The following is a 57,671-nucleotide window of genomic DNA, read 5'->3' on the forward strand; positions in this document are numbered from 1 at the left end:
ACCCCCAGAAGAGGCACGAGATCAAATACCGCACAGACTGCAGCGATCGTAAAGGCATTATTGGTTCCAAGAATGAGCAGTCCGACATAGATCAATACAAAGGTAATCAGCATCATGATCATCTGTGCCTTCAAGTACGAACGAATGGTTTTGAAGACATGGTTGCGCATAAATGCCATAGCGAGCTTCAATGTTTTCGGTGTCTTGGCACGGGCAAACTTGCGCCAGGATTCAATCTCGATACTGAGAAAGAAGGCAAGAATGATTGCAATCCCAAAGTTTGTGATAAATGATGAAAATGAACTGAGAAATCCAATAATGAATTGTGCGCCACTGGTCACCCAGCTGGAGAGGAAACCGGTAAGTGTTGCAAAATAATCGTTTATCTTCTCAATAATACCAGGAGGAAGTGCGTTCCACTTGTCCTGAAGAAAGTAGGCGAGATTGGTGAACTCGCTCTGCAGCAGCTCTACGTATCGAGGGAAATTATCCTGCAGATTGGATATTTGAGAGATAATAATCAGACCCACGCCAAAAAAGGCAGCAACAATTAGTGCGAGAAAAAGCAAAACAGATATCGCGGCTCCCAGTGTTTTGGGCAGTCCTCGGCGATGCAAAAAACGGGCCAGTGGTTCAATCATCCAATATACGATAAATGAAAGAAAAACAGGTGCAGCTATTTGATACAATCGGCTAAAGCCATACATGACCAAATATACAGTTAACACAAGTAAAGCGATGTCAAAAACAGTACGTCCATATTTTCTATAAAGGGGTAACATGGGCAGGGCTCCTTCATCCGTCATTCATTCCATTTATTGTACACGATTGACTTGTTTTTTGGAAAACAGGATTCAAGAAAAGTTTAAATTATGATAAAATTAAAGGCGATTTATTTTCCATAGTACTTGGATGGGAGCAGTCATTCAGCAAGAGAAGTGGGGAATCAGAGCATGACAAATTTACTTCAGAGCCTATTTTTATGGGCATTGTACATTTCATCTTTTTACGCCTTTATTCCTAGTTTGATCAGCAGACTCTTTGGGTTGCGCGTGTTCAGGCGTGGAAAAAGCGATACACAGTTTGCGTTAACTTTCGATGATGGTCCCGATCCGGTATATACGCCAAGGTTGCTCCGATTGCTGAAGCAATACGATGCCAAGGCGACTTTTTTTGTGGTTGGGGAGCATGCGGCCAGTCACCCGGAACTTATCCAGCACATTCATGAGCAAGGACATCTGATCGGAATCCATAACTACATCCACAAAACAAACTGGTTAATGCGGCCGCGTACGGTTAAAAATCAGATACAGCGAACAGGCCAGATTATAGAGGAGGTCACGGGGGTAAGAACCTGTTTTTACCGTCCGCCTTGGGGGATCATGAACCTATTTGATTTTTTCAGCAGAAAGGATCGCCAGATTGTCCTGTGGTCTTCCATGTTCGAGGATTGGAGAAGTCGTGTCGGAGCGAAGAAACTGACAGAACGCATGTTGAAAGAGCTCAGAGGCGGAGAAGTCATGCTGTTGCATGACCGGGGTACCACGCTTGGGGCTGATGCACATGCACCTGAACAGATGCTCCAGGCCTTGGAAGTGGTACTGCAAGAGGCCGAGCGGCAGGGATTGCAAAGTGTACGCATCGATACCTTGATGGGAGGAGGCATTACCGTGAGTGAATCTCAGAAAACGAGTCCAGCTCAAACCGTATTATCCCCATGGAAACGAATTGTGGTTGCTTTATGGCTTGGCTGGGAGAAGTTGTTCCACTGGGTGTACCATCTGCGGACAGCTTCGCCGGAAGACCCGATGCTTCATTATCGATCCCGTGTATATCACGGTGCGTTGGTTGAAATGAGCGAGGGGCAAGTCATCCGAAACGGCGACCCGGTTATTGAACTTCATTTTGATAATAAAAAATTATTCGAGCTCGGGATGACCTCGCGCTCCAGTATGCATCTGGCCATCCGTATGATTCGGGCTATGGAACAGCAGCTTCCCGATCTGGCTCGGCAGATTGCATCGGAACCTGAACTCCGTTCTGCCAAAGCAGTGTACGGTGTAAGTATGATTAATCGGGGACCTGAGAAATTCGGATTTACCGTTAAGGATCTGCCGCCTGGACCTTTCAGTTCGGCTTCCAAGGTGTATCTCAAACTATTGCTGAGTGTAATTCATCCTTCAGGAACCAAGCGTCTGAAACAGCGATCCGAGCAATTGGTTCCGAAAATGATTGCCATGCCGCTTGGTGTATTAATGGAGCGTTACGGACAACATGCCTTTGTAGCTGCAACAACGGAACAGATGCAAACAGATCTGGTGGAGAGTGAAGCGGATGTCCTGGCCGGTGCTGAGCTGAACAACACACCAACGGTTTAATAAACTAGAAGGGTATTATTCATATCTAATTCGATTGCATGTAAATCAATGCAAAAAGGGTTGCTCCCTTGCCAACACTGGCAGAGGAGCAACCCTTTTTATTTTGTAATTTGCTTCAGATAGCAAAACAATTGAAAAATTGCAGGAGATTAAATTTTCAAAACCCCACCGTTACTTGCGTTGGTAACGAGTTTGGAATAGCGAGCCAGCAAGCCTGTTTTTACTTTCGGCTCGAAGCCTTTCCAACCTGCACGGCGACGTTCGAACTCTTCATCGCTGATGTGCAGCTCGATAATGCGGTTGTTCAGATCCAGCTCAATGATATCTCCTTCTTCAACAAAAGCGATTGGACCGCCTTCTGCTGCTTCCGGAGAGATGTGGCCGATACTGATACCGCGGGATGCACCAGAGAAACGTCCGTCTGTGATCAGACCGACTTTGGCACCAAGTCCCATACCTACGATCTGGGAAGTTGGAGCAAGCATCTCAGGCATACCTGGTCCGCCTTTTGGTCCTTCGTAACGGATAACGACAACGTGTCCTTCTTTTACTTTGCCGTTCGCGATGCCTTCGAGTGCTTCTTCCTGTGAATCGAAGCAGATCGCAGGTCCTTTGTGGTAACCGCCAACCGAAGCATCAACCGCACCAACTTTGATAATCGCGCCTTCCGGTGCAAGGTTACCAAACAATACGGCAAGGCCACCTCTTTCGGAATGCGGGTTATCCAGCTTGTGGATAACATTCGTATCCTGAATCTCTTGTCCCTCTACGTTCTCACGGATCGTTTTACCTGTTACGGTAATACAATCAGCGTGGATCGCACCTGGTTTCTTCAGCAATTCGTTTAGAACTGCACTTACGCCGCCGGCATTGTGTACGTCTTCGATGTGCAGGTCGGATGCAGGTGCAAGCTTCGCCAGGTGAGGTACACGGTTAGCCACTTCATTGATGCGCTCGATTGGATAATCGATGCCTGCTTCATGAGCGAGAGCCAAAGTGTGCAGTACAGTGTTGGTTGAACCACCCATAGCCATATCCAGTGCGAAGGCGTTGTCGATCGCTTCAACCGTAACGATATCGCGTGGTTTCAGATCCAGTTTGATGAGTTCCATCAATTGTTTCGCGGATTGTTTAACAAATTCACGACGCTCAGGAGCTACAGCCAAAATGGTACCGTTACCTGGCATAGCCAGTCCCATCGCTTCAGCCAGACAGTTCATTGAGTTTGCTGTGAACATACCGGAGCAAGAACCGCAAGTTGGGCAACCGAACTGTTCAAGCTCGAGCAAGCTCTTATCGTCGATTTTACCAGCCTGGAAGGCACCTACGCCTTCAAATACGGAAGTCAGGGACAGGGCCTTACCATTGCTGTCACGACCTGCTTTCATTGGGCCACCACTTACAAATACAGTAGGGATATTGCAGCGGAGTGCACCCATCATCATGCCTGGTGTGATTTTGTCGCAGTTCGGGATACAGACCATGCCGTCGAACCAGTGTGCTGATACAACCGTTTCCACGGAATCCGCGATAATATCACGGCTTGGCAGCGAGTAACGCATACCAATGTGTCCCATGGCAATTCCATCATCTACTCCGATGGTGTTGAATTCGAATGGAACGCCGCCCGCTTCACGAATAGCATCCTTTACGATTTTACCGAATTCCTGCAGGTGAACGTGGCCCGGCACGATATCAATGTAAGAGTTACAAACAGCGATAAACGGCTTGCCGAAGTCCTCTTCTTTAACGCCCGCTGCGCGGAGCAGACTCCGGTGTGGTGCACGGTCAAAACCCTTTTTGATCATATCGGAACGCATCTTATTGGCTGACATGGTGTATTTCCCCCCAAATATATAATATTGAGCAACATGAATGGAAATATAAATGGCAGTGCATCTGTCGTTTAATTTCATCCGTACTCTAAAAAATAACCGACTCGGTCGGCTTCGAGCTTCCCGTAGTTTATGAAGTTCTTTGCTGCTTTAAACCCGTGAACAACCCGGTTTTTTATAGAGTCTATCACAACCGTCGTCATATTTCTACAATCAATAGAAAGAAGCCGTCTCTCATTTTCATGGAGTTCGGCTTTCTTAACAGCAATATAACGTTTTGTTATTATTCGGATAAGATTCGGTGTGAAAGGCTAGTTGCTTCCACCTTTGCGTCCGATCTCACGATAGAATTCTTTGGTATGCGTTTCGGAGGTTGCTTCGCCACCCTTGCGACCAATCTCCTTGTAAAAATCGGAATCATGAGCATCAGAGGTCGCTTCTCCACCTTTTTTGCCTATCATTTGGTAAAAGCTGCGGTCATGATTTTTGGAGGTGGCTCTGCCACCCAATCGGCCTGCTTCCTCTCGACTCATCTTTTGTCCAGCTGCCTGTGAACGTGCCATTACAAATCACTCCTTAAGGGATAAGTTGTTTTTTGTAGCGCGTATCCCTACTTACCACGTTGCTTCCAGCCTGAAACAAGCCGTTACGATAGAGGGTAAGGAATAAGGGGCAGATGAGCATTCAAGCAGAACGTTTGAATATTTCACGGCGATGCAGGGAAAACCGGGAGATATCCGGTTCGATTACAGGCCGAAAGGCATGACGTACTGCGGGCTGTGCCAATAGTACAGCAAACATTACGGCAATGGCAACGATCACGGGAATGTATAATCCGCTTTCGATATAATTATAAACGCCTGACCAGATCATAATGCGAACGAGAAATCCGTGCAGGAGAAATACATAAAGTGTACGCCGTCCCATATCGGTCAGTCTGGATGTAAGAGAAGGCACCCAGCCCAGAAATAGAGCTCCCGAGATCATTTCGAGGGCATAAATTGCAAGACGATAGATTCCGGCATACCACTCATGGTGACCGAGTTCAGCATAAGTCATGCTGCCCATTAACCAACCTGTGGAGATCTGAAGTCCTCCCAAACCTATCCATATCAAAAGACCAGCAGATAATATTGCGGCGGCATGACGCCCCCAGCCAGTTCGCACATAAGAACGAATGGACGCTCCATAGTCATAACCGATCATGAAGAAAGGGAGAAACACAAACGTTCGGCTGAAGCTGAGCCAAAATCCATCCACAGGCAAGTAACCCGCCACTACTCCCAGCAGGATGGAGGCAATGAGCCGATAGATCGGCTTCCACGATAAGGTAGCTCTGAGCAGGAGCCTCCAGCAGAAGTGACTGGCCAGAAACCACAGCAACAGATAAGGAGCAAAAAAGGACAGTTTCATGTGCGGGGTGTGGAACACCGTAACATCCATTAGAGCGTATAACGATTGAAACAGAACGTATTGAAGCGCAATTTGTTTAAGCACTTTGCGTCCGGATGCACCATGAGGTGCATGTCTGGCGAAATATCCGGTAACCCATACGAATAACGGCATATGAAATGTATATATCCACAGGAACAGAGCCTCTGCTCCCGCAAAGCGTGTAATGAGTGGTTCAAGAGCATTTCCAACGAGTACACAGACAATAAGCATAAAGCGCAAGTTATAAAAAAATGATTCCTGATCACCACGGATTCCAGTCCGGTTGTTCATGTTGTAACCCTCCTGTTGACCTCACGGTCGAGGCCATCTGTATCTTTCATAAGGGTAATACGGATATGAAGGAATCATTGTGATATAATTCACAATAGAAAGCGCTATCCTTTCCCGGAGCTGTGACAACAAAATGAACGAGCGGGATTGACAACGGTTGCATAGAGGATGACAATGGGAAAAGAAGATGAGGAATTGTAAATTTAAGGAGGCTAAGAAACGATGTCAACGAATACCCGCCAAAGTCCTGAAATTGTTACATTCGGTGAAAGTATGGGTTTGCTGACAGCCAAGGATACAAGAGGTCTTGAATACGCGGCTTCATTGGACAAGTCGTTTGGCGGCGCAGAGAGCAATCTGGCCATCGGTGTGTCCCGACTGGGCCATACAAGTGGTTGGTTTGGGCGCTTGGGTCAGGATCCCATCGGCACCATGATCTTAAAAGCAATTCGTGGTGAAGGTGTAGATGTATCCAGAGCACGCTTGAGTGACGCGGAACCGACAGGTCTGATGATTCGTGAGAACGCTTCCGGGAAATCCTCTGTACATTATTATAGGAAACTATCCGCTGCAAGTGCGATGACTCCGGATGATCTGGATCCGGACTATATTGCCGGGGCTGAGATTTTGCACGTTACAGGTATTACTGCCGCTATAAGCCCTTCGGGTTTGTCTACGGTAGAAGCTGCCATACATATAGCCAAACAGGCTGGTGTAAAAGTAAGTTTTGATCCGAATCTGCGTCTTAAACTCTGGTCAGCAGAGCAGGCTCGTCCGGTTTTGCTTCGTCTGGCAGAGCAGGCTGACTACTTTTTGCCTGGCCTGGACGAGATGAAGCTGCTGTATAACGAACAGGATGAGCAGAAGATATTCGAACGTTTGTCAGCTCTGAATGCTGTCTCCATCGTAAAAGGCGGACCGGATTTGACCTATGTATTGGTGAATGGTACCCTAACGGAAGTTCCGTACTTCAAGGCGGATCATGTGCTGGATACGGTTGGCGCGGGAGATGGATTTTGTGCAGGTTTCCTATCAGGCCTGCTCAAGGGATACTCTCCGCAGGAGGCTACCCGGCTCGGGAACTTAACTGGCTCCATGGTCATACAGGCCGTTGGTGATTGGGAGGCGCTTCCGACGTGGGAGCAAGTCGAGGCCAAGCTGAACAACGTAACCCATGTTGAGCGCTAGTCGCTGCTGATATCATGTAAGTCTCATCTTCGTTCTTCAATTATAAGGCTTGTAATAAACAACCACATTGATAAGGGAGAGAATGAAATGAAGAAGCTTCAGCTGCTGCAAAAAATAACGGATAACGGGGTAGTCGCCGTACTTCGGGCCGACTCTGCCGATCAGGTCATCGCCATGGCCGAGCAAGCCATCGCCGGTGGAATCAAAGTGATTGAGATTACGATGACGGTTCCCAGTGCACTCAAAGCCATCGAGAAACTGAGCCGTGTCTACCATTGGAACACACAGGATCCCGAAAAGTTTGCCATAATAGGAGCAGGAACAGTGCTTGAGCCCCAGACAGCAAGAGCTGCAATCATGTCAGGTGCTGAGTTTGTTGTCGGACCATCGCTGAATCCGGATACCGTACAGATCTGCAATCTCTATCGAATTCCGATCCTGCCTGGCGTGATGACCATTGCCGATGTTCAACGTGCGCTTGAGCTTGGTGTGGACATCGTGAAGCTGTTCCCAGGCAATCTGTATGATCCATCCATTATCAAGACGATGAAGGGGCCTATGCCTCAAGCGAATTTTATGCCGACCGGCGGGGTATCCTTGTCCAATCTGGGCGATTGGATCAAGGGAGGAGCCGTAGCTGTGGGGATCGGGTCCGACCTGACTTCCGAAGCGATGAAAACAGGGGATTTAAGTCATGTTCGCCGCAAGGCGGAACAATATATGGATGCTTACCGTAAGGCGAAAGCGGAATAGAGGCAAGGCGGGGAATGTGAGCAGGTTCAGCCTTGCTCCTATTCCCCAAGAGCCGCAGTACCTGCGGTAAGTGAAGAAAGGTGATTGAAGTTGAGGAACCGGTATAATACAGGGCGCAAGAAGAGGGGCATCGGAAAATTTCTGCTCGTACTTCTGGCGCTCATTGTCATTGGCGGCGGGTTTGTTGCCTGGAAGCTATTTACCCCGTACGGACCGCAGGAAATGGCCCAGAAGGCTATGGAAACAGCGGATCAGGTTACGGTGAGTGAACAGGAAAACTGGATTGATTTTATGCCAGACAAACCTGAAGGGATTAGTGTTATTTTCTATCCGGGTGGTTTGGTGAAACCGGAAAGTTATGCTCCTCTGGCTCACGAGTTGGCAGAAGCCGGACACCATACCATCATTGCCAAAATGCCGGTCAATCTGGCAGTACTGAAACAAAACCTGGCAGATGATATTCGTAATGCTTATCCGGACGAATCATTCGTCATGGGTGGACACTCATTGGGTGGATCCATGGCTGCACGTTATGCAGCATCCCATCCGGGCGCGCTTCAAGGCATCTTTTTCCTGGCGTCCTATCCGGATCAAAAAGGCAGCGTGAAGTCATTGGGGATTCAGGCGCTATCCATATTGGGTACCAATGACGAAGTCGTCAATGCGACCAAATACCAAAACGGCCGCGTCTATCTGCCGGAAGACACGGTGTACTACACCATTGAAGGAGGGAACCACTCGCAGTTCGGTGACTACGGGCACCAGAGTGGTGACGGAGAACCTGAAATTACGGGCGAAGAGCAGTTGTCTCAAACGGTAAAGGCGGTTACTGAATGGCTCGAAGGTATCCAATAAATACATTTGCCAGGAGGGGCGGCTAGGTTATGGCCATACTTCAAGTAAAGGGTCTGCAGATTCCCTGTCAGGGCATTTTGTTCGATAAGGATGGGACACTTCTTGAATTTTTGCAATTATGGGGGCCGTGGGCCGATTCCTTGCTAAATCAATTGGAAGCCGTCTTATCAGGCATGGGGACTGGTTTCACGGTGGAAAGAGGCAAGGTGCTCGGTACAGTCCACGACAGCGAAGGACACATTTTTGATTATGACAGGCAGGGTCCGCTGGCCATCGCTACTGTAGATGAGAGTACAGGGCTCCTGGCCGGACAGTTGTATGCAGCAGGCATGCCATGGAATGATGCGATCACAACAGTCCGCGAGCTCTCCAATTCAGCCATGCAGGAAGTGCGTTCCAAACGGCAGGCCGAGCCTATGCCTGGCTTGATTTCTTTTTTGCAGAGCTGCCAAGCAGCTTCGATCAAGGTGGCGGTGGTAACCTCGGACAGCACATCGGCAGCCGAAGAGCATCTGGAATGGATGGGGATACGGTCTTTCTTTACGTCCATTGTAGGGTGTGACCGCGTTACATTAGGCAAGCCGAATGGCGAAACTGCCAAGCTGGCATGTCGTGAATTACATATTCATCCTAACCAGGCCATCGTTATAGGTGATAGCAACGGGGATATGCAGATGGGACTGAACGCAGGAGTTTCACATGTTATTGGTTTTTGTCCCCCTGGGAAGGAAGCAGTACATTTACAGGATGCGGATGTCGTTATTGGGGATTATCATGAAATCCGGGTGAGTCCGGATGGTGCCTGAACGGGATTATTCCGCTAAGGAGGAGAGAGGATGAACGAGGTAGAACAGCTGGCTTCCTGGATTCAGGAAAGTTCGAATATTGTTTTTTTCGGAGGGGCAGGAACGTCGACCGAAAGCGGGATTCCCGACTTCCGCTCTGCCGCGGGCCTATATCAGACAGAGCAGCATTCCCCTTATCCGCCGGAGGAACTGCTGAGTCGTCACTTTTTCGATCAGCATGCCGATATTTTCTATGATTTCTATCGGGGCAAAATGCTTCATCCCGATGCCCAACCCAACGGTTGTCATAAGCTCCTTGCACGTTTGGAGCAGGAAGGTCGGTTGAAGGCGGTCATTACCCAGAATATCGACGGGTTGCATCAAAAAGCAGGCAGCACCAACGTATTCGAATTGCATGGGTCCGTTCATCGGAATGCCTGCATGGATTGCGGGCGTTTCTACCCGCTGGATGACATCATTCGGTCGAAGGATGCGGTTCCCCGCTGTGCAGCTTGTAATGGAGTCATTAAGCCTGACGTTGTGCTCTATGAAGAGGAATTGGACCAGAACACGCTATACCAGTCTGTGGATGCAATCTCTTCTGCTGATCTGCTGCTGGTCGGTGGTACCTCACTGACCGTCCATCCTGCTGCACAGCTAATTACGTATTTTCGGGGAAAACACACCGTCTTACTGAATGCCACGCCAACGGCGTATGACCGGCAGGCAGATTTGCTGATTACCGAGCCGATCGGCGAGGTAATGATTAAGGTGGACCAGCTTCTTGGTTAAACGGTTTGTCTGAAATAACCGCCTTCTCCCGCGCTCGAACAGAGTGCAGGAAGCGGAACCTGGGGAAAGAAGGGATTCATGATGGTCTACTTAGCCAGCGATACACGCTATGAAACGATGAAATATAACCGGGTTGGACGTTCTGGACTGAAACTTCCGGCCATTTCACTTGGACTCTGGCATAATTTTGGCGGCATCAATAATGCAGAGAACGGTCGAAACATGATTACTCGATCCTTTGATCTGGGCATTACGCATTTCGATCTTGCCAACAATTACGGTCCGCCCGCAGGTTCTGCAGAGCAGCTGTTTGGTCAGGTGCTGGCCCAGGATCTGAAGCCCTATCGGGATGAACTGGTGATATCCACCAAAGCGGGATATTATATGTGGCCCGGACCGTATGGCGAATGGGGTTCCCGCAAGAATCTGGTATCCAGCCTGAATCAAAGTCTGAAGCGGATGGGGCTGGATTATGTCGATATTTTCTATTCCCATCGTTATGATCCGGAAACACCGCTGGAAGAAACGATGATGGCTCTGGACCATATTGTTCGTTCGGGTAAAGCACTCTATGTGGGCATCTCCAATTACCCGGCGGAGCAGACGAGAGAGGCTGCCGAAATTCTGAAAGGTTTGGGTACACCTCTATTGATCCACCAGCCGAAGTATTCCATGCTGGACCGCTGGATTGAAGATGGGCTGCAGGACGTGCTGGATGAGTATGGTGCAGGCAGCATTGCATTTTGTCCTTTGGCACAGGGGGTACTGACGAACAAATATCTGAACGGTATTCCGGAGGATTCTCGTGCAAAAGGGCCGTCCGTTTTCTTGAACGAGAACAATATCTCACCTGAGACGCTGCGCAAAGTTCGTGCTCTCAATCAGATTGCTGCAGCTCGTGGTCAGAGTCTGGCGCAGTTCGCGCTTGCCTGGGTTTTGCGAAGCGGTAGGGTAACGTCGGCATTGATCGGTGCAAGCCGTACATCGCAGATCGAGGAGAATGTGGCCGCACTCAATCAGCTGGACTTCTCATCGGAAGAGCTGGAGCGAATTGAATCCATTCTCAGTCCCGAACATCATGACAAATAAGCATGTGATTGAGAACCTATAATTAAATGAAAAAAGAAGGTGCATGTTAGCCGTAATGGCAGATGCATCTTCTTTTCTTTTTCACTAATTTGCAATCATGCATGGTGCCCAAGTAAACAGACGTTGTTCGCAACACTTACACTTTTCCTGAAGGGTTATTTCTTGTTTGGTTGTGCCATGCCGGGCCTCGGAGCTGGAGGTCTGGAGAGAATATTTTCCCGATAGAGAGTCGGGGCTTCTCCGTGGAAACGTTTGAACTGTTTGGAGAAATAAAGGGCATCTGGCAGTCCTACGGATGCGGATACCTGCTCAATGGACAGATCCGGACGTTCACGCAGCAGCTGCCGTGACTTGTCAATGCGGAGCTTGAGCAGATACGTGACCGGGGACAGACCGGTTTCCTGCTTGAATATCCGGGATAAATAAGCGCGGTTGTAGCCGAGGCTGGCCGACATCTGTTCAATGGAGACGGGGTGAGCATATTGGGTAGACATGTATTGGATCATCTGTTTTACCGTCCGCCTAATCGAAGATTCACCAGGAATCAGGGTTTGTCCCTGAGAAAGGTGATTTTGGGCTTCGGCTAGAATCATATATAACGTACCGATGGATGTAAAATGAGAGCTTTCCTTGCGCTCCGCAAATGCATTTTGCATGACGGATAGCCAGTCAGCAATTCCGCAGGATGGACCGGCATGAAAAACGGATTTTTCCGGACGAAAGCCCGCTTCTTCCGTGTGTTTCCCAGCCTGGCTGCCTGTATAGGCCATCCATCGATATTCCCAGGGGCGGCGGGCATCGGACTGGTAGCTGACCAGTTGCCCGGGATGAATGAGGAAACAATCTCCTGCGGATAATTCGTAGGTATGGAGTTCCGTACGGAATGTACCAGCGCCCTTTTCTACATAATGAAGCAGATAGTAATCGTATAGTTTTGGACCAAGGGCATGACCCGGAAGGGTCTGGCTTGCGCCTGCAAAAAGGACATGTAATGGTCCCTTATCATAATAGACCGGATTGGAGGCAACTGAGTACGTTTTTGCTCCACTTTTCCCCGAGGATTCCTGTGTGTTTTTTATCGGATCTACTGCTGAATGTTCCTTGTGTTGATCAACCATGTACCGTTCCTTCTTTCTGTGGTGTTCTTTCCATTATATGACGGAAGGTCACATTTATCCATATGAAACACACATGGTTGCATTTCAAGAGGTACCGCTTTCTTGTATAATAACCTTAAGAAAACAACAACATTGAGATGAGGTGCAGCAGCAATGAACATACATGAATTGAAACAAAAGTTTATTGAGAAGTACGGAGAGAGTGAAGCGGATCTCCGTGTATTCCATGCTCCTGGACGTGTTAATCTGATCGGGGAACATATCGACTACAATGGCGGGTACGTGCTTCCGGCAGCACTTGAATTCGGTACAACACTTGTTATCCGGGAACGGAAGGACGACAAATTGCAGCTGGCTTCCACCAATATGTCCTATGAAGGCGTGCTGGACACATCCTCGATCGGCAAGGAGAAAACAGGGGAGTGGACAGATTATCCAGTTGGTGTCATGGTTGAACTGCAAGCTAAAGGCGTGAAGGTAACGAAAGGATATGACTTCCTGTACCACGGTGAAATCCCGAACGGTGCCGGACTCTCCTCTTCGGCTTCGCTGGAGGTGCTTACGGGATACGCGATTCAATCCATGGAAGGTGTATCCGAGATCGATACAGTACAGTTGTCGCTTCTGTCCCAAAAAGCAGAAAACGAGTTCGTTGGCGTCAACTGCGGCATTATGGATCAGTTTGCTGTGGCTAACGGAGCAGAAGATCATGCCATTCTGCTGATGTGTGATACGCTTGAATATGAGAAAGTACCTTTCCGTACGGGCTCTTATAAGCTGGTCATTGGCAATACGAACAAACGTCGCGGTTTGGTAGACTCGGCCTATAACGAGCGGCGCTCCCAATGCGAGCAGGCACTTGCCATTTTGAAGGAACAGCTGCCTGCACTTGATTATCTGGCGCAACTGACGCCGGAGCAATTTGTAACACTGCAGGATCACATCAAGGATGAGAAGGTAAGACAGCGTGCCGAGCACGTCGTGGAAGAGAATGCACGTGTGCTTGCATCAGTGGAAGCACTGCGTAATAACGATCTGGAAACGTTCGGCAAGCTGATGAATGCTTCCCATGAATCGCTCCGATATCTGTATGAAGTAAGCTGTGAGGAATTGGACGTGATGGTGGAGGAGGCGCAGCGCATTCCAGGCACACTTGGCGCACGCATGACGGGAGCCGGATTCGGTGGATGTACGGTGTCACTGGTACATGAGGATGATGTAGAACGTTTTGTCCGCGAAGTGGGGGCAGCGTATGAAGCACGTACAAGTCTTAAGGGAGACTTCTATGTGTGCGGAGTAGGCGACGGTGTCAAAGAATTGAAGGAGGCGAAGTGAAATGGCAATTTTGGTGACAGGTGGAGCAGGATATATTGGTTCGCATACGGTAGCGGCTTTGTTGGAACGCGGCGAGGAAGTTGTGGTGCTGGATAATTTGCAGACAGGGCATCGGGAAGCATTGCTTGGAGGCAAACTGTATGAAGGAGATCTGCGTGACAAGGCGTTTCTGGCAAAACTGTTTGCTGAAAACTCCATTGATGCAGTCATTCACTTTGCAGCCAACTCGCTGGTTGGCGAGAGCATGAAGGATCCAGTTAAATATTATGACAATAACGTGTTCGGTACGTTATGTCTGCTGGAAGCGATGAATGCAGCCGATGTACGCCGGATCGTATTCTCTTCAACAGCCGCCACATATGGCGAGCCTGAGAAAGTGCCGATCGAAGAGAGTGACCGAACTGAGCCTACGAACGTGTACGGGGAAACAAAACTGATGATGGAGCGCATGATGTCCTGGTTCGATAAAGTACAGGAGATTAAATACGTGTCCTTGCGTTACTTCAATGCAGCTGGAGCACATGATAGCGGCAAAATTGGCGAAGACCATCAGCCGGAGAGCCACTTGATCCCGCTCGTATTGCAAACCGCACTGAAACAACGTCCGCACATTGCCGTGTTTGGCGATGACTACGCTACAGAAGATGGAACGTGTGTCCGCGATTATATTCACGTGAGTGACTTGGCAGATGCGCATCTGCGCGCGGTAGATTATCTCCGCAAAGGGGAGAACAGCAACGTGTTCAACCTGGGTAATGGTCAAGGCTTCTCGGTTAAACAGGTTATTGAAACTGCGAAAAAAGTGACTGGACTTGATATCCCGGTTGTACAGGAGCCGCGCCGTGCAGGTGATCCGGCTGTACTGGTAGCCTCTTCTGCCAAAGCAAGATCCGTACTAGGCTGGAATCCGACATGGACCAATCTGGAAGATGTCATTCAGAGTGCTTGGAGCTGGCACCAATCTCATCCTAACGGCTACGGAAAAAACTAGGAGGCGAACATCCATATGTCACAGACCCATAATGCTGCAGGCACCATAGACCGGACACCGGAGCAGCAGGAAGCACTGCATGCCATTGAACGTCTGGTTGCATTTGCCTTGCAGAACAAGCTGATTGAAGAAGCGGATCGGGATTACAGCCGCAACCTTCTGCTGGAACAGTTCGGATTTTCCGAGCCCTACGATGGAGTGCTGAACGAGATTGTACCGGATGGACCGCAATCCTTGCTGGATACGTTGATTGACTATGGTTATGCCATTGGACTCATTCCGGAGAATACCGATACGTACCGTGATTTGCTGGATGCGAAAATTATGGGTCAACTGATGGCCCGTCCATCCGAGGTGGTTCGCGCGTTCCGCCACACAGAGCAAACAGAAGGTATTGAAGCAGCCACATCGAAGTTTTACGAGCTGTCGATTCACTCCAACTACATTCGTATGGACCGAATCTCCAAGAATGTGTATTGGACACAGGAAACGCCATATGGCGATATGGAAATTACGATTAACCTGTCCAAGCCGGAGAAAAGTCCGAAGGAAATCGCCATGGCCAAACTGCTTCCGCCGCCGGTGTATCCGAAGTGTCAATTATGTCGGGAAAATGTAGGCTATGCTGGGCGGGTAAACCACCCGGCCCGGCAAAACCTGCGCGTTATTCCGCTGGAATTAAACGGTGAACCCTGGTTCTTCCAGTACTCGCCATATGTGTACTATAACGAGCATTGCATCATTTTCCATCATGATCATGTGCCTATGAAGCTGACAAAAGATACGTTGCGCAGGCTGCTTGCCTTCGTAGGCGAGTATCCGCATTATTTTATTGGTTCCAATGCAGATCTGCCTATCGTGGGAGGTTCGATCCTGACTCACGACCACTTCCAAGGCGGACGCCATACATTTGCCATCCAAAATGCGAAACCTGAAGCGGTATTCCGTCATGCGCATGCACCTGGGCTTACCCTGAGTCTGGTAAAATGGCCAATGTCCGTTCTTCGGCTCGCTTCACATGATCCAGCGGAGCTGCTCGAAGCGGGTAACGCCGTATATGAAGCGTGGAAACTGTACAGTGATCCTTCCGTTCAGATCCAGGCGTTCAGCGAGGTGGATGGAGAGCAGGTACCTCACAACACCGTAACACCAATTGTTCGTCGCAGTGCGGACGGTGGTTACGAGATGGATCTGGTTCTCCGCAACAATCGTACGAATGAAGAGCATCCCGAGGGGATTTTCCACCCGCACCGTGAAATGCATCATTTGAAAAAAGAGAACATCGGACTTATCGAAGTCATGGGGCTTGCGATCCTTCCAGGGCGATTAAAAGAAGAATTGGACGGAATCGCCGATATTCTCGCAGGGGACACTCAGCTTGCGGAAGCTGCCCAGGCATCTGACCATGTTTTGAACCAGCATCTTCGCTGGGCGGAAGAACTGAAAGAACGTTTCGGTTCCAACCTGGACAAGGAACAGGCCGTTGCTCTGATTCAGCAGGAAGTAGGCCTGAAGTTTTCCGAGATTTTGGAGCATGCCGGAGTTTACAAATATGATGAAGCCGGACGTCAGGCTTTCCGTCGATTTGTAGAAAGCATGGGATATACCGAATAAGTACAAATGGGCAGTAATATTATGCTATGAATAAACAATTTACAAAGGATAGGTGAGCAGCAATGCTCATCTATCTTTTTTCAATACAATGAATCAATCATCTTGCAATTTTACTTGTGTATGTGGCTCGATGGTTATTAGCGATCATGTATCTAAAGTATTCTTCCATCATGAGCAATAAACACAGGGCCATGGCAGAGGAGCATGGTTCATTGTATAATATGAGAATGATTATCATAGCTTGATCAAATATTTGAAGTTTAGGAAACGGGGACGAATAAATGGAAAAGAAGCCACTGAACATACCGCTAATCACCGACGCAGAAGAATTGCAAACCATGGTGGGTGAGCCTCATGAGCACGTGAGAAACAAAGCGATATCGTTTGTGGACTCCCATGTTGAACATTTTTTATCCATGTCACCCCTATTTTTTCTGTCCAGTTCGGATGGGGATGGTAGAAGTGATGCATCCCCCAGGGGAGACGAAGCAGGCTTCGTGAAGGTTCTTGATCCGCATCGTCTGGTATATCCTGAACGTCCAGGCAATCGCCGTATTGACTCGCTGTTAAACATCCTAACCCATCCTGGGGTGGGTATGCTCTTCCTCATTCCTGGCATGAACGAAGTATTACGCATCAATGGAACAGCTTCTATTACGAAGGATGAGGAGTTTATCAATAGTATGGGCTGGACGGGAAAAACGATCGGGGCAGCGGTTATTGTAGACGTGAATGAATGCTTTATCCATTGCCCAAGAGCATTCAAGCAGTCGGGGTTGTGGTCTTCCGAGACTTGGGTGGATAAGGAAAATTTGCCCTCGACCATGGATATGTTCCGTGCCCATCTGCAAATCAACGGCTTGTTATAAGTGAGTGACTATGGATTTGTTTTTATAAAATCAGGGTACTATAATTGGAGTTGCACAAACATTCTAACTCCAATGGAGGCGACATAGATTATGAGATCTTTTCAATTTTATAACCCTACCCGTCTGATCTTCGGTAAAGGACAACTGGAAGCGTTGAAAACCGAAGTACCGAAGTACGGCAAACGGGTATTGCTTGTATATGGGGGCGGCAGCATTAAACGTAGTGGTCTGTATGATCAAGTGATCGGATTGCTTAAGGAAATTGGAGCAGAAGTTACAGAACTGGCGGGCGTGGAACCGAACCCGCGTCTTTCGACTGTCCATAAGGGAGTTGACATCTGTAAAACTCAGAACATTGAGCTGATTCTCGCCGTAGGTGGCGGTAGTGTGCTTGACTGTGCCAAAGCAATTGCCGTAGGTGCGAAATACGATGGCGATATGTGGGATTTTGCTCAGCGTAAAGCGGTTGCTCAGGACGCACTTCCACTTGGTACTGTACTAACGATGGCAGCAACAGGCTCCGAAATGAACTCCGGTTCCGTTATTACGAATCAGGATACACAGGAAAAATTGGGCTGGGGCAGTGCGTATTCATTCCCTGCGTTCTCCATCCTTGACCCGGTTAATACATATACCGTGCCTTTGGATCAGACGGTATACGGCATGGTCGACATGATGTCTCACGTATTGGAGCATTATTTCCATCTGGATGAGAATACGCCAGTACAACTTGGATTTTGTGAAACGATTCTGCGTACGGTTATGGATGCAGCACCTCGTTTGGTAGAGGATCTGGAAAACTATGAGCTGCGCGAAACCATTCTATACTGCGGTACGATGGCATTGAACGGCGTATTGAACATGGGACTAGCAGGTGACTGGGCAACCCATAATATCGAACATGCAGTATCTGCAGTGTATGACATCCCGCACGGCGGGGGCCTTGCTATTCTGTTCCCGAACTGGATGAAACACAACCTGGACGTAAACGTGGATCGTTTCAAACGATTGGCGATTAATGTCTTTGAAGTCAATCCGGAAGGCAAATCGGACCAACAGGTAGCCGAGGAAGGCATCGAAGCTTTGCGCAAATTCTGGACGTCTATTGGTGCACCTAGTCGTCTTGCTGACTATGACATTGACGACAGCCAGATTGATGTCATGGCTGACAAGGCGATGCTGTTTGGCCCATTTGGTAACTTCAAGAAGCTGCAGCGTGAGGATGTTGTATCCATTTACAAGGCATCTCTGTAATAAAGGGCATTCAATTATTAATAAAGACCGCAAATCTCCACAATATGGAGAATTGCGGTCTTTTTGCGTGAAATACCATGCAGAATAACCATTATCGGGTCTTGAATACAAATGAGGAAAGATTTTGAAACTTTAAGCCGATTACTACGTATTTATTTACATGAGGAATGCCCAGTGGGTTAGGAGTTTCGGCAGAAGAGAGGAGGAACGGGGAATGGAGTCCATCTATTGGGGGTGTCTAATCGGAGGAGCCATTTTTGCGGTCGTCAGCCTGGTGCTGGGTGATTTGATTGACGGATTGCTGGATGGAGCCTTTGAACTGCCAGGCATTGATTTTCTCAAACCTGTTGTACTTGCTGGTTCTATCACAGCGTTTGGCGGAGCTGGAATCATGTTGACGCGTTATAGTTCCGTAGGTGCAATTGCGGGTCTTATCTTATCCCTGCTTATAGGTATTGCTGCTGCCATGCTGGTATTCTTTGCTTATATCAAACCGATGCGGAACAGTGAGGTTTCCATTGCATTTTCCATGAAAGAGCTATCCGGGAAAATCGGAGAAATTACGATTCCAATACCTGAAAGGGGTTTCGGTGAGGTCATGATCCGTGTTGCTTCCGGTAACACGATTCATACCGCATCCAGCTTCGAACATCGCCCTATTGCTGCGGGTGCGCGTGTAGTGGTAGTGGACATAACAGAAGGTGTGCTTCGTGTGGCGGAATGGGATGAAGATGTACTTAAAGACGTTTGAGTAGAACGAGAGAAGTTGTATTGTCATCATTGTAATAAGGGGAGAGATGTGGAATGGAAGTTAATATGGATGTGTTGTTGATTCCTGCAATTGTTGTAGGTGTCATTCTGATTCTTGGTTTGGCCTTCTGGGCGAGATATAAGACGGTTGGACCAGATGAAGCGATGATCGTTACGGGTTCATTCCTGGGTAATAAAAATATTTCCGAAGATGAGTCCGGTCGCAAAATTAAAATCGTACGTGGCGGTGGTGCCTTCATCTGGCCTGTGTTCCAGCAGTCCGAATTTATCTCACTGTTGTCTCACAAGCTGGACGTATCCACGCCAGAAGTGTATACGGAACAAGGGGTTCCGGTTATTGCAGATGGTGTCGCGATTATCAAAGTTGGTAGTGCTGTGGAAGATGTAGCAACAGCAGCTGAACAATTCATCGGTAAACCTGTTGAAGCTTTACGAGGCGAAGCACAGGAAGTTCTGGAAGGGCATTTGCGGGCCATTCTCGGAACTATGACTGTGGAGGAAGTTTACCGGAATCGGGATCGGTTCGCACAAGAGGTTCAGGGTGTGGCTGCAAGGGATCTGAAGAAGATGGGTCTGCAGATCGTATCCTTTACCATCAAGGATGTTCGTGACAAACAAGGATATCTGGACGCCCTCGGTAAGCCGAGAATTGCTGCCGTGAAACGGGATGCCGAGATTGCGGAAGCCGAAGCAATGAGAGATGCACGTATTCAAAAAGCGAATGCAGAAGAGCAAGGACAAAAGGCTGAATTGCTCCGCGATACCAATATCGCCGAAGCAGCCAAAGAGAAGGAATTGAAAGTGGCAGCGTTTAAGCGGGATCAGGATACGGCAAAAGCCGAAGCGGACCAGGCGTATCATATTCAAGAAGCCCGTGCGAAACAAACGGTTGTAGAAGAGCAGATGAAAGTCGAACTCGTGCGTAAAGAACGTGAGATTGACCTCAAGGAAAAAGAAATTACAGTACGTGAGAAGCAGTATGACGCCGAAGTGAAGAAAAAAGCGGAAGCGGATCGTTATGCTGTCGAGCAGGCGGCCGAAGCGGACAAAGCAAAAAGAATGCGTGAGGCCGATGCAGTGCAGTACTCTATCGAGACCCAAGCCAAGGCAACAGCAGAACAAAAACGGCTTGAAGGTCAGGCGATGGCAGATGCAGAACGGGCCAAGGGTACTGCGGATGCAGAAGTCATTCGTCTGCGCGGTCTGGCGGAAGCCGAAGCGAAGGAAAAATTGGCTGAAGCGTTCCAGAAATTTGGCGAGGCTGCAGTACTCGATATCATCGTCAAAATGCTGCCTGAGCTTGCTGGTAAAATTGCAGAGCCGATCTCATCCATTGATAAATTAACTGTGGTAGATACAGGTAAGGGTGAGGGTGCAGCACGTGTAAGTAACTATGTGACCGAACTGATGTCTACAGCTCCTGAGATGCTGAAAAGCGTATCGGGCATTGATGTAGAGCAGTTGATCAAAGGTTTGACCAAGTCCAAAACGCCTGCACCTGTTGCTGTTCAGCAAAGCGAAACTGTAAACACTCCATCTGTGATCGACAAGATTGTGGAGAGAGCTGGAGCAGAGGATTAGGACTACGTGTGAACGATACGTGAAGCTCTATTGACCTTAACGTGATTTTTTGTTACTTTTTAAGCGAGACGTTCGGCGCGGTTTGCCCGCACCGGACGTCTTTTCGTTCATTACGAGGATTGTGAGGAATCACATTCCAGATGGTATGAAAAAAGAGGTGCAAACAGTGAGCAGCCTGCATGTAAACAAAGCGCTAAATAATAATGTAATTATTGCACAGCATCCTGAACATGGAGAAGTCGTCGTCATCGGTAAAGGCATAGGCTTTAACCGGAAAACGGGTGACATCATTCCCTTGATGGCTGTGGAGAAGATGTTTATTTTGAAAAACCAGCAGGAGCAAGAGCAGTACAAACAGCTTCTTCCGCAAGTGGATGAGGCATTGATCGAGATTATTAACGAAGTCATTACGTATATTGCTGAGCGTACGGATGTTCCGCTTAACGAACATATTCATATTGCATTGACCGATCATATTTCCTTTGCACTTAAACGCAAAGAACAGGGCATTGTGATCCAAAATCCGTTTCTATATGAAACACGTGAGATCTACCCCGAAGAATATCGAATGGGAGATTACGCCGTTCGCCTTATTAAGGAAAAGCTCGGTGTCGATCTGGGTATGGATGAAATTGGTTTTATTGCACTCCATATCTACAGTGCCATGACCAATCAGAACATATCCCAAGTACGCGAGCACTCCCAGCTGATTACCGATCTGGTGGGAATCGTAACGGACCAATTGGATTATTCGTTTGAGACGGAGTCACTGGACTATTCGCGTTTGCTTACACATCTTCGCTTTGCATTGGAACGTGTGCGACGGGGGGATAAGGTGGAAGAGCTTCATAAGCTGGATTCCCTGCTCAAGTTGGAGTACCCTGAAATGTACTCGCTTGCATGGAAGCTGACCAAAGTGATGGAGAGAAGATTGAATCTGCCGGTTTATCCAGCAGAGGTTGGTTATCTGACCATCCATCTCCAACGGCTCAATCAAAGGAAAGAAGAAGAGGGAAAGTGAAATATTCCCACGCCTGGAATTGCGTCCGAACAATTTTAGTGTAAAGGCTTGCACTGTTTTTGAAGTGATGCTACAATGGTGTCCGTAATCAAGCAACTGAATAAAAAACATAAGCGACGTGTTACTGACTCGATCAGGCATGAGTTTCTAGAGTGTGATTGTTCTTACCTTATACAGGGTATGCTATACCCGAAGGTTGGTACAGTTAACTTTATTAGCTTATGCCTTTTTTGTTTTCCCTTGCTTGCATCACGACATACAGACATACACGAAAGGGTGAATACGACGCGATGTTTAAAAAGCTTTTTGGCGTCTTGCAAAGAGTAGGTAAAGCTCTTATGCTGCCTGTGGCCATTCTACCAGCGGCGGGCTTATTGCTCGGAATCGGTAATATGCTGGTGAATCCGGACTTTTTGCAATACGTAACGGCACTGGACACCCCTTGGGTGAACTCGATCGCGACGATCATGATGAACGCAGGTCAGATCGTATTTGACAATCTGGCATTGCTATTTGCTGTGGGGGTAGCCGTAGGGTTAGCCGGAGGCGAAGGCGTGGCAGGTCTTGCGGCCATCATTGGTTATCTGGTAATGAACGTCACTTTGGGTACTGCTGTCGGTGTAACGCCAGCAATGATCGGTGAAGTACCGGGTTATGCCAGCATTTTGGGGATTCCAACACTGAGTACCGGTGTGTTCGGAGGTATCATTATTGGTATTGCCGCAGCACTATGTTACAACCGGTTCTTCAAAATCGAACTGCCGTCTTACCTTGGATTCTTTGCAGGTAAACGTTTTGTTCCGATTATCACTTCGGTTGTTTCCCTTTTGCTCGGATTACTGCTGGTGGTCATCTGGCCACCGATTCAAAATGGACTGAATGCTGTATCTCATTTCATGGTAGATACGAGTCCGACACTCTCGGCATTCATTTTCGGAGTCGTGGAACGGTCCCTTATTCCGTTTGGACTCCACCACATTTTCTACTCTCCATTCTGGTTTGAATTCGGTGAGTATGTGAACAAGGCTGGAGACGTTATTCGTGGGGACCAGCAGATCTTCTTCAACCAATTGCGTGATGGTGTAAACCTCACGGCGGGAACCTTCCAAGTGGGTAAATTCCCGTTCATGATGTTCGGTTTGCCAGCTGCGGCGCTTGCGATGTACCATGAAGCAAGACCGGAGCACAAAAAGTATGTTGCAGGGATCATGGGCTCAGCTGCGCTGACCTCGTTCCTTACCGGGATTACAGAGCCACTTGAATTTTCATTCCTGTTTGTGGCGCCAGTCCTGTTTGCAGTACACTGTATCTTCGCAGGTTTGTCTTTCATGACAATGCAAATTCTGGGTGTCAAAATCGGGATGACGTTCTCCGGTGGATTCATTGACTTCCTGATTTTCGGGATTATCCCGAACCGCACACCATGGTGGGACGTTATTATCGTCGGTTTGATTCTTGCCGTGATCTACTACTTCGGATTCCGAATGATCATTCGCAAGTTCAATCTCAAAACACCAGGTCGCGAAGAAGCAACACCTGAAACAAGCTCGGGTGGAGGATCAGGTTCAACTGACGATCTGCCACACAATATTCTGGAAGCCTTTGGTGGACAGCAGAATATCAAACACCTGGATGCATGTATCACTCGTTTGCGGATTGAAGTAAATGAGAAATCCAATGTAAATAAAGATCGTTTGAAACAATTAGGTGCATCTGGCGTGCTTGAAGTGGGTAATAATGTACAGGCCATTTTCGGTACACGTTCAGATACAATCAAGTCCCAAATGCAGGACATCATTGCAGGACGCACCCCGGCACCAGCACCAGCTGCTGATGTTAAACCTGCTCCTGAAGAGGAGAAGGCAGCGGGAGCAGAAGGCGAACGCATTATTGCTGAAGATATCGTCATGCCGGTCAACGGTGAATTGATGGATATCACTAACGTACCTGATCCGGTCTTTGCTGAGAAAATGACAGGTGACGGTTTCGCTGTGCTGCCGCATGATGGCAAAATTACTTCGCCAGTGTATGGTAAAGTGTTTAACGTATTTCCTAGCAAGCATGCTGTCGGCATTATGTCTGACGGAGGCAAGGAAGTGCTGGTTCATATAGGTGTCAACACGGTGAAATTGAAAGGTCAAGGTTTCAACGTGCTTGTGCAGGAAGGTGACCTGGTATCGGCAGGTCAACCGATTATGGAAGTGGATCTGGAGTATGTGAAAGCTAACGCTCCATCCATTATCTCGCCAGTGATTTTCACTAACCTGCCAGAGGGCTCCACGGTGACCCTGAAGAAGAGTGGAGTACTGAAAATTGGCGATCAGCCAATCATTGAGATAAAATAAGAAATGTTCCGATAATGGCAAGCAAGTGTAAATATATGCAATGCCTAAATTAAACTACTTGAAAGTGAGATGATTGTAATGCAACAAACATTCAGAATTACAGACGAAGATGGTATCCACGCACGTCCGGCGACAGCCCTGGTTAATACAGCTAACAAATTCAAAGGTGCAGAATCCTTTGCAGAAGCTAACGGTAAAAAAGTAACACTGAAATCCATCCTGGGCGTTCTGTCCCTTGGTTTGGAACAAGGCGACACCATCAGCATCATCGTTGAAGGCGAAGGCGAAGCTGAAGCTCTTCAAGCTCTGACTGACGTTATGGTTAACGAAGGGCTGGGCGAAATTAATGCTTAATGTTTCCGGGATCGCGGCTTCGGCGGGTATTGCTATCGCCAAGGCGTTTATCTTGGAGCATCCTGATTACTCTGTAGAAAAACGCCAAATCAACGACGTTGACGCAGAGATCGCGAAACTCGACTCAGCACTGGGCAAGTCCCAGTCTGAGCTTGAGGCGATCAAAGAGCGTACTTTACAAGAGCTTGGCGAGAAGAAAGCTGAAATCTTTGCTTCCCATTTGCTCATTCTGAATGACCCGGAACTGATTGATCCGGTAAAAGCAAAAATTGCTGATGAAAAAGTGAATGCAGAATTTGCACTCAACGAAACGGCATCGCAATTTATCTCCATGTTCGAAAACATGAAGAGTGCTTACCTGCAGGAACGTGCTGCAGATATGCGTGACGTAACCAAACGTGTGCTGAATCACTTGCTTGGTATCGACTTCATGAGTCCGGCTGAGATTAGCGAAGAAGTGATTGTGCTGGCCGAGGATCTGACGCCTTCCGATACGGCTCAATTGAACCGTCAATATGTTAAAGGTTTTGCAACCAACATTGGCGGACGTACTTCCCACTCTGCAATCATGGCTCGTTCTCTTGAAATCCCGGCTGTTGTGGGAACCAAAGACATTCTGGCTCAAGCCAAGCAAGGCGATATGATTATCGTTGATGGCCTGGACGGTCATGTTCTGGTTAACCCAACAGATGAGGTCATTGCTGAGTATCGTTCCAAACAGGAACAATATGATGCACAACGTGCCGAGTGGAGAAAATTGCGTGACGAACCAACTGTAACGGTGGATAACGTTCATGTGGAACTGGCAGCCAACATTGGTACGCCGAATGACGTTACCGGTGTTCTGGAGAACGGTGGAGAGGCTGTAGGCCTGTATCGTACCGAGTTCTTGTACATGGGCAGAGACAAACTTCCTTCCGAGGATATTCAGTACAATGCTTACAAAGCCGTACTTGAAAAAATGGAAGGCAAACCTGTCGTTGTTCGTACACTCGATATCGGTGGAGACAAGGAGCTTCCATATCTGGATCTGCCAAAAGAAATGAATCCATTCCTTGGTTTCCGTGCAGTTCGTCTGTGTCTGGACCGTCTTGATATTTTCCGTACACAATTGCGTGCATTGCTGCGTGCAAGCGTACATGGCAACCTGCGTGTCATGTTCCCAATGATCGCAACACTGGGTGAATTCCGTGAAGCGAAAGCGGTCCTGCTCGAAGAGAAGGAAAAGCTGGTAGCTGAAGGGATTGCTGTTTCTGACAGCATTCAACTGGGTATCATGGTCGAAATTCCTTCGACTGCGGTTCTAGCGGATCAATTTGCCAAAGAGGTTGATTTCTTCAGTATCGGAACGAACGATCTGATTCAATACACCATGGCAGCTGACCGTATGAACGAGCGTGTATCCTATCTGTACCAACCATACAACCCTGCTATTCTGCGTCTGGTGAAAATGGTCATCGATGCAGCACATCGCGAAGGTAAATGGGTTGGTATGTGTGGAGAGATGGCGGGAGACGAAACAGCAATTCCATTGCTGCTTGGTCTCGGACTGGATGAGTTCAGCATGAGCGCAACATCCATCCTGCCAGCTCGTAGCCAGATCACCAAGCTGTCCCGTGCGGACATGCAGGAACTGGCTGCTAAAGCTCTGGACATGCAAACTGCTGAGCAAGTGGTTGAATTGGTTCAAAGCATCAAAGCGTAATTTTGCGAGGGTTATCCTCCGGATTTTAAGGTCTTTTCTTTTTCCGATGAATGGGCTGCAGGAATGCAGCGATATTGCCGGTATCTGCGAACAGCGGATGCCGGCTTTTTTTGCGGGCTAATGTGGGATCATAAGGAATAAAGAAAGAGAGCGTTCGCGCGTAGGAGGCAGCGACATCAGCAAATAAAAAAACGGCTTCAGCTGACGTTAAAACATCAGCTGGAGCCGTTAGTTGAATGGCTGGGTATTAACTGCACGCGCAGTTCAATACAGGTTTACGTGCTGCTGTGGTCTCATCCAGACGGGTAACCGGCGTCCCATAAGGTGCATTGAGTACCAGTTCAGGTGTCTCTTCTGCTTCCTTGGCAATACGAATCATAGTATCGATAAAGCCATCCAGCGTTTCTTTGCTCTCTGTTTCCGTTGGTTCAATCATGATACATTCCTCTACGTTGAGCGGGAAGTAGACGGTTGGTGGATGATACCCGAAATCAAGCAGTCGTTTGGCTACATCCAATGTTCTTACACCATATTGCTTCAGGCCCCGGCCAGACATGACAAATTCATGCTTACATACGCCTGGGTACGGAATTTCGTAATAAGGTGCAAGACGTGCCATCATATAGTTTGCATTGAGTACGGCACATTCGGATACCCGGCGCAAGCCTTCAGGTCCATACGTACGAATGTAGGCATAGGCGCGTACCAAGATACCGAAGTTGCCGTAATACGCTTTGACCCGACCAATCGATTGATCTCCTTCCCGATCCAGGGCGTATTGTCCCTGATCGTTCTTGATCACCATCGGTTTCGGCAGGAACGGAATCAGACGATTTTTTACGCCGACGGGTCCGGCACCAGGACCACCTCCGCCATGCGGAGTACTCATCGTTTTGTGCAAGTTCAGATGTACGACATCGAAGCCCATGTCCCCAGGACGGGTAATACCCATAATGGCATTGGAGTTGGCTCCGTCATAATAGAGAAGGCCACCGGCTTGATGCACGATGGAGGCAATCTCCTGAATGTCCTTTTCAAACAATCCCAGGGTATTTGGGTTGGTCAGCATCAAGGCTGCAGTATCGGAACCTACGGCTGCACGCAGTGCATCCAGATCGACCAGACCGTCTGCACGGGATGGAATGGTTATTGTCTCGAAGCCAGCCACGGTTGCACTTGCCGGGTTGGTGCCGTGTGAAGAATCCGGGACAATGACTTTGGTCCGCTGTTCACCACGACCTTCGTGATAGGCACGAATCATCATGAGTCCGGTCCATTCACCATGTGCACCAGCTGCTGGTTGCAGGGTCACCGCGTCCATGCCAGTCAGACCTGCAAGGTCGTTTTGCAACGTGTAGAGCAACTCAAGTGCACCTTGAATACTGGATTCAGGCTGATACGGATGGATTTTGGCAAATCCATTGTAGCGAGCAACATCCTCGTTAATCTTCGGATTATACTTCATCGTACAAGATCCGAGTGGATAGAATCCGTTATCTACCCCGAAGTTCCGGCGGGAAAGGGCAGTATAGTGACGAATGACATCTACTTCAAATACCTCAGGCAGTGCAGCTGCTTCCGAACGCAGCATTTCCCGGGGAATCAAGCTCGCGGGATCTTGACGCGGAACATCGCATTCAGGCAGGGAGTAAGCGACACGACCCGGGCTGCTCAGTTCAAAGATCAGTGATTGCTCTGGAGCAGGCGATGCTGCTTGTGTCATTTGTTGCGTGCTGGTTTCGGCTTGGGAAGGAGCTGCCGTTTCCGGCTGTCCTTGGATGGTTGTCATTTCCTGAGTCACAGCGATCCCTCCAATACACGTGCGAATTCGTCAATCTCTTCCTTGCTGCGCCGTTCCGTAACAGCGACCAGCATATGTCCGGCAAGCTCCGGGTAATCCCGTCCAAGTTCATATCCTCCGATGAAACCGGCATCCAGCAGCTTCAACTGAAGGGCATCGACGTCTGTCCCTTCTGGTAGCTGGATGACAAACTCATTGAATGTGGGTGCTTTAAAGGTCAGGCTGACTCCAGGAATTGCTGTCAGTGCTTGAAGAGCATAATGACTCTTTTGCAAATTCAGGTCAGCCACATCAACCATGCCCTGTCTTCCCATAGTGGACATATACACCGAAGCGCTTAGGGCAAGCAATGCCTGGTTGGAGCAAATATTGGATGTCGCCTTTTCACGGCGGATATGCTGTTCACGTGCTTGGAGCGTAAGTACAAAACCACGTTTGCCGTTGCGATCCGTTGTCTGGCCAACGATTCGACCGGGAATCCGGCGCATATGAGCCTGGGATACAGCGAAATATCCACATGTCGGACCACCGAGCGAAGCAGAGATGCCAAGGGGCTGTGCATCACCGACAACGATGTCAGCACCCAGCTTGCCTGGAGCTTCGAGCATACCAAGCGCCAGCGGGTTTGCGCTGACCACGAGCAGACCCTTGTGCGCATGTGCGAGGTCTGCAGCCTGTTTTACATTTTCCACGGCACCGAAGAAGTTCGGACTCTGGATCATGACAGCTGCGGTATCATCCGATACGGCGGCTTGAAGGGCATCCCAATCGGTCACCCCGTTCTGATAACCAACTTCGACAATCTCCAAATTCAGACCATGGGCATAAGCCTTCAACACTTGACGGGCTTCAGGATGAACGGTACGGGAGACGATTAGCTGTTTGCGGCGAGTTGCCGCTGCGGCCAGATTCCCTGCTTCTGCAAATGCGGTCGCGCCATCATACATGCTCGCATTGGCTACAGCCATGCCAGTCAGTTCACAGATATACGATTGAAATTCGAAGATCGCCTGGAGCTCGCCCTGACTGATTTCGGGCTGATATGGCGTATAGGCGGTATAGAACTCGGAACGGGAAATGACGTGATTAATCACGGAAGGGATATGATGATCGTATATGCCTGCGCCCAGGAAACTGGCGTGTGTCTCAAAATTGGCATTGGCGCCAGCCTGCTTCGACATGTGGCGTGTCAGCGCATATTCATCCAGCTTGGAGGAGACCGGAAGCTCGCCTTGATAACGAATCTCCTGCGGGATGTCATGGAACAGATCCTCAATCGTTTCCACACCGATGGTTGCGAGCATGGCGCTCTGATCCTGTTCAGTCATAGGAATGTAGCGGTGCTTGTTCATGCTTGATCAGCTCCTTGGGTAGGTGTCTTTGACGTACGTGTCCGTTTATGAAAAGGGGTCTTCACAACTTCGGCTTTCAGCTTTTTGCCACGAATCTCAATCTCGAGCGGGGTGCCGAGTGCAGCATATTGGCTGTTAATTAGGGCGAGCCCCAGATTGCGCTTCAGCGTAGGGGACTGTGTACCGGTTGTTACTTCCCCGATCTGCACGCCTTCCGCGTAGATGGGATAGTGGGGACGTGGAATCCCGCGCTCCAGTACTTCAATGCCGACCAGTTTACGGGAAGGTCCACCATTCTTTTGCTGCAATAGTGCTTCGTGTCCGATAAAAGGTCCGGCATTAAGCTTCACAAACATGCCAACGCCTGCTTCCAGCGGTGAAATGGTCGGCGATAGTTCCTGTCCGTAGAGGGGCAGCTTCGCTTCGAATCGAAGTGTATCCCGTGCACCAAGTCCAGCTGGAACCAGACCGTGATCAGCGCCAGCCTCCATTAATCCGTTCCAGACCGCAGCGGCCTGATCTGCCTGTACGTATAGTTCGAAGCCGTCTTCTCCGGTATAACCGGTGCGGGACAGCAGCAGTTTTACACCACAGACCTCAGCATTCTGTACAAAACGAAAAGGCTCGATTATGGATATATCAGTATCTGTAACTTTTCCGATGATGTCTGCAGCAAGCGGGCCCTGTAGAGCCAGGAGAGCTGTTTCCGCGGAGTCATTCGTCATGCTCACCCCAGGAACCATGTGCTCTTGCAGCCAGGCCCAGTCCTTGTCAATATTAGAGGCATTCACGACGAGCATATAATGCTGATCTTCCAGCTTGTATACGAGCAGATCGTCCACTACGCCACCGTCCGGGTAACACATTAACGTGTATTGTGCCTGGCCAGGAACCAGTGAAGTCACGTCGTTGGTCGTCAGTTTCTGCAAAAATGCTTCGGCCTCTTCACCCTGTACCGTGAATTCACCCATGTGGGATACATCGAACAGTCCGGCCCGTTCTCGCACCGCTTCATGTTCCTTCTGAATCCCACTGAATTGAACCGGAAGCTCCCAGCCTCCAAAATCGATGCACCGTACACCTTCATATTGCTGATAAAGTGGATAGAGTGGAGTTCTAAGCAAATCGGACATCAAATCACCTCGTTATGGCCGCTACTGGGCCGAGTGTATAACATGAATGATTCTTTTCTTGGATAAGTATGGTTAAGGCTGCTGATGACAGCGCCGGCTCGATCCTGACTTTCGTTTTTTTGGGAAAAAGGAAAAGGACAGGCCAAAGAACCGGCATGCCAGAAGCACGCTGTATTCTTAGGCTCTGTCCTTGGTACCTGAGAGTTACCCCGCCAATAGGTTGCAGCAGGTTTCCCCTTGGGTGATCATAACGCCCATACCGGGCGAATAGATGCTCTCCAGAGTTGCGTCCCGTAAAAGTCCTTTTGCCTGAGAGATTCACCTCCCGCTTGTCGGGTGGTTTACTCCTTCGGCGTTACCGCGTGCATCCAAGAGTTGGGCGTCACGGGTAATCTCTCCCTTTACATTCATCCGCGGGTGATGCACACAACGATTAACATTTACTCTCTCATTAAAACGTGAATCCACTATCGATGTCAAGAACGATATCACAGAAATTAATAAAAAACCGAATAATATTTAGTGATCTCAATTTATTGTTCGTGTATATAAAAAGAGTGCGCTTACTATTCTAATATTACCCATTATATGTAGAGTGAGGGTGTTTGCGTTACAGGCTGTAATCATCAAAAATCAAATAATTTGTGAGGTATCTTGACATTTCAATCGAAAATATCTTACGCTATGTTCTGGGAAAAAGGTTGGCCGAAGGACGCATGCACTCATTAATGAAAAGCGAGGCGGATATCGATGAGCGAATTGAAAAGTGATTTCCTGTACAGTGAAGAGCACGAGTGGGTGCAAACCGTAGGGGAGGATACTGTACGGATCGGCATTACCGAGTTCGCGCAGCATCAGCTGGGTGACATTGTGTTTGTGGAATTGCCTGACCTTGAATCGGATGTAAAAGCGGAAGATAGCATTGGTACGATTGAATCCGTGAAGACGGTTTCGGATTTGTTTTCTCCGGTAAGCGGTTCGATTATTGCTGTGAATGAAGCCCTGCAGGATGCACCTGGACTCGTCAACAGTTCGCCTTACGAAGAAGGCTGGATGATTGAGATTCGTGTTGAAGGTGATTTGACAGCAGCGTTGTCTAAACTGATGAATGCTGATGCATATCGTAAGCACACCGAGGAGTAGAATGTATTTGCACTAAATAACCTAAATTAATCTATGATTTTTTTCATAAATTGGACGGTCGTGCACGTCTTCAGAGCCTGTGTGAGCCTTGATGCTCATGCAGGCTTTTTGTGTTCCCAAGGACAGGCTTGTGGCCATATGAGACACTTGAACAGGATGGAAAAAGGCTGAATCGCACATGCTATATTATTGAATTTAGTACCGTAAATGATATAAGTCACACACGGAAAAAGCCAAGTATATCAATGGTTAGAGCCCTCTCATCATCATAAAAACGATTACATAAACACAATGTTGTCATCAATGATCATGACGAAAGTACGCTTTCATTTCGTTGAACCGGAGACCAATCTGGCTTAGGATAACAGCAGGGGAGAAATGAGACCCCTTTCATAAATGATAACTACTTGATCCGAGGAGGATAATACAATGAGTAACTTGGACCAAACGTCCAATTCCAAAGGCGGTCTCCGGGTAGGCGTTCAGCGTTTTGGCCGATTCCTAAGCGGTATGGTTATGCCGAATATGGGTGCGTTTATTGCATGGGGATTAATTACGGCACTCTTTATTGAAAAGGGCTGGTTCCCTAACGCGGATCTGGCACTGTTAGTAGATCCGATGATCAAATATTTGCTACCACTGCTTATCGGTTACACTGGAGGTACGATGGTGCATGGCCAGCGTGGTGGTGTCGTTGGTGCCATCATGACCATAGGGGTTATCGTCGGCAGTGACATTCCGATGTTCCTGGGTGCCATGATTGCCGGACCTCTGGCCGCATGGATCATTAAAAAGTTCGATAAAGCCATTGAAGGCAAGATCAAAGCAGGGTTTGAGATGTTGGTTAACAACTTCTCAGCCGGTATTATCGGTGGTATCCTGGCGATCATTGCACTGCTGGGTATCGGACCTGCTGTAGAAGGAATTAGCACCGTATTATCTGCTGGTGTACAGGGGCTGATGAATCTGGGATTGCTCCCACTCGTCAACCTGATTATTGAACCAGGGAAGGTATTGTTCCTGAACAACGCAATCAACCACGGCATTCTAACACCGATTGCAACAGATCAAGCGAGAGAATTGGGTCAATCTGTATTATACATGCTTGAATCGAACCCGGGTCCCGGACTTGGTATCCTGCTGGCTTACTGCTTCTTCGGTCGTGGAACAGCAAGATCTTCTGCACCGGGTGCCGTTATCATCCACTTCTTCGGGGGAATTCACGAAATTTATTTCCCTTACATTCTGATGAGACCGATTCTGATTCTTGCGGCAATCGCAGGCGGCGTGGCAGGTACAGCAACCTTCATGCTTACCGGAGCCGGACTGGTCTCAGCACCTTCACCGGGTAGTATCATTGCATATTCCCTGTTAACGCCAAAAGGTGGATATCTGGCGATGCTTGCCGGGGTGGCTGTGGCCGCGATCGTATCCTTCCTGGTTGCAGCACTGCTGCTGAAAACAGGTAAGCAAAAAGAAGAAGATCTGGAGTCTGCAGCGAATCGCATGAAAGACATGAAGAGCCAAGGCAATACAGCGAATGCTGCCATTACAGCAGATAATCGTGAAGCAGACAGAGCCGCGGATTTGGCTTCTTCAACTGTGAAAGCAAAAACCGATGTGAAGAAAATCGTCTTCTCCTGTGATGCAGGTATGGGTTCAAGTGCCATGGGGGCTTCCATTCTCCGCAAGAAGATGAAAGCTGAAGGGATTGACGTTGCGGTAACCAACACGGCAATCAGTGATATCCCGCAGGACGCAGACGTTGTTATTACGCAGAAGACATTGACGGACCGTGCCCGCAGCGTGGCACCGAACGCAGAACATATATCCATCGACAACTTCCTAAAAAGCCCGGAATACGATGCGCTCGTTGAACGCCTGAAATAACAGGTTGCGATCGTTTTCCCTGAGCCGGAGGCTTGAGATATGAGTATTACGAAAAGACAGCGTGAAATTGTGGAGTTCCTGTTGGAACATCCGCAGGAAGTAACCGCCGGCGACATTGCAATTGCGGTCAAAGTCAGTACACGAACCGTCCATCGGGAGCTTCAGATGATTGAGAAGTGGCTTGAACCCTTTGGCATGAAATTGGAAAAAAAATCAGGAACCGGGGTCCGCATAGATCCTGGTTCCGATGATTTGGCTTCACTGCGTGAGCAGCTGGAGCTGAACGAATATGTGGAGTTTACGCCCGAAGAGCGTAAACTCTTCATGCTTTGCATTTTGCTGGATGAGGCGGAGCCTGTAAAACTGCTGGCGCTTGCATCGGAACTGAGAGTAACGGTCTCGACCGTGAGCAATGATCTGGATGAACTGGAACCCCGGATTCGTCAAGCAGGCCTGAAGCTGGTTCGCAGGCGAGGATACGGAGTGAAGATCAATGGCAGTGAAACGGCCTATCGCGCAGCAATCGCAGGACTTGCGCTTGAATATCTGGATGAATCTGATCTGTTCGGAAGGCAACCTGACCAGGGAATTTCCAAGGTGAACCAGAAGCTGCTGGGCATGATTGGCCATCGTGATGTACTGACGGTCGAGAATGCGTTATGGCAGCCGGATGTTGACTGGCTCGAAAATATTCCGGAGCGACAGTATACCAAATTGCTTATTCAACTATCCGTTGCGCTGGTGCGCATTCGCAAGGGGTTTACCGTCGGACGCATTCCTTCTTCGGATAAAAAAGCGGTTTACCCTTCTACGGGAGATCAAAGCGTGCCTGAATACATGGCTGCGAGACTATGCAGCGTGCTCTCTGATCAGCTTGGCATTTCGTTTGCCAAGGAAGAACAGAGCTATTTACACAAATTATTAATTGAAACCGAGCAGCTTATTCACTCCACACGCTTACTGCCTGTTGACGATCTGGTATTGCTGGACATGGTTCGTTCCCTGATGGATCAGATGCAGGGGAGAACGGGCTATGCATTCCAGGAGGATCGTCTTCTGCGGGAAGGGCTGATTGCCCATATGCAGCCGGTGATGGAGCGGATTGGAGGCAGGCAAAGCATACGTAACCCACTGCTTCAGCAGATTCGCAAGGATTACGATTCGTTGTTCGGGGATGTGAAGAACGCAGTGCATGACGCATGGCCGGATACGGACGTGCCGGATGAGGAAATTGGATTCCTGGTCATGCATTTTGGCGCTTCGATCGAGCGATTACGTGTGCTGAAGCGCGAGATTCGAGCCATTATCGTGTGCACAAGCGGAATTGGCTCATCCCGTATGCTTTCCAGCCGGTTGTCCAAGGAGATTCCGGAGATCCGGATTGTGGACAGTGCATCATGGTATGAGGCTGCACGGATCCCCGAAGAGGACTATGACCTCATTTTATCCACAGTCGATCTGCCGATGGAACCGCATCAGTATTACAAGGTGAGTCCCTTGTTAACAGCGGAAGAAAGTGAACGTTTGCGTCTGTACATTCAAAATACGACGCTGCAGCGGGTACAAGTTAAGTATGGAGAGAGTAAAGCAAGTGCAAAGGCACCTGACCGCCATGCTGATCCGGCGGGGCTTGATGCCACACTCATTGAAATCGTTAGAATCACAGGCAAGTTTCAGGTGTTTCCACTGGATAACCACAAGATGGGCTTTTATGAAACAGTATTTGCCATGTGCAAGGTACTGCAGGAATCCGGGGTGCTGAAGGACCCGGAAGAAATCGCCAGGCTGCTTGAAGCTCGGGAAAAGGTGGGCAGCCAGAAAATTCCGGATACATCACTCGCGCTGTTTCATACCCGCAGTGATGGCATTTATAGGCCGTCCATCAGTCTGTTTCAATTATCAGAGCCGCTGCTTGTGACGACGGAGGACCCGGTTGGCGTCAGCCATATCCTTCTGATGGTTGGACCGAGGGAGTTATCCCGGGAGAGCCTGGAGGTGCTAAGCGAGATCAGCGCATTGTTACTGCAGGATGAGATGATTACACTGCTGGAAAAGGGAGTCCGGGATGATCTTATTCATTATCTGTCCCGGGAATTGGTTGGATTTTATCGAAGTAAAACCGAAATTGGAGGTTAATAAACATGAGCATACTTACAACAGACAAAGTGGTTATGAACGCAACGGCACAGGACAAATATGAGGCTATTCGCATGGCTGGACAGATTCTGAAAGACGCAGGACATATTACTGCCGATTATATCGACAAGATGCTTGAGCGTGAGGAGATCGTATCGACTTACGTGGGCAATGGACTCGCCATTCCACACGGAACCAAAGAATCCAAATCGTTCATTCTGTCCACAGGCATTTCGGTGATTCAGTTTCCGCAAGGTGTAGATTTTGGGGATGAAAAAGCCTACATGGTGATCGGTATCGCCGCTCAGGGCGGTGAGCACATGGAGATTCTGACCAGCATTGCGGTCATTTGTGCGGAAGATGAGAACATGGAAGCACTTCGTTATGCCAAAACGGCGGAAGAAATCATTACCATTCTCGAAAGTGAAATGGAACTATGAGGGCCCTTCATTTCGGAGCAGGTAATATCGGACGCGGGTTCATCGGATTAATCCTGTCACGGGCAGGATATAATGTCATCTTCTCGGATGTGAACCAGGAGTTGGTTAAGGCATTACAGGAGCGTGGACAGTATACGGTCGAATTGGCAAACGAAACAAAAGATATGGAAACGGTCAAAGGGGTAGGTGCCATTGATGGAACGCAGCTGGAGACGGTTGCCCGGAACGTTGCAGAGGCAGATCTTGTTACGACCGCAGTCGGAGTGGGCATCCTGAAACATATTGCACCAGGCATTGCCAAGGGGCTTGAGGCAAGATTAAATTCAGGTTCGGTACAGAAACCACTTCACATCATTGCATGTGAGAATGCCATTGGAGCCAGCACACAGCTGAAAGAGCATGTGTATGCTCTGTTGGAAGAACCCGTTAAGGCTCTTGCTGATCAATTTGTGTATTTCCCTGACTCCGCAGTAGACCGGATTGTTCCAATCCAGCATCACGAAGACTCGCTTCATGTTCAGGTTGAACCTTTTTATGAGTGGGTTGTGGACCGTTCACAGATGGCGCCTGCATTCCTTCCGATTGAAGGTGTACTCTATGTGGATGACCTTGAGCCTTATATCGAGCGGAAGCTGTTTACCGTCAATACGGGACATTGCTGCGCTGCATATCTCGGTTACGTGAACGGGTATGATACGATTCAGAAGGCGATTGCAGACGACAAAGTGAAATCTTTTGTCTATGGTGCATTGCAGGAAACAGGTGAGGTTCTTGTGAAACGGTTTGGTTTCGACCCCGAAGATCATCAGAAGTATATAAATAAAATTTTGGAGCGGTTTGTAAACCCGCATCTCACCGATGAAGTCACCCGGGTAGGTCGTTCGCCGCTGCGGAAGCTTTCTCCCAACGACCGTCTGGTTCGTCCGGCGCTACAGGCACATGACTATGGAATGGGCACGACGAACCTGGCAAGAGGCATGGCGGCAGCCTGCAAATTCGATGTGCAGGATGATCCGGAGGCAGCAGAGCTTCAGGATATGATCAAACAAAAGGGCATTGCTGCAGCACTTAGTCACTACACAGCCATGGATGAGCAGCACCCTGTGCTCAAGCAGGCTGTAGAACATTATCATCAAATGTAACCGATAAAGAGATACCTTATATAGCGATGGACGTGGCGCATGATCAAACCCATTGCAAAACAAGAGCCTCACAGGAGTTAACTGTGAGGCTCTTGTTGGTGTTCGGTCTGATTTTTATAGGTCTCCAGACATCGCTGACAGATGCACGATTTACGCCGCTGCTCTGCCGGAATGCGGTCAAACACACCTTCGGGAAACTCGGCATGGTTACACCAGCATTCCGAATGGGGACGGCCAGCCGCATAGGAGCAGCCATTGGCCTCCCCGCACAGAGGGCATAAGAGCACATTGGTCGGGAAGTCATTGGTCCCTGTCTTCTTGGTCTGTGAATTGGAACTTCCGCTCATGGCACGCCTACTTTCTCCATATCGTCATACTTCATAGTATAACAGGGCTGGCCCTATTCTTCAGGTGGCAATTCAATCGTTAGCCCTTCGACATGTTTACGTCCCATTAATTTGCGCTTCTTCCGATTCTCCTTCGTCTCCAGTACAATATCCAAATCATAGTCATCGCCTGGATACAGCTCATCTGCAGATATATGAAGTGTGAGGCGTTTCTTGTGAATTTTGACTTTCCGCCCGCGCAGCATTACCCCGATATTTCCGCGGCTGTCTTCCACGTCACAGACGATTCCTGACTGGTTGAGATAGGCTGCGTATACACGATCCCCTTTTCGAAATTTTTTCGCTGGGGGAACTGACTTTGTATCTTCTACCTGCAGGGATGGATTTCCAGCTTCAGTCGTTTCCGGGGAATGTACTTTCTTCTCCGTCCTCTGTGCAGCTGCGGATTTCGGAAATGGCTCAAGGACAGAACTCTCTGTTGATATTGGTTTCACTATCGGCATGATGGAGCTCATGCTGTTGATAGGACTCTTCGATATGCCCTGGTCCGATATGGACTGGGAACGATCAATAATGCGCTGTGGCAACCCCAGCTTCAAGGCGATGGAATAGGCGTAGCTCTCCCCTGCTTCACCGATACGCAAACGGTAAAGGGGCTGCAGCGTAGCCGTATCGAATTCCATCCGTGCATTTTCAAATCCTGGAGCGGCGGCAGCAAAATGCTTGATTTCCCCAAAGTGAGTGGTAGCCACTACGGTCGCTCCGCGGCTGTGCAGTTCCTCCAGCATGGCGATGGAAAGACCGACCCCTTCTCCCGGGTCTGTTCCGGATGCCATCTCATCAATCAGCACAAGGGTGGATGCATCAGCCTGCTCCAGAATGCCGATCATGTTGCGGATATGAGCTGAAAAGGTGCTGAGTGCCTGTTCCAAACTTTGTCCGTCTCCGATATCGACAGCCACTTCATGATATACGGCCATCTCGCCGCCTTCACCCACAGGAACGAGCAGACCGGACTGCATCATCAGGGTGAGCAACCCCAATGTTTTGAGCGCTACCGTTTTACCGCCTGTATTTGGCCCTGTAATGATAAGTGAGGAATAATCCCTTCCGATGGCAAAATCAAGCGGAATCATGGAGGCGCCCATCAGAGGATGGCGCGCCTGCTGAAGCGTAATTCGGCCCGATGTATTTACCTGGACCGTACGTCCATCCATGGTTGCCGCGTATTTCGCTTTGGCAAACAGGAAATCAAGGACACCTACCGTCTCGGTATTCAGCGCAATTTCGCGGTTATAGGATTCTGCGAGCGACGTTAAATCACCCAGGATTTTCATTTCTTCTCTGGATTCCTCGGCTTGCAGTGAAGCGAGTTCCATCTGCAGTCCCACCAGTTCCGCGGGTTCAATATAAACGGTTTGCCCGCTCCCTGATTCATCCAGGACGCTGCCTTTCACCTGCTTGCGGAATTCTTTCTTGATGGGTAATACCGTTCTTCCGCCGCGCTGACTGATTACGTTCTCCTGCATAATGGACCGGTGCTTGCTCACGAGAGAATCCAGCTTGCGCTTCATTCGTTCCTCGTTCACGGTCATCTTTTTCCGGATACGTGTCAGTTCCTTGCTCGCCTGATCCTGAATTCGGCCGCTGTAAATGCAGCGTTCGATCTCGCTTAACAGGGATTCCATCCGCATCATGGATGCAGCATACCGGCTTACCGTAGGAGCTGCTTCGGATTTGCCCTCCATGTATTTCATTAATTGTGCACAGCTTCGCAGAAACTGGGCAAGTTGAGTGAAGTCCCTTTCACTAAACAGATAACCGGTACCGAGCAGATCCATAATGGTCTCCATACCGTCAAGCGAAGGGATGGGAACACTGGCCCCGTAACGGATGAGAGCAGAGGCCTCTTCTGTTTCCGCGAGGCGCATCTGGATCAGCCCGGGGTCCACCATGGGTTTCATTTCTTTCGCGTAACGTTTGCCCAGATAAGAAAGGGCGCAGGAAGCGACGTTGTTTTGAATTTGATGATAGCCCAGTGTATTCATTGTGTTTTCATTCATGCTTGATCTCTCCTTGGATTTTGAATTTGTAACTTCGGTTGTAACTCAGAATCTATTCCTGAAAACGCAAAAAGGGCGGAGAATGAACAAACGTCATTCTCCGCCCTGCATGTAGGGGAAAGCAGAGTCCATGATAGGTCTATACAAAAAAATCCACGCTGAACACAGCGCGGAAATAGACCCGGACAAGTACAATCCCGGAGGCGATTTATGATATCCGCTGTTCTTAACTAAGTACAGGGTTATGGCGCATCAAGAAATACACGTATGCCATAAGGCACAAGCGCACATGAAAGGCCAAACTCCTGAATATGAAACTTGATTAGTTAAGAACGCTCACCGACATCAAAATCTCTCCTTCGAATTGAGGAATATGCCTCCACTATAAACTGGAAATGGCCCCAAAGTCAATCTTAAGAATAAATAGTGGACTTGAATAAGATTGGGTTTTAAAATAACAATAGTAAATTAATCCAATGAAAGCGATATTATACAGATGGATATGCATTCCATCAGGCATTCAAATAGGCAGATTCTATACAAAGGAGGATGCTCAAATTGCCTAAATATTTGCTGCGTTTGCTCTGTTTTACCATGATTCTTGGAGCCCTTCCAGTCATCGTCATCGGTTCCGTCTCCTATTCGATCGCTTCGCGTGACATTGAACAAAAAGTACGTGAGAGCAATCTGCAGATTTTGCATCAAACCCAAATGCGGGTAGAACAGGTTTTACGCAGCCTGCAATTGTCATCCATCCAGTATGTGAATTCTCCCTTGGTGCTGCAAGCCATGAAGAAGCCGCTGGACAGCTCCGAGTTTCAGGAAATACGTGATCTCACGTCTGGATTCAACAACCTGCAAGCGGTTACAAATATAGATCAGGCCTATCTGGTTAACCTGGATCAAGACTGGGTGGTCTCCATGAGGTCCTTTGGAAAGTTGGATGATTTCAGTATCCGGGACCGTATCGGCTCCTATCTCACCTATGCGAACAGTCTGTTCTGGGTGACCCAGAATAAAAATTCATCCACAGAAAGCGTACCGGCTTCAGCGGGGGTATCTGAGGGTTCACAGGAACAGATGCCCACACTCATTTCATCGGATGATGTCGTCAGCATGGTATTTAAAATTCCTATGGTACCGACGAATGTTAGTCCAAAGGGGTTTCTCGTGATTGATATCGCTGATGCGGAGATTAGCACGTTTCTGAGCCAAAATCCGAACACCGGGGATATGTATGTACTGGACCGGGATCAGAATTTTTTTCTGAACGATACGGGAGAAGAGGAGAAGTATGCGGGCCTGAATGAAGAGATTCAGGCGAAGGTGGAGACGAGCAGCCAGGCAGAGGGCTTCTTTAACGCTGAGGTGGAAGGAAACCCGGTGGCCGTCAGTTACAGGAAATCTCCACTTAATGGGTGGCTGTATGTATCAGTGGTATCTCTTGGACAGATCACCGCCCAATCGCAGAAAATTGCAGTTGTTACCGGAGTGGCTACACTGGTCATGCTATGTGTAACCGGGTTGTTCGCGATATACGGAAGCCGGCGGATGTATTCTCCCATTTCCAGGCTGCTGCAGTTTACGAAAGGGCTGGATTCTCCGGCCTTGCAGACAGGCCGTCGTCAGGATGAATTTATTTATATTGAGGAGCGTTTATCCACACTGTTCAGCTCGGAAAAAACGCTGCGGGAGCAGATGAAGGGACAGCATGTTCATCTGGAGGAATTTTTCATGACCAAACTGCTGACCGGAAAAATCTCGGAAGAGGATTTCAGATATCAGGGAGAACGTTATGATTTCCCGTCAGACTGGTCGAGTCTTGGTGTGCTTACACTTCAGATTGATACACTCGAAGGAACAAGGTACGAAGAACAGGACAGGGATCTGCTGTTGTTTGCCGTTAACAATATGGTTGGGGAGCTTCTGCCTGCGGAATTGCGCTTCACCCCGGTTATGATTGATGATGCACAAGTGACGGTTCTGGCTTCAAAGCTGAATGATGAGCTGCAGCTCAAGGAATGGATGCACACCCAGGCGGAATGGATCAGGGAACGCGTAGTCACCTATCTCAATTTGCCCGTAAGTATCGGCATAAGCCGTTCCTATTTTGCCATCGGAGATACACCTAGGGCGTATCAGGAGAGCCGGGAGGCGCTGCAGGGCAGGGTGAGCCTGGGAAGCCGTATCATTTTGCATTATGAAGATATCCAGCCGCGAGGCCAGACCGAGGCAGCCTTATATACACAGCTCAGAATGATTGAGGATCAGCTGGCCTCTGCCTTGAAACAAGGCGATGAAGAGAAAACCGATATGTATTTTTCACAGTATCTGGGGCTGCTCGCTGACAAGAAACTGCATTTTAGTGAATATCCCGTCATTATGGTTCAGCTTCTGTCTCGTGTGTACCAGCTTGTGCAGGAACAGGGAGGGGATGTGGCCGAAGTGCTTGGTGAGAAGGCATCCATGGCTCAGCTGCTGAAGCTCTCCACCCTTGATGAAATGACGAACTGGTTCCGTAAACGGTTATTTGTACCCGTCATTCGTTTCTGGCGGGAGCAGGAAGAATCACAGTATATGAACATTGCCCGGCGGATGATCCGATTAATCGAGGAACGCTATGACCGTGAACTGTCATTGGAAGCCTGTGCGGAAGAGCTGAATTTCCATCCTGTTTATTTAAGCCGGGTATTCAAGAAGGAAGCCGGCGTGAATTTCACTGAATATCTGGCAGAGTATCGAATGGAAAAAGCCAAGACCTGGCTTCAGACAACCAACCTCAAAATATCGGAAATTGCCGAGAAACTAAATTACACCAACCCCACTGCGTTTATCCGAACGTTTCGTAAAATTACGGGAACAACTCCCGGCAAGTACCGGGAACAGCAGCGGTAAAACAAAGCCTGCTCTGCCTGCCATGGCGGGCAGGCTTTTTTATGTTTGTACACCTTGCTGACGACGCTCCATCGTCCCGGGTTAAGACAGGATTATAGAGGTTAAAACGAGTGCATCCGCGCCTGGGATTCCAACGGGGGAAGTGTCGTAAACCCTTGCCTGGCAAGGAAAAACAAGAAGCTAAAACCGGACGATAGCCAGTGATTCGTTTATCCTCCACAATGAAGGCATGAGTTCAGGAATTGAACTTTTGTAATCGTTTCCAATGTGGGGAGGAAAACACTATGAAAGCCGAAACGACGGCTCGGACACGGCCCGCTGCCCGCAGTGACAAAAACCTGCTGTGGAGGGACGTTATCAAAAACCGGTGGCTCTACATCATGCTGATACCGGGAGTGCTTTACTTTGTTATTTTCAAATATATACCCATGTATGGCATTACGATGGCTTTTCAGGATTACACACCGTACAAAGGAATTTTGGGGAGTGACTGGGTAGGACTCAAGCATTTTCAGCGTTTCTTCGGGGAACCGCAGTTCTGGACCCTGTTCCGGAACACGTTTTTGCTGGCGATCTATAATCTGGTCTTCTTCTTCCCCCTGCCCATCGTGCTGGCACTGATGCTGAATGAAGTGCGCCGTGAGCGATTCAAGCGTTTTGTACAGACGCTGGTCTATGTTCCGCACTTTGTATCATGGGTTGTGGTCGTTGGGGTGTTCTATATGCTGTTTACTACGGAGGGCGGCGCCATCAACGAATTGCTGTACAGTCTGACGGGGCAAAAGATTGCGTTCCTGCTGGAGCCAGGCTGGTTCCGTTCCATGATTGTCGGACAATCCATCTGGAAAGAGGTGGGCTGGGGTACGATTATTTTCCTCGCGGCACTTTCCGGTGTAGACACGCAGCTCTATGAAGCTGCGCGGATTGATGGAGCCAACCGCTGGCGCCAGACTTGGCATATTACGCTGCCTGCCATCCGCAGTACGATCGTGATTTTGCTCATTCTTCGTCTGGGCAACTTCCTGGATACAGGATTTGAACAGATCTTCCTGATGCTGACGCCAACCAACCGGGATGTGGGTGAGGTATTTGATACCTATGTATACACCAAAGGTCTGACGCAAGCACAGTACAGCTACAGCGCTGCTGTCGGTTTGTTCAAGTCGGTTGTTGGGCTTGCGCTTGTACTGGGTGCCAACAAGCTGGCCAAAAAATTCGGGGAGGAAGGCGTCTACTGACATGAGCAAGCAGACGTCTTCACCAGACAGGAGTGAACATTAAGATGCAACAGGATAAAACGTGGGGCAACCGAATCTTCGATATCGTCAATCATGGTTTGCTGCTGTTGATCGGAATCGTGACCGTCATTCCGTTTATCTACATTCTGGCTGTTTCGTTTACCAGCCCGCATGAGGTGGCGAAGGGAGGATTCATCCTTTTCCCCAAAGAATTCTCCCTGGCGGCCTATCGCTACATTTTCTCGACAGATACACTGATTCGCAGTCTCGGAGTCTCGATCTACATTACTGTGGTCGGTACATTGATTAACTTGTTATTCACGTCACTGATGGCGTATCCGCTATCCAGAAGATATCTGCGAGGACGGCAGCCGATTCTGCTCGGCGTACTGTTCACCATGCTGTTCAGCGGAGGCATGATTCCGACCTATTTCGTGGTTAAATCGCTGCATCTGACCGATACGTTATGGTCCTTGATGCTGCCTACCGCCATCAGTGCATTCAACCTGATTGTACTCAAGAACTTTTTCCAGGCCATTCCGGATGAACTGGAGGATGCTGCCAAAATCGACGGCTGTAATGATGTCGGCGTTCTGTTCCGTATTGTACTGCCTTTGTCGATGCCGGCGATGGCCACGTTCTCCCTGTTCTATGCAGTCGCTCACTGGAACAGCTTCTTCAACGCCGTCATCTACATCAATGACAGCGAGAAGTGGCCGGTTCAAGTATGGCTTCGTGAGATTGTCATTCTGGCTCAGAGCCGGATTGGTGACACGAGTATTGAGGAGACGGAGATTCAGCCGCTGACCATTCGCATGGCTGTCATTGTATTCTCAACGATTCCGATCATGCTTGTGTATCCATTCCTGCAAAAGCATTTTGCCAAAGGAGTGATGCTGGGGTCTGTGAAAGGTTGAGATTGGTGATTGAATGGATGGTTGCAATGCAATATGCAGCATGCGGAATCAGCAATGTATAAAAGGGGAGGTTTTCATTTGATGAGAGGAACAAAAAAGAAAGCTCTGGCTGTCCTGAGCACACTTGCACTGGTAACGGGATTGCTGGCTGGATGCGGATCGGATGAGGGTCAGGCTGCCGAAGGCGGCGTACAGAACATCTCCATTGCGATTGCACAGGTAGGTGATGTGCCGGGTAAAGGAAATGAGGTCCAGCAAAAAATCGAAGCCTTTACCAATACCAAGCTCGATATTCAGTGGATTCCCGCTTCGGCGTACAATGACAAAATTAATGTCATGATCGCTTCCAGCGATATGCCGAAGATCGTCAAAGTGCAGTACAACCCGACAGTAACAAGTGCCATGCGTAACGATGTGTTTTGGGAGATCGGGCCCCTGCTCAAGGATTATAAAAATCTGTCCGCCCAGAACGAGCGCTTCTTCAACAACATCAAGGTAGACGGAAAAGTCTATGGCGTGCCGGTGTTCTCTGATATTGCACGGGCGACGGTCATTTACCGCAAAGACTGGTTCGATAAGCTGAATCTCAAGGTACCGACCACGCCGGATGAATGGTATGAAACAATCAAAACCCTGGCAACTTCCGATCCGGATGGAGATGGGCAGGATAACACGTTCGGTCTGATGCTGTTCAAAAAATATAATGAAGATCAATATTCCTTCACAACGCGTCTTGGCGTAAGCTTCGGTGCACCGAACAAGTGGAAGGTTGAGGATGACGGCAGCTTCACACCGGAATTCATGACGCCGGAATACATGCAGGTGCTGGATCTGCTGAAACGGTTGTATGATGAGAAGCTGCTGAATCAGGACTTTGCCGTTTTTGATTCCACGGAAGCGGAGAAAAAGTACGACTCCGGCGTTGTCGGCATGCGTGTCGGCGTAGCACAGAATGGTAAGAGTCAGCAGGAGCGTCTCTCCAAGAATGACCCGGATGGGGTGGTTGACATTGCAGGTTTGCTTGGAGCGAACGGCGACCGTGTTGCGGGCCAGACAGGCAACTCCGGCATATTGGCCTTTCCTAAAGCAACCGTGAAATCCGAAGAGGAGCTGAAAAGCCTGCTGAGCTTTTTGGATAAGTTGATGGAACCGGAGATGGCAACACTGCTCATGCGTGGAATAGAAGACAAACATTACACCAAATTGGGCGAGGATGAAGTGGAAATGAGCGATTTCGATGCGTTCCAGCGTGAGGTGAAGCCATATCGTGACAATCTGCCATACGTTGAAGGTTACAATGTGCCGAAATTGAAGGATACCGAGCTGGGTGTAAAAGGAACCGAGCTTGCCAAAGAGCTGGCCGAACATGCCGTTCCAAACCCTGCGCTTACGTTATACTCGCCGACCTATGGTGATCGCGGGGCTGATCTGGATCAGATGATTGCCGATGCGCAAACCAAATACATCATGGGCAAGATTGATGAAAATGGCTGGAAACAGGAGATTGAGAACTGGGCTAATGCGGGCGGAACGAAGATTCGCGAGGAATACGCAGAAGATTACAAAAAACAGGCTCAATAAGCGAGCGGATGCGGAGGGTATCGATGAAGGAAACCTTGCAGTTCACACCGGTACGAATGGCCGATCAATTCATGGAAAGTTACCGCAATCATCAGCTGTACCCCACCTGGCATTATGAGAACGGCTGCCTGCTGAAGGCGCTGGAAGAACTGTATCATCGTACGGGGGAAGCCAAGTATTACGACTACATCCGGGAGCTGATGGATCACTTTATTCAGGAGGACGGCACGATACGCTCGTATAACGTTGAGGAGTACAATCTGGACCAGATTAATCAGGGGAAATCCTTATTTTTCCTCATGGACCAAACAGGTGAAGCGAAATATCGCAAGGCAGCAGACCTGCTCATGGTTCAGCTCAAAGGGCAGCCACGCACGAGTGAAGGTGGTTTCTGGCACAAGAAGATCTATCCTTTTCAGATGTGGCTGGATGGGTTGTATATGGCGACTCCGTTTCTCACGCAGTATGGGGCAGTAATGGGCGAGGAAAAGTGGTTTGACCGGGCGGCTCTGCAGCTGCTGCTGGTGGAGAAGCATACCCGTGATCCGCGCAGCGGTTTGCTGTATCATGCCTGGGATGAAAGCAGGGAGCAGCGCTGGAGTTCGGGAGAAACCGGCTGTTCTCCCCATGTCTGGAGCCGGGCCATGGGTTGGTACGTAATGGCCGTGGTGGATACACTGGATCATCTGCCAGTAGATCATGAACAGCGCGGCCAGATTGTCGGCATATTCGAACGCGTGGCGAATGCACTTGTGCATGTACAGGATCAACAGACAGGGCTCTGGCCTCATCTGCTGGATCAGCCGGGACGTGAGCGCAATTATCTGGAAGCTTCGGGTACATCTATGTTTGTATATGCACTGGCCAAAGGTGTACGCAAAGGTTACCTGAGCGGCAAGTTCAAGGAGATCGCAGATAAAGGATACCAGGGGCTGCTGCAGCACTTGCTGCAAACGGACCGTGAAGGTGTACTGTCGCTGACCCAGTGCAATGGTGGTGCAGGTCTTGGGGGAAGTCCGTATCGTGATGGGTCGTACGAATATTATGTAACCGAGTCGATCCGAATCAATGATCCGAAATCGGTTGCCCCGTTTATTCTGGCAGGTGTGGAAATGGAACTGGCTTAACGCTGGTTCTTTTCTTCAGACAGAATTATGATAGCGCCTTCATTCAGGCGAGCCTATTGCTGGTAATAACGATAATACAAAAGGGAGAGATGGTTCATGAGTGCAAAAGGTCGGGTGTCCCGTATAGGCGGATTTGTTGTCATTGGTGCAATGTCCGCCGGACTACTTGCAGGTTGTGGAGGAGAAAAAGCTCCGGCCGCCGGGGAAGGCAAGTTTCCCATTTCCATCTCGTTGATGCAGGTAGGCGATGTGCCCGCGAAGGAGAATGGGGTGGAGCAAAAGATTGAGCAGTATACGAATACGGATGTCAATGTTCAGTGGATTCCGCAGTCGGCTTTTGATGACAAGGTGAACGTCATGGTTGCTTCCGGAGAGATGCCGACCATTATGCGCGTAAATTACGTGCCGACCACGTTCAATGCAGCCAAAACGGGACTGTTCTGGGAGCTGGGGCCCTACCTGAAGGATTATAAAAATCTGTCTGCCCAATCCGAGGCCTATTTTAACAATATCAAGATTGAGGGCAAAATTTACGGCATTCCGAACTTCCGCGATATCGGACGAACGGCCATCGTATACCGCAAGGATTGGTTTGACAAGTTGAAGCTGGATGTGCCGAAGACACTGGATGACTGGTATGAAGTGATGCGTTCCATGCGCAAGGATGATCCTGACGGGAATGGCAAGGAAGATACGTATGGTGCGCTGCTCTTCAAGAAGTATAACGAAGGCGTGTCTTCTCCGCTGACCCGGATTGCCGTGAGTATCGGTGGTGTGAACAAGTGGGGGGTGGATGATGCGGGTAAACTGACTCCGGAATTCCTGACCACTGAATATGTAGACACCATGAAGCTGTTCAAGCGACTGTTCAGTGAAGGGTTGATCAATAGTGATTTCCCTGCTCTCGATCCTTCCGATGCGGATAAAAAAATGGACTCTGGCCTGGTCGGGATGAAGCTGAACGGCGTGGCCCAGAACGGCAAGTCATCCCAGCAGCGGCTGACGCCTAACGCTCCGGATGGGGTGATCGATGTAGCTCCGTTCCAGGGAACAGATGGTATACGCATCGCCGGGGAACCGGGGAACTATGGCATGCTGGTGATCCCGAAGGCTGCCGTCCCGGATGAGGAGCAACTGAAAAAAGTGCTCACCTTCCTCGATCAGCTGATGGATGAAGAGCTGAGTACGCTGCAGCTTCGCGGGCTGCTCGATGTGCACTACACCAAGACAGCGGACGGTAAAACCGAACTCAAGGACTTTGATGCTTATCAACGCGAAGTGAAGCCGTACCGTGACAATTTGTTAAGTGTTGAAGGATACAACGTGGCTGAATTGGTTGATGTCCCGATTGGCATGAAGGGCACCAAGATGGCTCGCGAGAATGAGCAGTATGCCATTCCGAATCCTGCGCTGACACTGTCATCGGCCATCTACACCGAGCGGGGTCAGGAACTGGATCAGATGATCTGGGATGCACAGACCAAGTACATTATGGGCAAGCTGGACGATGCAGGCTGGGAGCAGGAAGTGGCTAACTGGCGAAAAGCCGGGGGAGATCAGCTGATCTCTGAACTGGAGGCATCCTATGCCGAACTGAACGGGAAATAAAGCAAAGCGCAGAGTATACGTGTGCCCGAAGGAAGCTGTGTTTTACGTGAACGAACGTGAAGCATGGCTTCTTTTTCTTTCACAGGATTATGGTTGGGCAGCAGAAAGGGTATAAAAAGAAAGGAGCATTCTTTTCACATCCATTTATACTCACCGAGAGGGGAAAGACATCATGATTGAAGAACATGATAAGCAAGAAATAATTGCAAATGATACATACGAAGGAAAAGATCTGGGAGTAAAGATCGACGCTCAATCCTGCCAATTCAAAGTTTGGTCACCAGATGCCATTCAGATGGACGTGCTGCTCTACCCGGCATCCACTACCGAGCTTCCAGGAGGACAGGGAGGAACCGGGGAACAACGTGCCGAGCCAAAGGAATTCCTAATGGAAAGACAGCAGCAGGGCATCTGGTTGTTGAAGCTGGATGGAGAATGGAATGGTTATGGCTATATGTACCGGGCCACCTTCGAGGGAGGACGACAGGAGATAGCGGTGGATCCCTATGCAAGGGCAGTTACCATGAATGGTGAAATGGGAGTTATTATCAGGCTGGAAGAGACAGATCCCCAAGGATGGAGCCAGGATGTTCGTCCAGAGCTGAAGAGTCCGGTGGATGCCGTATTGTACGAGCTGCATGTGCGGGATTTTTCAATTCACCCTTCATCAGGCATGGTGAACAAAGGCAAGTATCTGGCTTTTACGGAAACTGGATTGTGCGATTCCGAAGGAAATACACTAGGGATTGATCATTTGGCCGAGCTTGGGATTACCCACGTGCACCTGCTGCCCGTGTTTGATTTTGCCACCGTGGACGAATCCAAGGCTGGAGACAGTGCATACGGTGATTCCGAGGATTCCAGCTATAATTGGGGGTATGATCCGCTGCATTACAACGTTCCCGAAGGCTCTTATGCCACACGTGCAGATGAGCCTGGTACACGCATCCGCGAGCTCAAGGCTTTGGTGCTGGCACTTCATCAGAGAGGGATTGGAGTGATTATGGATGTGGTGTATAACCACACGTTTAATACGAAAGGCAGTTCGTTTGAGAAGCTGGTACCGGGGTATTACTATCGTCAGAATGAGGATGGCACATACAGCAACGGATCCGGGACTGGGAATGAGGTAGCGACAGAACGTCCCATGGTACGCAAGTTTATCCTGGAATCGGTGCGTTACTGGGCAGAGGAATACCATATTGACGGGTTCCGGTTTGACCTGATGGGGTTGATTGATACGGCAACCATGAGGGAACTTGCTGCGGAACTGCATGAACATGTATCTCCATCCATCCTATTGTACGGTGAGCCATGGGCGGCATTGGACTCCCCACTAGGCGAGCGAATGACCCTCAAGGGAGATCAGAAAAGAGACGGACTAGCCGTATTCAACGATAATTATCGTGGAGCGATCAAAGGGGACAGTGATGGAGCAGAGAAAGGATTCGCGACAGGTGCGGAGGGAAAGGAAGAGGATATCTGGACGGGTGTAAGGGGAGCGATTACCGATTTTACGGCCAGTCCATCCGAGACGGTGAATTACGTAACAGTTCACGATAATCTGAATCTGTGGGACAAGGTTGTGCATACACAAGGACTGGAAGATCAGCTTGGGTTTATCTCCTATGATGATGAGGGACACATTCGAGGATATGACAGTGTGGAGCAGGCAGTACAGCATGCGAATCCGTATATGCAGATTGATCCGAATCATGTGCTGGAGAATGAAACGGTTCGGCGCTGCTTGCTTGCGAATGGCATTGTGCTCACATCCCAAGGCATTCCCCTGCTTGCGGCGGGAGATGAGTTTTTGCGCAGTAAATATGGCGATGCCAACAGTCACGAGAGTGGTGATGCCGTCAATGCGATTCGTTGGGAACAAAAACAGCGGTTCAAGCCGGTGTTCGATTATTACCGCGGACTGATTCGTCTTCGCCTTGAACATGCAGCCTTCCGGTTGAGAACCCGGAACGACATTGATCAACATGTAACCCTGTTAAAAAAGGATAAAAGCCTGCTTGCCTATGAGCTATCAGGCACGGCTGCCGGCGATTCCTGGGATCGGATTATCGTGATCTACAACGCGGCAAAGGAAAGCCGAATCCTCCCTATTCCTTCCGGAATGTGGAATATTGTTGTAGAGCAGGGACAAGCAGGTCTTGAACCCCTGCGTACCTTCAACGATGGGCAGGTCAGCGTACCGGCTATTTCCCTGATGGTCATGTATGCCAATAATTAAATTTTTTGCGTACTGTAGTAAAGTACCCTTTTCCGCTACGGAGAGAAGGGTGCTTTATTTTGTTTTTTTGATCAGACAGGTACAAATGCTGTCAATCTGCGGCGCTTGTTTACATATGCTGTATTTTGAAAGCGATTGCTGCAAGGGTTAGACCAATATCCAGCGAGTGACTTCATGAAAGCCTCTGTTCAACCGATATGTTGAGTACAGACAACCCCGGGTTGACAAATGACGTCCCGCTCCGTACCATCGGGACAACACGAAATCAATGGATATAAAGGCGGTGGGAACGATGCCGGAATGGACATCTTTTCGTTACGAAGGCAACGATCTTGGCTTAACATATACTCGTGCTTCCAGTACATTCAAGCTGTGGGCTCCAACGGCCCAGCAGGTTTCTATATTGGTTTTTGAAAATGAGGGCAGCTACAATGCAAGTGGATGGGTAACGGAACATGATGGCGGGCAGGCAAGTGACATGACCCGTGATGAAGATGGCATATGGAGCGTGAAGCTGGCAGGCGATTGGGCAGGATTTTATTACATGTATCGCATTACACACGATGATCAACGCACAGAAGTAGTGGTAGATCCTTATGCCCGCGCCGTGTCGCCCAATGGGCAGCGGACGGCCATTATTGATCTCGATACAACGTATCCACCGGATTGGGAGCTGGACGTGAAGCCTGTTTTTCAGCGGCCGGTGGACGCCGTCATTTATGAATTGCATGTGCGTGATTTCTCCTCCGATCCCCATGCCGACATTCCGTATAAAGGGAAATTTCTAGCCTTCACGGCTTCCGGACTGACCGACAGGGCAGGTCATCGTATCGGTGTGGATCATCTTGCCGAACTCGGGGTTACCCATGTGCATCTTCTGCCTGTGGCGGATTATCAGACGGTGAATGAACTGGAATCCGCTGAAGAAGGCACAACGTTCAGAGCACCCTATAATTGGGGTTATGATCCACAGCACTATAACGTCCCGGAGGGCTCCTATGCTATGGATCCGCGGGATCCGGCCGTGCGAATTCGTGAGTTCAAAGCCTTGGTGCAGTCTCTGCATCGCCAGGGTATACGTGTTGTGCTTGATGTGGTCTACAATCATACGTATGGTGTGGACGAAGGTCCATTTGAACGGATTGTACCTGGTTATTTTTACCGCTATCGGGCAGACGGCACACTGAGTAATGGATCGGGTGTAGGCAATGAACTGGCTACAGAGCGCCCAATGGTGCGAAAATATATTATAGACTCTCTCCTGTACTGGGCGGAGGAATATCATGTAGATGGTTTCCGTTTCGATCTCATGGGCCTGATTGACACCGATACAATGAACGAATTGACCCGTGAACTGCGTGAGCAGATTGATCCAGCCATGCTAATTTACGGGGAGCCGTGGACAGGTGGAGATTCACCACTGGATCGCAAAACCCTGAAAGGTACCCAGCGGGGTCAGGGATTTGCCGTATTCAATGATCATTTCCGCAGTGCGATCAAAGGGGACAGTGATGGCAGCGGGAAAGGGTATGTAACCGGAGCAGATGGCCTCGAGCATGAGCTGCTTAAGGGGATTTCCGGAGCTATCGATGACTTTACATCGTCACCTGTGGAGACCGTCAATTATGTCACGGCCCATGACAACTTGAACCTGTGGGACAAAATCGCAACCACGATGAATCTCAGACATGAATTGGGTTTTCCAGCGTGGAGAGACGGGCAACCGGTGGAGGGAGGGAGTGCAGAATCGGCGGTAAAGGCAGCAGATCCCTATCGGTATGTGGATGCTGATGATTTGCTTAACCATGAGATGGTTCGCCGCTCGCTGCTAGCCTCCGGAATATTGCTAACCTCTCAGGGGATACCTTTTCTGCATGCAGGGGATGAGATCCTGAGATCAAAAGCGGGAGATCACAACAGTTACCGCAGCGGCGATGCGGTTAACGCCATTCCGTGGGCGAACAAATCCCGTTTCAGACCTGTCTTTGACTATTACCGGGGTTTAATACATCTGCGCCGTACTCATCCTGCCTTTCGCATGATCAGCGCAGACCAGATCCGGAATCACCTTCGCATTCTACGTGCTGACGGTAATGCTGTCATATTCATGCTGCAGGATGGGGCCAATCAGGACATCTGGAATCGAATCATCGTGGCCTATAATGCAACAGCGTACCAGCAGCAGATACATTTGCCGGAAGGTGACTGGCATGTGGTCGTTAACGATCATCAGGCAGGTACAGACTCGATTGGGACGGTTAGCGGCATTGCTCCTATAGAGCGCTGGTCGTTAATGGTACTGTATGATATCGAACATGTTGGCGGAACGGAACCGGCTACAATTGAGATTAATGCTCCACGTCAGGTGTATAGCCCAGGTGAGACGGCGGGGCTGCGGGCGATTGTGCGTGACCGACTCGGTAATGTAGTAGAGAATTGCGAAGTCCTGTGGCGTTCTTCGGAGCCGCAGCGGATTCAGATCGATCCGGATGGTACGATTCATGCGAAAGAGACAGGTGAAGCAGCGATAACGGTTCAATGTGGTCATATCTTTGCTACAAGCCTCTTGCAGGTGGATCATCGCCATGCCGAACGAATTGAGCTTGTCGGTGAAACTGTTCTGTATACGACACGAATCAGTCGCTTCCGTGCATTGGTGCTGGATCAATTTGGGCAGCCGCTTCAAGGGACCGGCATACGCTGGCATTCGTCGAATTCGGATATTGCAACGGTCAGTACGGCTGGAATCGTTCGTGCCTTATCCCCAGGGACAGCGCAAATTACAGCCATGGCTGGCAGCATACAGTCTACGGCGACAATCAAAGTCCACAAGCACGTCTCTCGTCTCGTTACGCTTCGTTATGAACGGGAGGATCAACAGTACGAGGGATGGGATGTTTGGGTATGGGGCACAGGAATGGCAGATGGAGCGGTACCCCTTGAACGGGTGGGAAATGCCGCAGAGGCCCGTATTCGTGTAGCTCCAGGCCTGCATCATCTGGGGCTGATTATTCGGCTGAATGAGTGGCAGGCCAAGGATACCTGTGGAGACCGATATGTAGATATTGTGCCAGAAGACGGGAATGTGCAGATTGTTGTGCAGAGCGGTACAGACCAAATGCAGGTTATACGCGAGAGTGATGAAGAGGATAACCGTACCAGTGCATGAATCCTCTTGTTAGATTCGTATAGTAGCTGTAGATAAACCTAGAAGCAGCAGGCAGTCGGAGGGTATTTCCGGCTGTCTTTTTTTGGTACGCAGAGCTTGGATTTTGATGTGAAAAGGGGATGAATTGTACAAGCCAATGTTTGAAAAGCCCGTTCATTGGGGTATATATAGATATGGCCCGAGATTTGGCCACAGAAAAAGAAGACCCATTTGGTCTATGAGAGAAGCCGAATGCTTCCCAACACCAATACAAAGTAGGGATCCCTTGAAGGAGGATGTTCAATCATGAAATCCAACGGAAAAATGGCTCAACTTACTGCAACTCCACGAACTGAAAAGAAAGGTGCGGCATTGCGCCTGTTAAGACAAGGCGGACGTGTTCCGGCTGTCGTTTATGGTCCTGAGTTTGAAGGGGCCTCCATACATGTGGATGAAAAAGAAATGCTCAAGGTCGCTCGTACAGGTCGTTCCGAGATGTTCAACCTCAATCTGGAGGGTGGCAAAACCGTTCCTGTGCTGATTAAGGATCAGCAGGAGCGCAATGGACGTCTGCTGCACGTGGACTTCTTGCAAATATCCAAAAATAAACCGATCAGCGTAAGTGTGCCGATCGATTTCCAAGGTACGGCTGCTGGCTCCAAAGCCGGTGGTGTGTTCCAGACGCAGGAAACCGAATTGGAAGTGGAAGGACTTCCAGCCGACCTGCCGACTTCCATTGAGGTGGATGTCAGCGGGCTGGACATTGGTGATCGCCTGACAGCTGAAGATGTTAAACTGGATAAGGGCTTGACACTTATTACGTCACCCGATTCCATTATCGCATCCGTTATGCCACCACAAGCGGCTGAGGAAGAGCCAACAGCTTCTGCTGATGAGGCAGAACCTGTGGCTGCAGAGGAAGAGAAGGCAGCAGACGAATAATAGGGGCGTGGGAGTTCTGCTCCCCTACCCCAGACGAGAAGCCCGGTCATCATGACTGGGCTTTTTTTGCGATCGTAGAGATGGTTATAATAGATACAAGGATACACCGATCCGAAGCGGATCAAGGTCATATTTGCAAACAGGTCAGTATAAGTTCTTAGGAAAGTAGGCAATTTCATGTTTGATCCAACTGTGTACGACAATCTCAAGGTCGGTTTCGAGAACTATCTGTATGATCTCGACAATCTCGATGAGATCATTCACATATCCAACCGGAAAGACATCCTGGAGATGGCGAGTATGTCCAGAGAGTTCGTGCTGCAGTTCGTTCTAAGGGAGCATTCTGAGGTCAAAGCGGAGATTATACTCCGAAGCTCTCTGGAAGCGCTAGCGGCCGAAATATTGGAGTCACCCGGCAGCCAGCCGGGATGTCGGCTTGAGCTTCGATTTAGCCAGGAGATTCCTGAGCCAGACAGGCTATGTCCCGCAATTCGCTCCATCATACAAGTGAGCTGGCCAGATCAGCGCTTGGTACAGGACATTCATTTTGTGTACGGAGAGGAGCCCATCAGGTATAACGTTTCAAGTCATGTGTATTTTGATCGAAATGTGAATGAAGACCAAATGGGAGATATTCCGGAATTGTGTGAACATTTGGTGAACGTGTTAAAAAAATTAGTACAGCTGCATAATTAATCATCCGTAAAGCCCTGTCTCTTCCCACGAGACGGGGCTTTTTTGTCATTTTATTAGAATTGTTAAATAGGCTTTGAGGCTTAGGTATAAGGACTTGTATCTAATATTTTGCGCAAGATAGTCAGAAAATGTATATTAATAAAGGAGAAAAAGTGCAATAGAACTATACATAATTAGTGAATTTGCGAAATAATGAGTGGGACTAAAGATTTATAGATGTACTAAAGGAACTAGTTTTCCTTGCCGATAAAATATCGAAGGGGAGAAACTACATGACAGAGAAATTAATTCGTCTGCTGCGTATACTTCAGGCTATACAAGCGTATCCCGGAATCTCAGCCAAGGAATTGGCTGCGAAATGTGATACAACTGTGCGCACGATCTATCGCGATCTCCGGATTTTGGACAGGGTTGCCCCTATCATGAACGAAGGCTACGGCAAGGGTTATCGGTTTATTGGGAATTTCGCCTTGTATCCACTCGATTTCACGGAGCAGGAGGCTATGGTCTTCTCCATGCTTCCGTCTGTCCTGGATACTTCCCAATTGCCGGCTGAATTCGATGCGGCTTTTGACAAAGTGATGTCAGTCCATACCAAGCTAAAATCAAGAAACAGTGATATCGTGGAGAACATTGCAGGTATCATACGCATGGGAACGCCTGCATACCGGGAGGAAGGAAAAGACCCCAATCTGCTTATCCCGATTATTGAAGCTATTCTTAATCAGGAAACCATACGTACCCGGTATCGTACACTGACCAATAATGATATTACGGTCCGTGACATTGATCCCTACTATCTTATTCCACGTGATCAGCGCTTTTATCTCGTCGGGTATTGCCATCTGGTGCAGAAGGTGAGATTGTTTCGCATGAGCCGTTTTCTGGACGTAAATCAGACAGGTACCCACTTTGACAAAGCGGATTTCAACATAGCGCAGTATATGAAAAATACGTGGTCTGTTGATCGAGGGGACGAACATATTCATTTCAAGGTGAGATTTACTGAAAAAATGGCACCTTACATAAAAGAAGAAGAAATGTTTGTTCGTCCGCGCATGACGGATCTGCCAGATGGTGGATTGTTATTCGAAGTCACACTAAACAGCAGTCGTGAGTTCCTGATGTGGTTATATCAATTTGGCCCTCAAGCGGAGGTTCTTGAGCCCCGAGAATTTCGAACAGAGATTCGCAAACAACTGACTCATTGGTTGAAGCACTATGAGGGAGATGAATAATTTGATTGGTTATTTTAACTTGAAACTTGGAATGAAGGAAAAGGAGAAGAACATGTTATGAGCAGCAACTTATTTGCAGCCATGGATCGAATGGAGCATTATCATGGTATCCAGGCATTAAATGTAGATGATACCGTATTTTTGGTTAAGGATCCCAATAATCGTACAGATCATCAAGCGATCAAGGTGGTTATTCCACCAATAGGTACCGTGGGATATATCGTGAACGACCCA

At 48.9% G+C, this 57,671-nt stretch carries 44 protein-coding genes, 1 pseudogene and 2 riboswitches (2 of these 47 cut by a window edge); of the genes and pseudogenes, 35 read left to right on the plus strand and 10 right to left on the minus strand.

Annotated features, from left to right (window positions below; translation table 11 throughout):
* Nucleotides 1–782: the 5' portion of an AI-2E family transporter gene (locus PIL01S_RS17625; protein WP_127538646.1), read on the minus strand. The gene continues 415 nt to the left of window position 1, outside the view; the window shows 782 of its 1,197 coding nt (coding positions 1–782); its start codon is at nucleotides 780–782; its stop codon lies off the left edge, out of view.
* 171 nt (nucleotides 783–953) lie between these two features.
* Between PIL01S_RS17625 and PIL01S_RS17630 the strand changes: the two genes are divergently transcribed.
* Entirely contained in the window at nucleotides 954–2,378 is a 1,425-nt protein-coding gene (locus tag PIL01S_RS17630) for a polysaccharide deacetylase family protein (RefSeq protein WP_127538647.1), read from the plus strand.
* A 149-nt stretch (nucleotides 2,379–2,527) separates the two neighbouring features.
* Here PIL01S_RS17630 and ilvD read toward each other — a convergent pair whose 3' ends face one another.
* The 3 genes and pseudogenes from ilvD to PIL01S_RS17645 form a co-directional block, all read right to left on the minus strand.
* Nucleotides 2,528–4,213 carry a dihydroxy-acid dehydratase gene (ilvD, locus tag PIL01S_RS17635; protein ID WP_095289529.1) on the minus strand — a complete coding sequence of 562 codons (1,686 nt, stop codon included), beginning with the start codon at nucleotides 4,211–4,213 and terminating at the stop codon, nucleotides 2,528–2,530.
* 320 nt (nucleotides 4,214–4,533) lie between these two features.
* A pseudogene (locus tag PIL01S_RS17640) lies at nucleotides 4,534–4,776 on the minus strand (KGG domain-containing protein); the annotation flags it as partial.
* Between the two features lie 121 nt (nucleotides 4,777–4,897).
* Complete coding sequence (locus PIL01S_RS17645; protein WP_127538649.1) at nucleotides 4,898–5,938, minus strand: acyltransferase family protein; 1,041 nt, start codon at nucleotides 5,936–5,938, stop codon at nucleotides 4,898–4,900.
* A 222-nt stretch (nucleotides 5,939–6,160) separates the two neighbouring features.
* Here PIL01S_RS17645 and PIL01S_RS17650 point away from each other — a divergent pair, with 222 nt between their 5' ends.
* From PIL01S_RS17650 to mgrA, 6 genes are all read left to right on the plus strand, one after another.
* Nucleotides 6,161–7,126 (plus strand): sugar kinase, encoded by a 966-nt coding sequence (locus tag PIL01S_RS17650; protein WP_127538650.1) that lies wholly within the window; start codon nucleotides 6,161–6,163, stop codon nucleotides 7,124–7,126.
* Between the two features lie 87 nt (nucleotides 7,127–7,213).
* Nucleotides 7,214–7,879, plus strand: coding sequence for a bifunctional 2-keto-4-hydroxyglutarate aldolase/2-keto-3-deoxy-6-phosphogluconate aldolase (locus PIL01S_RS17655; RefSeq protein WP_095359776.1), 666 nt, complete (start codon nucleotides 7,214–7,216; stop codon nucleotides 7,877–7,879).
* A gap of 90 nt (nucleotides 7,880–7,969) precedes the next feature.
* Nucleotides 7,970–8,734 (plus strand): alpha/beta fold hydrolase, encoded by a 765-nt coding sequence (locus PIL01S_RS17660; RefSeq protein WP_127538651.1) that lies wholly within the window; start codon nucleotides 7,970–7,972, stop codon nucleotides 8,732–8,734.
* 29 nt (nucleotides 8,735–8,763) lie between these two features.
* Nucleotides 8,764–9,540, plus strand: coding sequence for an HAD family hydrolase (locus PIL01S_RS17665; RefSeq protein ID WP_127538652.1), 777 nt, complete (start codon nucleotides 8,764–8,766; stop codon nucleotides 9,538–9,540).
* 30 nt (nucleotides 9,541–9,570) lie between these two features.
* On the plus strand, nucleotides 9,571–10,311 hold the full coding sequence (locus PIL01S_RS17670) for an NAD-dependent protein deacylase (RefSeq protein ID WP_127538653.1): 741 nt from the start codon (nucleotides 9,571–9,573) through the stop codon (nucleotides 10,309–10,311).
* Nucleotides 10,312–10,392: 81 nt separating this feature from the next.
* A complete protein-coding gene (gene mgrA, locus PIL01S_RS17675) occupies nucleotides 10,393–11,400 on the plus strand; it encodes an L-glyceraldehyde 3-phosphate reductase (RefSeq protein WP_095289537.1) in 1,008 nt (335 codons plus the stop codon).
* Nucleotides 11,401–11,555: 155 nt separating this feature from the next.
* Here the strand turns inward: mgrA and PIL01S_RS17680 are convergent, their stop codons facing one another.
* On the minus strand, nucleotides 11,556–12,518 hold the full coding sequence (locus PIL01S_RS17680; protein ID WP_246058418.1) for an AraC family transcriptional regulator: 963 nt from the start codon (nucleotides 12,516–12,518) through the stop codon (nucleotides 11,556–11,558).
* A 153-nt stretch (nucleotides 12,519–12,671) separates the two neighbouring features.
* On the opposite strand from PIL01S_RS17680, the gene PIL01S_RS17685 reads away from it, so the two are divergent.
* The 11 genes from PIL01S_RS17685 to ptsP all read left to right on the plus strand — a co-directional run bounded on the left by PIL01S_RS17685 (nucleotide 12,672) and on the right by ptsP (nucleotide 26,358).
* Entirely contained in the window at nucleotides 12,672–13,853 is a 1,182-nt protein-coding gene (locus PIL01S_RS17685; protein ID WP_127538654.1) for a galactokinase, read from the plus strand.
* 1 nt (nucleotide 13,854) lies between these two features.
* Nucleotides 13,855–14,844: a UDP-glucose 4-epimerase GalE gene (gene galE, locus PIL01S_RS17690; protein ID WP_127538655.1), complete on the plus strand. Its 990-nt coding sequence runs from the start codon at nucleotides 13,855–13,857 to the stop codon at nucleotides 14,842–14,844.
* A gap of 15 nt (nucleotides 14,845–14,859) precedes the next feature.
* Entirely contained in the window at nucleotides 14,860–16,458 is a 1,599-nt protein-coding gene (locus tag PIL01S_RS17695; RefSeq protein WP_127538656.1) for a UDP-glucose--hexose-1-phosphate uridylyltransferase, read from the plus strand.
* A gap of 281 nt (nucleotides 16,459–16,739) precedes the next feature.
* Nucleotides 16,740–17,327 carry an MSMEG_1061 family FMN-dependent PPOX-type flavoprotein gene (locus tag PIL01S_RS17700; RefSeq protein ID WP_127538657.1) on the plus strand — a complete coding sequence of 196 codons (588 nt, stop codon included), beginning with the start codon at nucleotides 16,740–16,742 and terminating at the stop codon, nucleotides 17,325–17,327.
* A 90-nt stretch (nucleotides 17,328–17,417) separates the two neighbouring features.
* Nucleotides 17,418–18,581, plus strand: a complete 1,164-nt coding sequence (locus PIL01S_RS17705) for an iron-containing alcohol dehydrogenase (RefSeq protein ID WP_127538658.1) — start codon at nucleotides 17,418–17,420, stop codon at nucleotides 18,579–18,581.
* A 214-nt stretch (nucleotides 18,582–18,795) separates the two neighbouring features.
* Nucleotides 18,796–19,332 (plus strand): protease, encoded by a 537-nt coding sequence (locus PIL01S_RS17710; RefSeq protein WP_127538659.1) that lies wholly within the window; start codon nucleotides 18,796–18,798, stop codon nucleotides 19,330–19,332.
* 53 nt (nucleotides 19,333–19,385) lie between these two features.
* Nucleotides 19,386–20,933, plus strand: a complete 1,548-nt coding sequence (locus PIL01S_RS17715) for a flotillin family protein (RefSeq protein ID WP_127538660.1) — start codon at nucleotides 19,386–19,388, stop codon at nucleotides 20,931–20,933.
* Between the two features lie 166 nt (nucleotides 20,934–21,099).
* Nucleotides 21,100–21,954 carry a glucose PTS transporter transcription antiterminator GlcT gene (gene glcT, locus PIL01S_RS17720; protein WP_127538661.1) on the plus strand — a complete coding sequence of 285 codons (855 nt, stop codon included), beginning with the start codon at nucleotides 21,100–21,102 and terminating at the stop codon, nucleotides 21,952–21,954.
* 290 nt (nucleotides 21,955–22,244) lie between these two features.
* Nucleotides 22,245–24,299, plus strand: coding sequence for a glucose-specific PTS transporter subunit IIBC (gene ptsG, locus PIL01S_RS17725; protein WP_127538662.1), 2,055 nt, complete (start codon nucleotides 22,245–22,247; stop codon nucleotides 24,297–24,299).
* Between the two features lie 78 nt (nucleotides 24,300–24,377).
* Nucleotides 24,378–24,653, plus strand: a complete 276-nt coding sequence (locus PIL01S_RS17730; protein ID WP_036617010.1) for an HPr family phosphocarrier protein — start codon at nucleotides 24,378–24,380, stop codon at nucleotides 24,651–24,653.
* Nucleotides 24,646–26,358, plus strand: a complete 1,713-nt coding sequence (gene ptsP / locus PIL01S_RS17735; RefSeq protein WP_095289546.1) for a phosphoenolpyruvate--protein phosphotransferase — start codon at nucleotides 24,646–24,648, stop codon at nucleotides 26,356–26,358. The genes PIL01S_RS17730 and ptsP overlap by 8 nt, the downstream gene beginning before the upstream one ends.
* 247 nt (nucleotides 26,359–26,605) lie before the next feature.
* On the opposite strand, the gene gcvPB is transcribed toward ptsP, so the two are convergent.
* The 3 genes from gcvPB to gcvT form a co-directional block, all read right to left on the minus strand.
* Complete coding sequence (gene gcvPB / locus PIL01S_RS17740; protein ID WP_127538855.1) at nucleotides 26,606–28,081, minus strand: aminomethyl-transferring glycine dehydrogenase subunit GcvPB; 1,476 nt, start codon at nucleotides 28,079–28,081, stop codon at nucleotides 26,606–26,608.
* A 74-nt stretch (nucleotides 28,082–28,155) separates the two neighbouring features.
* Nucleotides 28,156–29,511 carry an aminomethyl-transferring glycine dehydrogenase subunit GcvPA gene (gcvPA, locus tag PIL01S_RS17745; protein ID WP_127538663.1) on the minus strand — a complete coding sequence of 452 codons (1,356 nt, stop codon included), beginning with the start codon at nucleotides 29,509–29,511 and terminating at the stop codon, nucleotides 28,156–28,158.
* Entirely contained in the window at nucleotides 29,508–30,644 is a 1,137-nt protein-coding gene (gene gcvT / locus PIL01S_RS17750) for a glycine cleavage system aminomethyltransferase GcvT (RefSeq protein WP_127538664.1), read from the minus strand. The genes gcvPA and gcvT overlap by 4 nt, the downstream gene beginning before the upstream one ends.
* A 182-nt stretch (nucleotides 30,645–30,826) precedes the next feature.
* Nucleotides 30,827–30,928: riboswitch (glycine riboswitch) on the minus strand.
* A gap of 3 nt (nucleotides 30,929–30,931) precedes the next feature.
* Nucleotides 30,932–31,055, minus strand: a riboswitch (glycine riboswitch).
* 339 nt (nucleotides 31,056–31,394) lie between these two features.
* Between gcvT and gcvH the strand changes: the two genes are divergently transcribed.
* From gcvH to PIL01S_RS17775, 5 genes are all read left to right on the plus strand, one after another.
* Complete coding sequence (gene gcvH / locus PIL01S_RS17755) at nucleotides 31,395–31,787, plus strand: glycine cleavage system protein GcvH (RefSeq protein WP_127538665.1); 393 nt, start codon at nucleotides 31,395–31,397, stop codon at nucleotides 31,785–31,787.
* 429 nt (nucleotides 31,788–32,216) lie between these two features.
* On the plus strand, nucleotides 32,217–33,677 hold the full coding sequence (locus tag PIL01S_RS17760) for a PTS mannitol transporter subunit IICB (protein ID WP_127538666.1): 1,461 nt from the start codon (nucleotides 32,217–32,219) through the stop codon (nucleotides 33,675–33,677).
* 39 nt (nucleotides 33,678–33,716) lie between these two features.
* On the plus strand, nucleotides 33,717–35,813 hold the full coding sequence (locus PIL01S_RS17765; protein ID WP_127538667.1) for a BglG family transcription antiterminator: 2,097 nt from the start codon (nucleotides 33,717–33,719) through the stop codon (nucleotides 35,811–35,813).
* Between the two features lie 5 nt (nucleotides 35,814–35,818).
* Entirely contained in the window at nucleotides 35,819–36,253 is a 435-nt protein-coding gene (locus PIL01S_RS17770) for a PTS sugar transporter subunit IIA (protein ID WP_095359756.1), read from the plus strand.
* Nucleotides 36,250–37,395, plus strand: coding sequence for a mannitol-1-phosphate 5-dehydrogenase (locus PIL01S_RS17775; protein ID WP_127538668.1), 1,146 nt, complete (start codon nucleotides 36,250–36,252; stop codon nucleotides 37,393–37,395). Before PIL01S_RS17770 ends, PIL01S_RS17775 begins: the two co-directional genes overlap by 4 nt.
* Nucleotides 37,396–37,472: 77 nt before the next feature.
* Here the strand turns inward: PIL01S_RS17775 and PIL01S_RS17780 are convergent, their stop codons facing one another.
* The gene (locus PIL01S_RS17780; RefSeq protein WP_127538669.1) at nucleotides 37,473–37,742 is read right to left on the minus strand and encodes a cysteine-rich CWC family protein; all 270 of its coding nucleotides are present in this window, start codon (nucleotides 37,740–37,742) and stop codon (nucleotides 37,473–37,475) included.
* A 53-nt stretch (nucleotides 37,743–37,795) separates the two neighbouring features.
* On the minus strand, nucleotides 37,796–39,805 hold the full coding sequence (locus PIL01S_RS17785; protein WP_127538670.1) for an endonuclease MutS2: 2,010 nt from the start codon (nucleotides 39,803–39,805) through the stop codon (nucleotides 37,796–37,798).
* 558 nt (nucleotides 39,806–40,363) lie between these two features.
* On the opposite strand from PIL01S_RS17785, the gene PIL01S_RS17790 reads away from it, so the two are divergent.
* The 12 genes from PIL01S_RS17790 to PIL01S_RS17845 all read left to right on the plus strand — a co-directional run.
* On the plus strand, nucleotides 40,364–42,700 hold the full coding sequence (locus tag PIL01S_RS17790; protein ID WP_164764268.1) for a helix-turn-helix domain-containing protein: 2,337 nt from the start codon (nucleotides 40,364–40,366) through the stop codon (nucleotides 42,698–42,700).
* Between the two features lie 284 nt (nucleotides 42,701–42,984).
* On the plus strand, nucleotides 42,985–43,938 hold the full coding sequence (locus PIL01S_RS17795) for an ABC transporter permease (RefSeq protein WP_095289557.1): 954 nt from the start codon (nucleotides 42,985–42,987) through the stop codon (nucleotides 43,936–43,938).
* A gap of 44 nt (nucleotides 43,939–43,982) precedes the next feature.
* Nucleotides 43,983–44,855, plus strand: a complete 873-nt coding sequence (locus PIL01S_RS17800) for a carbohydrate ABC transporter permease (protein ID WP_095289558.1) — start codon at nucleotides 43,983–43,985, stop codon at nucleotides 44,853–44,855.
* A gap of 81 nt (nucleotides 44,856–44,936) precedes the next feature.
* A complete protein-coding gene (locus PIL01S_RS17805) occupies nucleotides 44,937–46,436 on the plus strand; it encodes an extracellular solute-binding protein (protein WP_127538672.1) in 1,500 nt (499 codons plus the stop codon).
* A gap of 23 nt (nucleotides 46,437–46,459) precedes the next feature.
* Complete coding sequence (locus PIL01S_RS17810; RefSeq protein WP_127538673.1) at nucleotides 46,460–47,563, plus strand: glycoside hydrolase family 88/105 protein; 1,104 nt, start codon at nucleotides 46,460–46,462, stop codon at nucleotides 47,561–47,563.
* Between the two features lie 96 nt (nucleotides 47,564–47,659).
* On the plus strand, nucleotides 47,660–49,171 hold the full coding sequence (locus tag PIL01S_RS17815; RefSeq protein ID WP_127538674.1) for an extracellular solute-binding protein: 1,512 nt from the start codon (nucleotides 47,660–47,662) through the stop codon (nucleotides 49,169–49,171).
* 172 nt (nucleotides 49,172–49,343) lie between these two features.
* Nucleotides 49,344–51,413 (plus strand): type I pullulanase, encoded by a 2,070-nt coding sequence (gene pulA / locus PIL01S_RS17820; RefSeq protein ID WP_127538675.1) that lies wholly within the window; start codon nucleotides 49,344–49,346, stop codon nucleotides 51,411–51,413.
* Nucleotides 51,414–51,705: 292 nt separating this feature from the next.
* Complete coding sequence (gene pulA / locus PIL01S_RS17825) at nucleotides 51,706–54,582, plus strand: type I pullulanase (protein ID WP_127538676.1); 2,877 nt, start codon at nucleotides 51,706–51,708, stop codon at nucleotides 54,580–54,582.
* 285 nt (nucleotides 54,583–54,867) lie between these two features.
* Nucleotides 54,868–55,503 carry a 50S ribosomal protein L25 gene (locus PIL01S_RS17830; RefSeq protein WP_127538677.1) on the plus strand — a complete coding sequence of 212 codons (636 nt, stop codon included), beginning with the start codon at nucleotides 54,868–54,870 and terminating at the stop codon, nucleotides 55,501–55,503.
* Between the two features lie 177 nt (nucleotides 55,504–55,680).
* Complete coding sequence (locus tag PIL01S_RS17835) at nucleotides 55,681–56,199, plus strand: hypothetical protein (RefSeq protein ID WP_127538678.1); 519 nt, start codon at nucleotides 55,681–55,683, stop codon at nucleotides 56,197–56,199.
* 272 nt (nucleotides 56,200–56,471) lie between these two features.
* On the plus strand, nucleotides 56,472–57,437 hold the full coding sequence (locus tag PIL01S_RS17840; RefSeq protein WP_127538679.1) for a helix-turn-helix transcriptional regulator: 966 nt from the start codon (nucleotides 56,472–56,474) through the stop codon (nucleotides 57,435–57,437).
* A 57-nt stretch (nucleotides 57,438–57,494) separates the two neighbouring features.
* Nucleotides 57,495–57,671: the 5' portion of a DNA-binding protein gene (locus tag PIL01S_RS17845; protein WP_127538680.1), read on the plus strand. Its footprint extends 186 nt past the window's final position; 177 of the gene's 363 nt are visible here — the first part of the coding sequence; its start codon is at nucleotides 57,495–57,497; the stop codon falls past the right edge of the window.

Source organism: Paenibacillus illinoisensis NBRC 15959, from assembly GCF_004000925.1.
GTDB lineage: Bacteria > Bacillota > Bacilli > Paenibacillales > Paenibacillaceae > Paenibacillus > Paenibacillus illinoisensis.

Coding starts and splice junctions, on each gene's coding strand:
- PIL01S_RS17645 (WP_127538649.1), bottom strand. CDS start 5,938: ATGAACAACCGGACTGGAATCCGTGGTGATCAGGAATCATTTTTTTAT.
- gcvH (WP_127538665.1), top strand. CDS start 31,395: ATGAGCGAATTGAAAAGTGATTTCCTGTACAGTGAAGAGCACGAGTGG.
- gcvPB (WP_127538855.1), bottom strand. CDS start 28,081: ATGACACAAGCAGCATCGCCTGCTCCAGAGCAATCACTGATCTTTGAA.
- gcvT (WP_127538664.1), bottom strand. CDS start 30,644: ATGTCCGATTTGCTTAGAACTCCACTCTATCCACTTTATCAGCAATAT.
- PIL01S_RS17805 (WP_127538672.1), top strand. CDS start 44,937: ATGAGAGGAACAAAAAAGAAAGCTCTGGCTGTCCTGAGCACACTTGCA.
- pulA (WP_127538675.1), top strand. CDS start 49,344: ATGATTGAAGAACATGATAAGCAAGAAATAATTGCAAATGATACATAC.
- PIL01S_RS17685 (WP_127538654.1), top strand. CDS start 12,672: ATGAACATACATGAATTGAAACAAAAGTTTATTGAGAAGTACGGAGAG.
- PIL01S_RS17680 (WP_246058418.1), bottom strand. CDS start 12,518: ATGGTTGATCAACACAAGGAACATTCAGCAGTAGATCCGATAAAAAAC.
- PIL01S_RS17780 (WP_127538669.1), bottom strand. CDS start 37,742: ATGAGCGGAAGTTCCAATTCACAGACCAAGAAGACAGGGACCAATGAC.
- ptsG (WP_127538662.1), top strand. CDS start 22,245: ATGTTTAAAAAGCTTTTTGGCGTCTTGCAAAGAGTAGGTAAAGCTCTT.
- PIL01S_RS17665 (WP_127538652.1), top strand. CDS start 8,764: ATGGCCATACTTCAAGTAAAGGGTCTGCAGATTCCCTGTCAGGGCATT.
- PIL01S_RS17815 (WP_127538674.1), top strand. CDS start 47,660: ATGAGTGCAAAAGGTCGGGTGTCCCGTATAGGCGGATTTGTTGTCATT.
- galE (WP_127538655.1), top strand. CDS start 13,855: ATGGCAATTTTGGTGACAGGTGGAGCAGGATATATTGGTTCGCATACG.
- PIL01S_RS17730 (WP_036617010.1), top strand. CDS start 24,378: ATGCAACAAACATTCAGAATTACAGACGAAGATGGTATCCACGCACGT.
- ilvD (WP_095289529.1), bottom strand. CDS start 4,213: ATGTCAGCCAATAAGATGCGTTCCGATATGATCAAAAAGGGTTTTGAC.
- PIL01S_RS17700 (WP_127538657.1), top strand. CDS start 16,740: ATGGAAAAGAAGCCACTGAACATACCGCTAATCACCGACGCAGAAGAA.
- PIL01S_RS17765 (WP_127538667.1), top strand. CDS start 33,717: ATGAGTATTACGAAAAGACAGCGTGAAATTGTGGAGTTCCTGTTGGAA.
- PIL01S_RS17810 (WP_127538673.1), top strand. CDS start 46,460: ATGAAGGAAACCTTGCAGTTCACACCGGTACGAATGGCCGATCAATTC.
- pulA (WP_127538676.1), top strand. CDS start 51,706: ATGCCGGAATGGACATCTTTTCGTTACGAAGGCAACGATCTTGGCTTA.
- PIL01S_RS17770 (WP_095359756.1), top strand. CDS start 35,819: ATGAGCATACTTACAACAGACAAAGTGGTTATGAACGCAACGGCACAG.
- mgrA (WP_095289537.1), top strand. CDS start 10,393: ATGGTCTACTTAGCCAGCGATACACGCTATGAAACGATGAAATATAAC.
- PIL01S_RS17800 (WP_095289558.1), top strand. CDS start 43,983: ATGCAACAGGATAAAACGTGGGGCAACCGAATCTTCGATATCGTCAAT.
- PIL01S_RS17775 (WP_127538668.1), top strand. CDS start 36,250: ATGAGGGCCCTTCATTTCGGAGCAGGTAATATCGGACGCGGGTTCATC.
- gcvPA (WP_127538663.1), bottom strand. CDS start 29,511: ATGAACAAGCACCGCTACATTCCTATGACTGAACAGGATCAGAGCGCC.
- PIL01S_RS17705 (WP_127538658.1), top strand. CDS start 17,418: ATGAGATCTTTTCAATTTTATAACCCTACCCGTCTGATCTTCGGTAAA.
- PIL01S_RS17650 (WP_127538650.1), top strand. CDS start 6,161: ATGTCAACGAATACCCGCCAAAGTCCTGAAATTGTTACATTCGGTGAA.
- ptsP (WP_095289546.1), top strand. CDS start 24,646: ATGCTTAATGTTTCCGGGATCGCGGCTTCGGCGGGTATTGCTATCGCC.
- PIL01S_RS17785 (WP_127538670.1), bottom strand. CDS start 39,805: ATGAATGAAAACACAATGAATACACTGGGCTATCATCAAATTCAAAAC.
- PIL01S_RS17835 (WP_127538678.1), top strand. CDS start 55,681: ATGTTTGATCCAACTGTGTACGACAATCTCAAGGTCGGTTTCGAGAAC.
- PIL01S_RS17760 (WP_127538666.1), top strand. CDS start 32,217: ATGAGTAACTTGGACCAAACGTCCAATTCCAAAGGCGGTCTCCGGGTA.
- PIL01S_RS17670 (WP_127538653.1), top strand. CDS start 9,571: ATGAACGAGGTAGAACAGCTGGCTTCCTGGATTCAGGAAAGTTCGAAT.
- PIL01S_RS17795 (WP_095289557.1), top strand. CDS start 42,985: ATGAAAGCCGAAACGACGGCTCGGACACGGCCCGCTGCCCGCAGTGAC.
- PIL01S_RS17695 (WP_127538656.1), top strand. CDS start 14,860: ATGTCACAGACCCATAATGCTGCAGGCACCATAGACCGGACACCGGAG.
- PIL01S_RS17715 (WP_127538660.1), top strand. CDS start 19,386: ATGGAAGTTAATATGGATGTGTTGTTGATTCCTGCAATTGTTGTAGGT.
- PIL01S_RS17710 (WP_127538659.1), top strand. CDS start 18,796: ATGGAGTCCATCTATTGGGGGTGTCTAATCGGAGGAGCCATTTTTGCG.
- PIL01S_RS17630 (WP_127538647.1), top strand. CDS start 954: ATGACAAATTTACTTCAGAGCCTATTTTTATGGGCATTGTACATTTCA.
- PIL01S_RS17655 (WP_095359776.1), top strand. CDS start 7,214: ATGAAGAAGCTTCAGCTGCTGCAAAAAATAACGGATAACGGGGTAGTC.
- PIL01S_RS17840 (WP_127538679.1), top strand. CDS start 56,472: ATGACAGAGAAATTAATTCGTCTGCTGCGTATACTTCAGGCTATACAA.
- PIL01S_RS17830 (WP_127538677.1), top strand. CDS start 54,868: ATGAAATCCAACGGAAAAATGGCTCAACTTACTGCAACTCCACGAACT.